Annotated in this window: 50 protein-coding genes and 2 pseudogenes (1 of these 52 cut by a window edge); 27 read left to right on the top strand and 25 right to left on the bottom strand. The window is 63.7% G+C overall.

The window, feature by feature from the left end:
* Positions 1 to 191, bottom strand: a pseudogene (locus HMPREF2792_RS01090) (HNH endonuclease); the annotation flags it as partial.
* A gap of 324 nt (positions 192 to 515) precedes the next feature.
* Here HMPREF2792_RS01090 and HMPREF2792_RS01095 point away from each other — a divergent pair.
* Positions 516 to 1,883, top strand: coding sequence for a M20 metallopeptidase family protein (locus HMPREF2792_RS01095; protein ID WP_070519537.1), 1,368 nt, complete (start codon positions 516 to 518; stop codon positions 1,881 to 1,883).
* Here the strand turns inward: HMPREF2792_RS01095 and HMPREF2792_RS01100 are convergent.
* The 3 genes from HMPREF2792_RS01100 to HMPREF2792_RS01110 are packed head-to-tail and all read right to left on the bottom strand — an operon-like array spanning position 1,819 to position 3,793.
* Complete coding sequence (locus HMPREF2792_RS01100; RefSeq protein WP_070530176.1) at positions 1,819 to 2,589, bottom strand: PrsW family glutamic-type intramembrane protease; 771 nt, start codon at positions 2,587 to 2,589, stop codon at positions 1,819 to 1,821. The genes HMPREF2792_RS01095 and HMPREF2792_RS01100 overlap by 65 nt on opposite strands.
* Positions 2,586 to 3,008: a hypothetical protein gene (locus HMPREF2792_RS01105; RefSeq protein WP_070519541.1), complete on the bottom strand. Its 423-nt coding sequence runs from the start codon at positions 3,006 to 3,008 to the stop codon at positions 2,586 to 2,588. The genes HMPREF2792_RS01100 and HMPREF2792_RS01105 overlap by 4 nt, the downstream gene beginning before the upstream one ends.
* Entirely contained in the window at positions 3,005 to 3,793 is a 789-nt protein-coding gene (locus HMPREF2792_RS01110; RefSeq protein ID WP_083299215.1) for a PrsW family glutamic-type intramembrane protease, read from the bottom strand. The genes HMPREF2792_RS01105 and HMPREF2792_RS01110 overlap by 4 nt, the downstream gene beginning before the upstream one ends.
* A gap of 88 nt (positions 3,794 to 3,881) precedes the next feature.
* On the opposite strand from HMPREF2792_RS01110, the gene HMPREF2792_RS01115 reads away from it, so the two are divergent.
* Both HMPREF2792_RS01115 and HMPREF2792_RS01120 read left to right on the top strand, forming a co-directional pair.
* Positions 3,882 to 5,051 carry a sensor histidine kinase gene (locus HMPREF2792_RS01115; protein ID WP_232748419.1) on the top strand — a complete coding sequence of 390 codons (1,170 nt, stop codon included), beginning with the start codon at positions 3,882 to 3,884 and terminating at the stop codon, positions 5,049 to 5,051.
* Positions 5,051 to 5,698 carry a response regulator gene (locus HMPREF2792_RS01120; RefSeq protein ID WP_070519545.1) on the top strand — a complete coding sequence of 216 codons (648 nt, stop codon included), beginning with the start codon at positions 5,051 to 5,053 and terminating at the stop codon, positions 5,696 to 5,698. Before HMPREF2792_RS01115 ends, HMPREF2792_RS01120 begins: the two co-directional genes overlap by 1 nt.
* On the opposite strand, the gene HMPREF2792_RS01125 is transcribed toward HMPREF2792_RS01120, so the two are convergent.
* From HMPREF2792_RS01125 to HMPREF2792_RS01180, 12 genes and pseudogenes are all read right to left on the bottom strand, one after another.
* Positions 5,695 to 6,075, bottom strand: a complete 381-nt coding sequence (locus tag HMPREF2792_RS01125; RefSeq protein ID WP_070519547.1) for a cell division FtsX domain-containing protein — start codon at positions 6,073 to 6,075, stop codon at positions 5,695 to 5,697. The genes HMPREF2792_RS01120 and HMPREF2792_RS01125 overlap by 4 nt on opposite strands.
* Positions 6,076 to 7,796, bottom strand: a pseudogene (locus HMPREF2792_RS01130) (BCCT family transporter). It abuts the gene before it with no gap.
* A 300-nt stretch (positions 7,797 to 8,096) separates the two neighbouring features.
* A complete protein-coding gene (locus HMPREF2792_RS01135; protein ID WP_070519549.1) occupies positions 8,097 to 9,734 on the bottom strand; it encodes an FUSC family protein in 1,638 nt (545 codons plus the stop codon).
* Positions 9,706 to 10,926: an ATP-binding cassette domain-containing protein gene (locus HMPREF2792_RS01140; RefSeq protein ID WP_070519551.1), complete on the bottom strand. Its 1,221-nt coding sequence runs from the start codon at positions 10,924 to 10,926 to the stop codon at positions 9,706 to 9,708. Before HMPREF2792_RS01140 ends, HMPREF2792_RS01135 begins: the two co-directional genes overlap by 29 nt.
* Positions 10,910 to 11,668 carry an ABC transporter permease gene (locus HMPREF2792_RS01145; RefSeq protein ID WP_070519554.1) on the bottom strand — a complete coding sequence of 253 codons (759 nt, stop codon included), beginning with the start codon at positions 11,666 to 11,668 and terminating at the stop codon, positions 10,910 to 10,912. The genes HMPREF2792_RS01140 and HMPREF2792_RS01145 overlap by 17 nt, the downstream gene beginning before the upstream one ends.
* Positions 11,665 to 12,570, bottom strand: a complete 906-nt coding sequence (locus tag HMPREF2792_RS01150; protein WP_070530180.1) for an ABC transporter permease — start codon at positions 12,568 to 12,570, stop codon at positions 11,665 to 11,667. The genes HMPREF2792_RS01145 and HMPREF2792_RS01150 overlap by 4 nt, the downstream gene beginning before the upstream one ends.
* Complete coding sequence (locus tag HMPREF2792_RS01155; protein ID WP_070530182.1) at positions 12,567 to 13,985, bottom strand: ABC transporter substrate-binding protein; 1,419 nt, start codon at positions 13,983 to 13,985, stop codon at positions 12,567 to 12,569. Before HMPREF2792_RS01155 ends, HMPREF2792_RS01150 begins: the two co-directional genes overlap by 4 nt.
* The gene (locus HMPREF2792_RS01160) at positions 13,982 to 14,737 is read right to left on the bottom strand and encodes a GntR family transcriptional regulator (RefSeq protein WP_070530185.1); all 756 of its coding nucleotides are present in this window, start codon (positions 14,735 to 14,737) and stop codon (positions 13,982 to 13,984) included. Before HMPREF2792_RS01160 ends, HMPREF2792_RS01155 begins: the two co-directional genes overlap by 4 nt.
* A gap of 77 nt (positions 14,738 to 14,814) precedes the next feature.
* Positions 14,815 to 15,795: an LLM class flavin-dependent oxidoreductase gene (locus tag HMPREF2792_RS01165; protein ID WP_070519563.1), complete on the bottom strand. Its 981-nt coding sequence runs from the start codon at positions 15,793 to 15,795 to the stop codon at positions 14,815 to 14,817.
* Positions 15,796 to 15,798: 3 nt separating this feature from the next.
* Positions 15,799 to 17,139: a branched-chain amino acid transport system II carrier protein gene (gene brnQ, locus HMPREF2792_RS01170; RefSeq protein ID WP_070530187.1), complete on the bottom strand. Its 1,341-nt coding sequence runs from the start codon at positions 17,137 to 17,139 to the stop codon at positions 15,799 to 15,801.
* 38 nt (positions 17,140 to 17,177) lie between these two features.
* Positions 17,178 to 18,275 (bottom strand): MalY/PatB family protein, encoded by a 1,098-nt coding sequence (locus HMPREF2792_RS01175; protein ID WP_070530188.1) that lies wholly within the window; start codon positions 18,273 to 18,275, stop codon positions 17,178 to 17,180.
* Positions 18,276 to 18,285: 10 nt separating this feature from the next.
* Positions 18,286 to 20,118, bottom strand: a complete 1,833-nt coding sequence (locus HMPREF2792_RS01180; RefSeq protein ID WP_070530189.1) for an ABC transporter ATP-binding protein — start codon at positions 20,116 to 20,118, stop codon at positions 18,286 to 18,288.
* Between the two features lie 90 nt (positions 20,119 to 20,208).
* Between HMPREF2792_RS01180 and HMPREF2792_RS01185 the strand changes: the two genes are divergently transcribed.
* Together HMPREF2792_RS01185 and idi are read left to right on the top strand one after the other, a co-directional pair.
* Positions 20,209 to 20,745, top strand: a complete 537-nt coding sequence (locus HMPREF2792_RS01185) for a hypothetical protein (RefSeq protein ID WP_070530192.1) — start codon at positions 20,209 to 20,211, stop codon at positions 20,743 to 20,745.
* The gene (gene idi, locus HMPREF2792_RS01190; protein ID WP_070519572.1) at positions 20,742 to 21,266 is read left to right on the top strand and encodes an isopentenyl-diphosphate Delta-isomerase; all 525 of its coding nucleotides are present in this window, start codon (positions 20,742 to 20,744) and stop codon (positions 21,264 to 21,266) included. Before HMPREF2792_RS01185 ends, idi begins: the two co-directional genes overlap by 4 nt.
* On the opposite strand, the gene HMPREF2792_RS01195 is transcribed toward idi, so the two are convergent.
* Entirely contained in the window at positions 21,263 to 22,534 is a 1,272-nt protein-coding gene (locus tag HMPREF2792_RS01195) for a carboxylesterase family protein (protein ID WP_070530194.1), read from the bottom strand. The genes idi and HMPREF2792_RS01195 overlap by 4 nt on opposite strands.
* 23 nt (positions 22,535 to 22,557) lie before the next feature.
* Here HMPREF2792_RS01195 and HMPREF2792_RS13105 point away from each other — a divergent pair, with 23 nt between their 5' ends.
* Both HMPREF2792_RS13105 and HMPREF2792_RS13110 read left to right on the top strand, forming a co-directional pair.
* Positions 22,558 to 22,716 carry a hypothetical protein gene (locus HMPREF2792_RS13105; protein ID WP_168164014.1) on the top strand — a complete coding sequence of 53 codons (159 nt, stop codon included), beginning with the start codon at positions 22,558 to 22,560 and terminating at the stop codon, positions 22,714 to 22,716.
* Positions 22,709 to 22,864: a hypothetical protein gene (locus HMPREF2792_RS13110; protein ID WP_185963341.1), complete on the top strand. Its 156-nt coding sequence runs from the start codon at positions 22,709 to 22,711 to the stop codon at positions 22,862 to 22,864. Before HMPREF2792_RS13105 ends, HMPREF2792_RS13110 begins: the two co-directional genes overlap by 8 nt.
* Here HMPREF2792_RS13110 and malQ read toward each other — a convergent pair.
* Entirely contained in the window at positions 22,861 to 24,960 is a 2,100-nt protein-coding gene (gene malQ / locus HMPREF2792_RS01200) for a 4-alpha-glucanotransferase (RefSeq protein ID WP_232748420.1), read from the bottom strand. The two genes, HMPREF2792_RS13110 and malQ, sit on opposite strands and share 4 nt — an antisense overlap.
* Before the next feature lie 93 nt (positions 24,961 to 25,053).
* On the opposite strand from malQ, the gene HMPREF2792_RS01205 reads away from it, so the two are divergent.
* A complete protein-coding gene (locus tag HMPREF2792_RS01205; RefSeq protein ID WP_070530199.1) occupies positions 25,054 to 26,895 on the top strand; it encodes an AMP-dependent synthetase/ligase in 1,842 nt (613 codons plus the stop codon).
* A 125-nt stretch (positions 26,896 to 27,020) separates the two neighbouring features.
* Positions 27,021 to 27,701: a hypothetical protein gene (locus HMPREF2792_RS01210; RefSeq protein ID WP_070519581.1), complete on the top strand. Its 681-nt coding sequence runs from the start codon at positions 27,021 to 27,023 to the stop codon at positions 27,699 to 27,701.
* A 198-nt stretch (positions 27,702 to 27,899) separates the two neighbouring features.
* On the opposite strand, the gene HMPREF2792_RS01215 is transcribed toward HMPREF2792_RS01210, so the two are convergent.
* Together HMPREF2792_RS01215 and HMPREF2792_RS01220 are read right to left on the bottom strand one after the other, a co-directional pair.
* Positions 27,900 to 28,967, bottom strand: coding sequence for a CNNM domain-containing protein (locus HMPREF2792_RS01215; RefSeq protein WP_070530201.1), 1,068 nt, complete (start codon positions 28,965 to 28,967; stop codon positions 27,900 to 27,902).
* The gene (locus tag HMPREF2792_RS01220; protein ID WP_070530203.1) at positions 28,967 to 30,340 is read right to left on the bottom strand and encodes a hemolysin family protein; all 1,374 of its coding nucleotides are present in this window, start codon (positions 30,338 to 30,340) and stop codon (positions 28,967 to 28,969) included. The genes HMPREF2792_RS01215 and HMPREF2792_RS01220 overlap by 1 nt, the downstream gene beginning before the upstream one ends.
* Before the next feature lie 143 nt (positions 30,341 to 30,483).
* Between HMPREF2792_RS01220 and hemW the strand changes: the two genes are divergently transcribed.
* From hemW to HMPREF2792_RS01275, 11 genes are all read left to right on the top strand, one after another.
* Positions 30,484 to 31,632: a radical SAM family heme chaperone HemW gene (gene hemW, locus HMPREF2792_RS01225; protein ID WP_070530206.1), complete on the top strand. Its 1,149-nt coding sequence runs from the start codon at positions 30,484 to 30,486 to the stop codon at positions 31,630 to 31,632.
* Between the two features lie 423 nt (positions 31,633 to 32,055).
* A complete protein-coding gene (locus HMPREF2792_RS01230) occupies positions 32,056 to 33,228 on the top strand; it encodes an ATP-binding protein (protein WP_070530289.1) in 1,173 nt (390 codons plus the stop codon).
* 10 nt (positions 33,229 to 33,238) lie between these two features.
* The gene (gene hrcA, locus HMPREF2792_RS01235) at positions 33,239 to 34,273 is read left to right on the top strand and encodes a heat-inducible transcriptional repressor HrcA (protein ID WP_070530209.1); all 1,035 of its coding nucleotides are present in this window, start codon (positions 33,239 to 33,241) and stop codon (positions 34,271 to 34,273) included.
* A gap of 54 nt (positions 34,274 to 34,327) precedes the next feature.
* Entirely contained in the window at positions 34,328 to 35,470 is a 1,143-nt protein-coding gene (dnaJ, locus tag HMPREF2792_RS01240; protein WP_070530211.1) for a molecular chaperone DnaJ, read from the top strand.
* On the top strand, positions 35,470 to 36,210 hold the full coding sequence (locus HMPREF2792_RS01245; protein WP_070530216.1) for a 16S rRNA (uracil(1498)-N(3))-methyltransferase: 741 nt from the start codon (positions 35,470 to 35,472) through the stop codon (positions 36,208 to 36,210). Before dnaJ ends, HMPREF2792_RS01245 begins: the two co-directional genes overlap by 1 nt.
* 10 nt (positions 36,211 to 36,220) lie before the next feature.
* Positions 36,221 to 37,186, top strand: a complete 966-nt coding sequence (locus HMPREF2792_RS01250) for a PhoH family protein (protein ID WP_070530219.1) — start codon at positions 36,221 to 36,223, stop codon at positions 37,184 to 37,186.
* The gene (ybeY, locus tag HMPREF2792_RS01255; protein ID WP_070530222.1) at positions 37,183 to 37,758 is read left to right on the top strand and encodes an rRNA maturation RNase YbeY; all 576 of its coding nucleotides are present in this window, start codon (positions 37,183 to 37,185) and stop codon (positions 37,756 to 37,758) included. Before HMPREF2792_RS01250 ends, ybeY begins: the two co-directional genes overlap by 4 nt.
* A gap of 50 nt (positions 37,759 to 37,808) precedes the next feature.
* Positions 37,809 to 38,657, top strand: coding sequence for a pyridoxal kinase PdxY (gene pdxY, locus HMPREF2792_RS01260; RefSeq protein ID WP_070530225.1), 849 nt, complete (start codon positions 37,809 to 37,811; stop codon positions 38,655 to 38,657).
* A gap of 731 nt (positions 38,658 to 39,388) precedes the next feature.
* Positions 39,389 to 40,384, top strand: coding sequence for a GTPase Era (era, locus tag HMPREF2792_RS01265; protein ID WP_070530228.1), 996 nt, complete (start codon positions 39,389 to 39,391; stop codon positions 40,382 to 40,384).
* A gap of 18 nt (positions 40,385 to 40,402) precedes the next feature.
* On the top strand, positions 40,403 to 41,119 hold the full coding sequence (recO, locus tag HMPREF2792_RS01270) for a DNA repair protein RecO (RefSeq protein ID WP_070530231.1): 717 nt from the start codon (positions 40,403 to 40,405) through the stop codon (positions 41,117 to 41,119).
* Positions 41,120 to 41,129: 10 nt separating this feature from the next.
* Positions 41,130 to 41,882, top strand: coding sequence for an isoprenyl transferase (locus tag HMPREF2792_RS01275; RefSeq protein ID WP_070530233.1), 753 nt, complete (start codon positions 41,130 to 41,132; stop codon positions 41,880 to 41,882).
* Positions 41,883 to 41,890: 8 nt separating this feature from the next.
* Here the strand turns inward: HMPREF2792_RS01275 and HMPREF2792_RS01280 are convergent, their stop codons facing one another.
* Positions 41,891 to 42,310 carry a Fur family transcriptional regulator gene (locus tag HMPREF2792_RS01280; RefSeq protein ID WP_070530236.1) on the bottom strand — a complete coding sequence of 140 codons (420 nt, stop codon included), beginning with the start codon at positions 42,308 to 42,310 and terminating at the stop codon, positions 41,891 to 41,893.
* 28 nt (positions 42,311 to 42,338) lie between these two features.
* Positions 42,339 to 42,638: an ArsR/SmtB family transcription factor gene (locus HMPREF2792_RS01285; RefSeq protein WP_070530239.1), complete on the bottom strand. Its 300-nt coding sequence runs from the start codon at positions 42,636 to 42,638 to the stop codon at positions 42,339 to 42,341.
* Positions 42,639 to 42,828: 190 nt separating this feature from the next.
* Here HMPREF2792_RS01285 and HMPREF2792_RS01290 point away from each other — a divergent pair, with 190 nt between their 5' ends.
* The 3 genes from HMPREF2792_RS01290 to HMPREF2792_RS01300 are packed head-to-tail and all read left to right on the top strand — an operon-like array spanning position 42,829 to position 45,148.
* The gene (locus tag HMPREF2792_RS01290; protein ID WP_070530241.1) at positions 42,829 to 44,208 is read left to right on the top strand and encodes a glycine--tRNA ligase; all 1,380 of its coding nucleotides are present in this window, start codon (positions 42,829 to 42,831) and stop codon (positions 44,206 to 44,208) included.
* Positions 44,208 to 44,726: a hypothetical protein gene (locus HMPREF2792_RS01295; protein ID WP_070530243.1), complete on the top strand. Its 519-nt coding sequence runs from the start codon at positions 44,208 to 44,210 to the stop codon at positions 44,724 to 44,726. The genes HMPREF2792_RS01290 and HMPREF2792_RS01295 overlap by 1 nt, the downstream gene beginning before the upstream one ends.
* Positions 44,726 to 45,148: a hypothetical protein gene (locus HMPREF2792_RS01300; protein ID WP_070530245.1), complete on the top strand. Its 423-nt coding sequence runs from the start codon at positions 44,726 to 44,728 to the stop codon at positions 45,146 to 45,148. The genes HMPREF2792_RS01295 and HMPREF2792_RS01300 overlap by 1 nt, the downstream gene beginning before the upstream one ends.
* A gap of 671 nt (positions 45,149 to 45,819) precedes the next feature.
* Here the strand turns inward: HMPREF2792_RS01300 and HMPREF2792_RS01305 are convergent.
* The gene (locus HMPREF2792_RS01305) at positions 45,820 to 47,859 is read right to left on the bottom strand and encodes a TPM domain-containing protein (protein ID WP_070530247.1); all 2,040 of its coding nucleotides are present in this window, start codon (positions 47,857 to 47,859) and stop codon (positions 45,820 to 45,822) included.
* Between the two features lie 44 nt (positions 47,860 to 47,903).
* Here HMPREF2792_RS01305 and HMPREF2792_RS01310 point away from each other — a divergent pair, with 44 nt between their 5' ends.
* From HMPREF2792_RS01310 to HMPREF2792_RS01320, 3 genes are all read left to right on the top strand, one after another.
* The gene (locus tag HMPREF2792_RS01310) at positions 47,904 to 48,488 is read left to right on the top strand and encodes a YdcF family protein (RefSeq protein ID WP_070530250.1); all 585 of its coding nucleotides are present in this window, start codon (positions 47,904 to 47,906) and stop codon (positions 48,486 to 48,488) included.
* Between the two features lie 11 nt (positions 48,489 to 48,499).
* Complete coding sequence (locus HMPREF2792_RS01315) at positions 48,500 to 49,774, top strand: deoxyguanosinetriphosphate triphosphohydrolase (protein WP_070530253.1); 1,275 nt, start codon at positions 48,500 to 48,502, stop codon at positions 49,772 to 49,774.
* 243 nt (positions 49,775 to 50,017) lie between these two features.
* Positions 50,018 to 53,311 carry a LamG-like jellyroll fold domain-containing protein gene (locus tag HMPREF2792_RS01320; RefSeq protein WP_232748421.1) on the top strand — a complete coding sequence of 1,098 codons (3,294 nt, stop codon included), beginning with the start codon at positions 50,018 to 50,020 and terminating at the stop codon, positions 53,309 to 53,311.
* Between the two features lie 63 nt (positions 53,312 to 53,374).
* Here the strand turns inward: HMPREF2792_RS01320 and HMPREF2792_RS01325 are convergent, their stop codons facing one another.
* Positions 53,375 to 53,608, bottom strand: coding sequence for a barstar family protein (locus HMPREF2792_RS01325; RefSeq protein WP_070530257.1), 234 nt, complete (start codon positions 53,606 to 53,608; stop codon positions 53,375 to 53,377).
* 3 nt (positions 53,609 to 53,611) lie between these two features.
* Complete coding sequence (locus tag HMPREF2792_RS01330) at positions 53,612 to 54,139, bottom strand: guanyl-specific ribonuclease (RefSeq protein WP_070530259.1); 528 nt, start codon at positions 54,137 to 54,139, stop codon at positions 53,612 to 53,614.
* Between the two features lie 157 nt (positions 54,140 to 54,296).
* On the opposite strand from HMPREF2792_RS01330, the gene dnaG reads away from it, so the two are divergent.
* A protein-coding gene (gene dnaG / locus HMPREF2792_RS01335) for a DNA primase (protein ID WP_070530261.1) crosses the window boundary here: on the top strand, positions 54,297 to 56,017 show its 5' portion. It continues 208 nt past the right edge of the window; the window shows 1,721 of its 1,929 coding nt (coding positions 1-1,721); its start codon is at positions 54,297 to 54,299; its stop codon lies off the right edge, out of view.

The following is a 56,017-nucleotide window of genomic DNA, read 5'->3' on the forward strand; positions in this document are numbered from 1 at the left end:
GCTTGGCGGGCTTTGCGTTGTTTGCCGCTAAATCGGGTGGGCCCGAAATAAACCTGGTTAAGGTTTGCAAGCTCAGCGGCATCGGAAGCAGAAGCTCCGAGCGTGCGGAGCTCATCGGGTGCGCCAGGAATGTTTTCCACCAGCGCAATCCCCGAATTGCGAAGGCGGATGTAGGTTTCAATATCCCCCATGAGCACAGAGACTAAAACAGCACCGTGGGCCCCGCAACCGGAGGGACAAAATTCCTGGTTAATGGGGCTGGTACGAGAAAAGCCCCTAGATTGAGTTGGCTGGTTCGCATACCGATTGAATTCGCCATATGCTGCTGCCCAACCTTTCTCCTCTCGGTAAAGCCGGTCGAAACGAGAGCCTCCTGAGACCATTTCACACAGCCTCGCAGGAGGTTCGCTATCGGGATAGCGGGCATGGGTAGCCCATCAGCTTGAGTCCAAACCGACCTGACAGCACAGCAGTTTCCGGTATGCTCGGCGCACATGCTCGGAAAGGATGACACCATGAAGATGGCCCCGCGCCACCGTCAGCAATTGCCACCGCTTCCGATGGTTTCGGCCAAGCTCGGGGAGCGGTTGGCCAGCCACGTGTTCGTGGAGGAAGGCCGGGAGCTGCTTCCGGAGTTGCAGGCCTTCCGCCGCGATATGCACCAGAACCCGGAGGTGGGGCTGCATCTGCCGCGCACCCAGGAGAAGGTGCTCGAAGCCCTTAAAGGCCTACCGCTGGAGATTCATCTCGGCCGTGACCTCAGCTCGGTCGTCGCGGTGCTGCGCGGCGGCAAGCGCGGCGAGCGCCCCGTGTCGGTGCTGCTGCGCGCGGATATGGACGCCCTTCCGGTGCGTGAGCAAACGGGCAGCCCGTTTGCCTCGACGAATAGCAACATGCATGCCTGCGGCCATGACCTGCATACGGCCGGACTGATTGGCGCGGTGAAGATGCTGTGCCGCCACCGCGAGGAGCTGTTGGGCGATGTCATCTTCATGTTCCAGCCGGGCGAGGAAGGTCCGGGCGGCGCGCAGCCGATGATCGATGAGGGCGTGCTCGACGCCGCCGGCCGCCGGCCCATCGCCGCCTACGGTCTGCACGTCGGCCCGCAGGATAAGGGCACCTTCCACCATATTGCTGGCCCAATGATGGCCTCGTCGTCCAATCTGGGGATCACCGTCTACGGCAAGGGTGGGCATGGCTCGCGCCCGCACGATGCTATCGATCCCGTTGCGGCCCTCGCGGAGATCCAGATGGCGCTGCAAGTGGCGCTGACCAGGCGTTTCGATGCGAACTCGCCGATTGTCATCACGGTGACCAACCTGCGCGCGGGCGATGGCGCGGTCAACGTCATCCCGGACAAGGCGGAGCTGGGCGCGACGGTGCGCGTGCTTCGCGACGAACACATCGACGCAGTCCGCCAAATGATCATCGAGGTCTCGAGCTCCGTGGCGGCTTCCCATCGTTGTACCGCGAAGGTGGACTTCGAGGTCCTGTACTCGGCCACCAAGACCTCACCGCGCGAGGACCAGTTCGCGGCGTCGTTGTGGGCGGGTATGTTCGGCGCGGAAAACGTGCTGACCATGGATACCCCGATGATGGCCTCAGAGGACTTCGGCGCGGTGCTCGCCCAGGTGCCGGGCACGTTCATGTGGTTCGGCACGGGGGATCCGCACACCCCGGAGCACATGCGCGAGTGGAACCATTCACCGCAGGTGCGTTTCGATGATTCCGTTCTGGGAGACCAAGCCGCAGCCCTGGCGGCGGTGGCCTTTGAGCGCCTCGCCGCCGAGGACGCCCACCCCTCGCCGGCCACGAAGGCTATGCGTGCGCCGGTGCAGGGGACAGGGGCGGATGCGCAGCCGCCTTCTTCCGCAGCGCAATAGTGCCCCAGATGGTGGCTACCCACTCGGCGAGCACGACGACCATACCGGCGAGGAGGGGCCAGATGGCGTCGTCGAGCGCAGTGCTTAACGACGGGAAGAGGTTCTTCGTGGCGTGCACCGCGATGGCGATAATGAGCCAGCGCACCGGCTGTTTCTGGGATAGGCCATAGGCACTAAGACCAGTGAACAGCGAGTGGGAGAGCGGGTTGGAGGCCAGGCGGATGACGCCTGCCCCGATTGCGCCAGCGGTATCCGAGTCGAGGTTATCCGCCGTCATGCGCGCGAAGGCGGTGGCGTCCTCACCTACAGTGAAGCCGATACCCACGGCCACGCCCACAAGGACGTAGTCGAGCCAACTGCGGGGCCGGATGACGAAGGTACAGATAAGCAGCACGCCGAGGAACTTCAGCACCTCCTCGATGAGCGGCGCATACCCCGCAGCGCCCAGCCAGTCCAGGCCCGCGCGGGTGAGGAGGTGGGACATGTTCGTGTTGAGTTCCACCGCGAGCCCGGAAACCGCGAACCCCCACACCACGCCGTGTGCAATTCCCGGCCGGCGGCGCAGGAAGAACAGCGCGAGGGGGACGAGTACGGCGGCGAAGACCACGGCGGCCAGAGCACTTGCGGGCAGGAAGGGCTCGCCCGCGTAGTGGAAGGCGGTGACGGCCAGCGCGCCGAGGGTCAGCAGGTAGTACAGGTACTTCATGCGTCCTCCGGCTGCACACGGTCGGCGAAGTCACGTGCCTTCGGTCCGTAGATGTGGAGGAAGGAGATGGTGTTGTTGTGCCGCTGAGACAGCGTGATGCCGTCGCCGTCCTCGATGCGGTAGAGCTCGGCAGCCTGGGTGGTGATGGGGGCGTCGGTGAGCGCGCTGGTCCCGTTGAAGGAGCGGTGCTGGCGCGGCAGGTACGTCTCGACCTCGCGGGAGGATCTGCCTTCCTCAGAAATGATGGTTGCGCTCCCGCAGTTCCAGGTCTGCGAGGAGGCGTACGGATCCTCCGGGCACTCCAGTCCCGGGATACCGCGCACGGGGGTGGTGTCGGGAGTGGGGTCGGGGAGGAGGGCGTCGGCAAGCGGTACTGCGGCGAGGACGCCGATGCAGGAATAAATCAGTGTGTTTCTCATGCTTTCGACCCTACGAGCTGCGGTTTTGCGCCGGTATCCTCCGCAGGGAGGATTTTGCGGAGTTTGACAATGCTGACAATCATGGCCACCCACAGGCCGATGAGGATGAGGAAGGTGGGGAAGATGGGCCATAGGGCGTCGTCAAACGCGGTAGAGATAGACGGGCCGAAATTAGCCGTGAAGTGCACCGCCATGGCGATGAGCAACCAGCGCACCGGTTGCCGGCGGGAGAGCCCGTAAGCCGCGATTGAGGTGAAGAAGGAATGCATGAGCGGGTTCGCGATGAATCGGGCAAGGAGCCCCAGAAGCGTTCCCTTGAGATCAGAATCGAGGTTCTCCAGTGTCATGTTGGTGTAGTAGATGGCGTTCTCGGTCACGCTAAAGCCCATGCCCACGGCCACGCCGACGAAGACGTAGTCCGCCCAGTGACGGGGCCGGATGACGCAGGTGCAGATGAAGACGACGCCGAGGAATTTGAGGACTTCCTCGTTAAGTGGGGCGATTCCAGCGATGACCAGCCAGTCCGGGACCGTACGGACGAGGAGGTGGTACATGTTCTCGTTGAGCTGGCCGGCGAGAGTGGAGACCGCAATGCCCCACACCACCCCGTGCGCAATGCCTGGGTGCTTGCGCAGAATCAGCAGCGTGAGGCCTAGTGCAACAGCGGCGTAGGCCACCGCGGCGAGCGCACTTGTGGGCACGAAAGCGCCGTGGGAGAAATCATAAGCGACGTACACCAGCCCAGCGGCGGTGAGCAGTTCGTACAAAGTCTGTGTTCTTCTCATGCGCTTTAGGCTATGAACTGGAGCTGGGGTGCCGGTATCCTCCGCAGGGAGGATTTTCCGGAACGCAGGGAGAACTATCGTGGCAACCATGACGAGAAAGACGCGACCACTGTGGATCACGGTGCTGCTCATTTTCCTCTGCGTGGTGGCGGATTTGGCGGCATGGATCCCCCATATCGAAAACTTCGAGGGGACGGATCAGGAAGCCCTTGTTTTGGGCTTGATGGGTCTATTTAGCTTCGCCACGTGGATTCTGCTGCCCTTCGCCCTGCACCACTCACGGCGGGAGCGCAACATCCACGAGGAGTACCCCGGCCACCCGGTGGTGCTGATTGCGGCTCTGCTCGTCCTGGTACTAGGCGGGTTTCGCCCACTGTCGCTGTCAGTGCTGGTGGTGTTGATTTCAATCATCTCGCGCGGCCGATTGCGGTGGTCCCTGGCGGGGACGGCGGTCTTCGTGGCCTCGTGTGTGACCATTATCTCTGTGCCTTACATTCGGATGAACATCTTCGATCCCTTTGGTTACGTGTTCTATGGAAGCCTCTTTCTCATCGTTGCTTGGATTACGGGCTCGGTGCGCGCGCAGCGCCGCCAGCGCGAGGTCACGCTGGTGAGCCTGGCGGAGCTCAACGAGGATCAGCTGCGCTCGCGCGAGGAGCGCGCCCGCCTGGAGGAACGCAACCGCATTGCCCGCGATATCCACGATTCCCTTTCGCACCGGCTCAGCCTTATTTCCGTGTACGCGGGAGGCTTGAGCTACCGCAAGGACGCCGACCCGGAGCGGGTCGCCGAGGCGGCAGACACCATCCAATCGGAGGCCAAGGCCGCCGCGGAGGACCTGCGCGGGGTGATCAAGGCGCTGCGCGTGGATGACCGCGTGGATCCGCGCGCGAGCATCGAGGAGCACATCGGGCGCGCCCGCGCGGCGGGGACGAAGGTGCGCTATAAGAAGGGGGACGTCGATAAGCTGAGCACCCTTGCCGCCCACACGCTGGGCCGCGCCGTGCAGGAGGGGCTGACCAACGCGCGCAAGTACGCGCCGGGGAAGAAGGTGACGCTCACCGTGGAGAACGAGGAGGATAAGGTGCGGGTGACCATGCAGAACAAGAAAGTGGCTGCGCAGCCAGAGTCCGGTGGCGGCAACGGCCTGCTGGGGCTGGAGGAACGCGCCCGGCTGGCCGGAGGTACTTTCACAGTGCTTGACGACGCCTCCACCTTCACCTGGGTCCTCGAACTCCCTGAGGAGGCACGCGCGTAATGATTTCAGTGGTATTAGTCGATGATGAGCAGGCGCTGCGCCGCGGCATTCGGTTCATCCTGGAGGGCGCGCCGGACATTGAGGTGGTGGCCGAGGCCAGCAATGGGCGCGATGGCGTGGCCCGCGTGCTGGACCTGCAACCGGACGTCGTCTTCATGGACATCCGCATGCCCGTCATGGATGGCATCGAGGCGGCCGGGAAACTGCGCGCGAGCGCGCCGGATATCCCGGTGGTCATGCTCACCGCCTTCGATACGGATGAGTTCATCGTGGATGCGCTGCACGCCGGCGCGATGGGCTTTCTGCTCAAGACCATCGAGCCGGAGGGCCTGGTCTCGGCGGTGCGGGCCGCCGCCACGGGGCAGCAGCTGCTGAGCCCGAAGGCCCTGAAGAATCTGCTGGCGCTCAAGCACCCCGAGCCCGCGCCGGCAGAGACAAAGGCGCCTGGGCCCCGCCCGCTGGAGGGCTTAAGCCAGCGCGAGAACGAGGTGGCGCAGCTGGTGGCCCAGGGCCTGGACAACCAGGAAATCGCCGAGCAGCTCTACGTCTCCGTGACCACGGTGAAGACCCACATCAAGCACATCCTGGACAAGCTGGGCGGCACCAACCGGGTGCACATCGCGATTGCGGTGTTGGAAGCGCGCTAGCGCCGGCGGATAAACGCGGAGGCGAGGCCGAGCAGCGCGATGACGATCACGATGATGGACGCCGCCGGCCAGTACTGGGGGTAGTACTTCAGCGCGTAGCCGAAGACCTGGCTGTCGTTGAACTGGCGGGCAAGTGCAATGGGCATCCACCACAACTTTGTGAGAGTGAGGACCGCGCCGAGCAGGCCAGCGATGATGCGGCGACTGCCGCGCAGAAAGAAGCTGGCTGCCACGAGGAGCATGCCGGCGATGGTGAGAGCGAATAGCAGGGGAGTTACCGCAGCGAATGGGGAGCCGTTGATGAGGAACTCGTGGTCAATTTCGTGCTGCTCGATGAGGGTATAGCCCTCAAGGACGACGTCGTCCGGTATTCCCATTTACTTCTCCTTCTGCTCAGTGTTCGGGTCGTAGCCGTCGGCCCAGGTATCGGTGTCGAAGTCGTAGTCTACGTTCTCGCCCTTTTCATCGGTGCGCTGGTACCAGTCCGTGTAGCGGTGGGCGGAGGAGTCGAAGTCGGAGCCTGCACCGCGGCCTTCGTCGGCATGCTCGACGGTGAGCTCGAAGTCATCGCCGTGCTCCTCGATGCCGCGCACGACGGCGTTTTCCACCGCGGCGCGCGCGTAGGCGCGGCGGATGAACATCGGGTCGGAGCGCAGGTCCTTGATGAAGGCCACCATCATGAACAGCAGCACCAGACAGAATGGGAGCGCCGAGAGGATGGTGAGGTTCTGCAGGCCGGTGAGCACGTCCTCGCCGCCGGTGAGCAGCATGACGATGGCGATGCCCATCATGCACAGTCCCCAGAAGATGACGATGAACTTGTTCGGCGCGGGATTGCCCTTGGAAGACATGGTTCCCATGATGACCGATGCGGAATCGGCAGACGTGATGAAGAAGACCGCCAGCACCACGATCAGAACAAATGGTGTGATGCTGCTCAGCGGCAGGTGGTCAAACATGGCGAAGAGAACCTGCTCGCCGGAGGCAGAGCCATCAAAGTTCGGTAGTTCCTCGCGCTGGAAGGTGATGGCCGTGCCGCCGAAGATGGTGAAGGCCAAAATGAGGATGAGGGAGGGCGCGAAGACGGTGACGGCGGTGAATTCGCGCAGCGTGCGGCCACGGGAAATGCGGGCGACGAACATGCCGACGAAGGGCGTCCACGCGATCCACCACGCCCAGTAGAAGGCGGTCCAGTAGGACTGGAATTCGATGGTTTCATCGCCCCAGGACAGGCCCTTGGCCATCATGGGCAAAAGCTGGTCGATGTAGGTGACGATGCCGGAGGGCACGAGGTTGAGCAAAAGCAAGGTCGGGCCGGTGAAGAAAACAAAGATGACCAGGCCGAGCGTGAGTGTGATGTTGAAGTTGGACAGGTAGCGCACGCCGCGGGAAACACCAGAGACCGCAGAGATGATGAACCCGCACCCCAGTACGGCGATGATCGCGATGAGCACAGCATTGGTCAACGGACCTGCGCCGCGGATGATGGACACTCCTTGGCCAATCTGGATGGCGGAAAGCCCCAGCGTGGCGGCGGTGCCGAAGAGTGTGGCGACGAGTGCGAGGATGTCGATAAGCTTGCCCAGCGGCCCATCGGTATCGCGGGAGCCAAACAGGGGCTTGAAAATCGAGGACACCAGCGGAACGCGGCCGCGGCGGTAGGAAGAGTAGGCGATCGCGCCGCCGACGAGGGCATAGGCCGCCCAGGGCGAGACACCCCAGTGGTAGTGCGCCTGGGCCATTGCTTGGTGGAGGGCTTCGACGCTGTTGCCGTCGACAGTGTGGGGAGGCGGGGTGATGTAGTGCGACAGCGGCTCCGAAGGACCGTAGAAGAAGATGCCAACGCCGATGCCGGCACCGAACATCATGGCCACCCAGCTGAACCAGCCGAACTCGGGTTCCTCGTCATCCGTGCCGAGCTTGATGCGGCCCAGGAAAAGGCCGCGGAGGAGGCGGCGGAGACGGACTCCGGTGAGGTGATGCCCCAGATGATGAAGGCTACGACGAACGTAGCCGTGCTGAAGAAGGTGACCTTGTCCAGCGTGAAAGCATTGCGTTGGTCTTCCACACCGATTCCGGGAACCAAGCCCGGGTGCATGTTGTGGGGATAGATGCCAACGGGTGGACCGGTAGATTTTCGAGTGTTCACGTCAACAATTATCGCAGGTGCGCGAAATGACAGCGATGTGAGCTAGGATGAAGGCACTTATTTCTGCGTCGATTGGAATGCCATGCCGCTGCCTAATTTTGATGAGAATGTCCGTGAGCTGGAGGAAGCCTTTGCCCTCTTTGAGCTCGTGGAGGAACACGTCCTCGATCCGAACCTGCTGTTCACGGTGAAATAATCCGCCTCTTCTGTGCGCCCGCGAGTACTCCGCGGCGGGTGCGCACTATGAGGTCATTGACGCATTTCCGCTGCGGTGATCTTCTCAATGAGTGTGTCCAGCTCCGCGCGGCTGGGCTGTGAGAGCGGGTTGACCACGCAGAAGTCGAGGAGGAAGTAACCGGCGGTTTGCAGAGCCGTGTGGCGCTGCCAGAACTGGCTGATATCGGAGTGGTTGGTGGCCAGCGACTGGATGCTGCGCCGCTCCGAGAGTAGCTCGTAGTGCAAGTCGCGGCGCTGCGCCAGCGCTTCCTCCGGGGTCTTGATAAGCAGGGAACCGAGCAAGGCTGCCATCGCCTCGAAGCAACGCGTTTGCAGGCGGTAGTGGTTGGTCATCTGGGCCCGCGGCTTCCACAGCCACAGGAAGAGCATCGCCACGACCACGGAGAGCCCAATCTCCGCCATGCGCGAGCCGATGGTGTGGGCCAAATGCTCCGAGGAATTGCCCATCAGCAGTGCCAGCGGGGTGGAGAAGATAACGCATAGCGCGTAGTTCTTCACCACCAGAATCTCCGCGCAGAACTGGCAGAAGGCCAACGCGAGCACCAGCCCCCAACCGTGCGGGCTGAACGACGCAATGAGCGCGAAGACACACACGCCCAGAACCGAACCCAGCATGCGCTGTACTCCACGAATCGTTCCCGGTACCCGGTCCGGCCCCCACTGCAAGAGCAGGAGCACCGACACCGCGCCCCAGTCTGGGCGGTTAAGCCCCAGCGCCATGCCAATGAACGCGGTCGCCAGGCCACCAAGCGCGATCTTCTCAGCCGTCACCACCGCGTGGGAATTGCCCACCGCGGCGCGGTAGAAGCGGTAGCGCATCGTCGGCTTGGTGTGCGGGATGGCGGTGCGGTCAGGATCGACGTAGGTGGGGGAATCAGAGAGCTGATCCGAGTTGCCGCCCACCTGCTTGTGGTGCGCCACGATGCGTTGTTGTGCCGCTAGTGCGCGGTGCACCAAGTCCGCCTGGGCGGGGCGGCGGATGCGGCGGCCGCGGATCACGCCGGCGTCGGCAAGCGCTTGCCACGCCGTGGAAATCGCGGACTGCGCCTGGTGGTGGCGAGCCAGGAAATCGCTATCGGAGTTCACGAAGGCATCGGCGGCCTTTTCCAACGCGGCCACCGCGCGGGTCTCCGGGCCATGCGGATCCCGGAAACGCGGCAGCATGCCCAGCACGTAGCTGGCCAACACGCCGGCCAGGCTCCACGCGGCCACCTCCCACGGTGAAACCCCGCGCAGCATTGTGGAGCCACCGGCCACCATCACGATGAAGAAGGAACCCGGCGGCGGCAGCCGCAGCGCATTCTGCACGAACGCGCCGATGGTTGCTAGAGCCACCGTAAACACCGCGGACAGTGCCAGGCCGTGCACGCCGACGAGGGAACCGGCCGTAGCCGCCAGCGTGAGCAGCCCGCCAGCGGTGAGGATCACGCGGCGCCGCGTGCGGTAGGGGTGCCCCTCGCCGTAGATGACGGAGAAGGCGCCGGCGGAAATGAGCAGCACCGCATCCGGGTGGCCCGTCGCTACAGCGATCCCGCCGGGGATGATGATCGCCAACGCCGCGCGCAGGGCACCGGGCCAGCGGCGCGCGGAGGTGTTAAAGGCGGTAAAAAGCTGAAGTGCATTAGGACGTTGCGGCAGTGGGTGTTCCATATCGGGAGAACACCTTACTCGTTTCGCCGCGATCCACGAGCCGGCCATCCTGTAGCACCGCCACCGTGGGGCATAAGTGACGCACGACATCGATGTCGTGGGAGACGAACACCAGCGTCATGTCCTTCGTCACGCGCTGTAGAAGCTCGAGGACCTGGGCCCGCGAAGTGGCGTCCAGCGCCGAGACGGCCTCGTCCGCCAGCAGAATCTCCGGCTTGCCCACCACGGCGCGCGCCAGCGAGATGCGTTGGCGCTGCCCGCCGGAGAAGTCCCGGGGATAGCGCTCGAAGCCCTCGATGCCGACCTCCCGCAGCACCGCCTCGGCTTCTTCGCGCGTCCCGCCGCCCTCGGCCACGATCTTCCAGATAGGCATGCGCGGGTTGAGCGAGCCCTTAGGGTCTTGGAAGACCATGTGCACGCGCTTCTTCACCGTCACCGTTCCGGAGGTGGGTTCCGTCAGCCCCGTGAGCAGCTTGAGCAGCGTGGATTTGCCGGAGCCGGAACCGCCGACGATGCCGAGGCGCTCGCCCTCGCGGACGGTGAGGGAGACGTCGTCCAGCGCGGTCACCCCGCGGTAGGTCTTGGTCACGTTCTTGAGCTCGATGACGGGCTTGCCCAGAGTGGGCATGGGCGGCGGGGTGAGGTCGGGAGCGGTGAGCTCACCGATGCGCACGACGCGGTCGCACACGCGCTTGACGACGTCCCGGTCATGACTAATAAACAGCAGCGCTGTGTCTTCGCTGTCCGCGGCATCCACGATGGTGGAGAGGATCTCTTCCTGAGTGAAGGGATCCAGGGCGGTGGTGGGCTCATCGCAGATGAGCAGCTTGGGGCGACGGGCCATGGCCATCTCGATGAGCGCGCGCTGGCGCTGTCCGCCGGAGAGCTGGTGCGGGAAGCGGTTGAAGCCGGGCACCTTCATCAGCGGGTCGAGCGCGGTCATGGGCTCTTGGAAGACCATGGCCAGCGGCAGCTTGCGCAGGTCGCGGTCGCGCATGCCTAGCAGCTCCTGGCCGTTGAAGTGGATGGAGCCGGTGGCCTGCAGGTGGTCGGGCAACAGCCCCATGATGGCTAGGGCGGTGAGGGACTTGCCGCTGCCGGAATCGCCGATGAGACCGACGCGCTCGCCGGGTGCGATGGAAAAGGAGATGGGGCCGACAGGGCCCACGCGCAGATCAGTGACGGTCAGCATGGCTTCCTAGCAGGTTGAATCCGAGGACGGTGCCGGCGATGGCCAGCCCGGGCCACAGCGCCTGGAGGGGGTGGGTGGCCAGGAGGGGCTGGGCGTCGTGAAGCATGCGGCCCCACGAGGCGGTCGGCGGGGCAGTGCCCAGGCCGAGGTAGGAGAGACCGGCTTCGGCGAGGACGGCCAGCGCAAAGTAGACGGAAGCCTGGATGGCCACGATGCCGCCGAGGTTGGGCAGTACGTGGCGCCACGCGATGAGCGCCGGCGGCACGCGCGAGATGCGCGCGGCCGCGATATAGTCCTGCGTCATGATTTGCAGCGTGCCGGAGCGCGTGACCCGGATGAAGGAGGGGATGCCGGCGATGCCGATGGCGATGGTGGCCGTGAGCGTCGAGGAGCCCCACACCGCGCCGGCGACGATGGCCAGCAACAGCGCCGGGAAGGCGAGCAGCAGGTCGGTGGCCGCCATGATGAAACCGCCGCCGCGCATCCCGGCGACGATGCCGAGCGGTACGCCGATGAGTGCGGCGATGGCCACCGCCACGACGCCCACCAGCACGGTGATCTGGGCGCCGGCGAGGATGCGGGAGAAGGTATCGCGCCCGAAGCGGTCGGTGCCCATGAGGTGCTCCAGGCTGGGGCCGGCCAGGCGGTCGGGGGAGATGAGGTTGGGGTCATAGGGCGTCCACACCAGGGAGACCAGCGCAAGCAGGATGGTCAGGCCCACCAGGATATAGCCGGGTTTCATCGCGCCTCCTTCAGCCGCGGGTCGATGACCCGGTAGGCCAGGTCCGTGAGCAGGTTGACGGTCAGGGTGAAGGTCACGAAGACCATGATGAGGGTCTGGACGGTGGTGAGGTCGCGGGTGGAGACGGCGTCGAGAAGCAGCGAGCCCAAGCCGGGGATGACGAAGACGTTCTCGATGACCACCGCGCCCACCACCAGGGTGCTCAGCTGCACGCCGGTGACGGTGAGCACCGGCAGGGCGGCGTTGCGCAGGCCGTGGCGGATGAGCGCCCCGGTGCGGGATTCACCCAGGGAGCGGGCGGTGCGGATGTAGTCCTTGTCCATCTCCTCGCGGAGGGTGGCGCGCACGTAGCGGGTGAGCATCGCGCCCTGCACCAGTGCCAGCGAGATAACCGGCAGGACAAGGTGGCTGAGGCCCTCGCGCGGTAGCTGCCAGCCGTTGGCCGGCAGCCAACCCAGGTGCACGGAGAACACGGCGACGAGCAGAATACCGACCAGGAAGCTGGGCACCGCGATGCCCAGCTGCGTGGCGGCGTTGAGCACGGGGAGCCTAAAGCGGGCCAGCAGGATGCCCATGGGGATAGCCCCGGCTAGTGCGAGGGCGATGGCCAGCCCGATGAGCAACAGCGTGACCTGCGCGCGGTCAACCACGAGCGGGGTGATGTCCTGCTGCGAGGACAGCGAGACGCCGAAGTTTCCGGTCAACAGCCCTTTCATCCACTCCAGGTATTGCACGAGAAGCGGGCGGTCCAGGCCCATGGCGTGGGTCAGCTCCGCCACGGATTCATCAGTGGCGTTGACGCCCAAGGCCACGCGCGCCGGGTTGCCGGGCACTGCCCGCATGAGCAGGAAGATGATGATGGAGGCGGCCCACATGGTGCCGAGGAAGCGCAGGAATCTCATCGCACTCCTCGCAACTCGATGGCATCGGTGATCTGGTTGGGTTGCAGGCCGGTCAGGCCCTCGCGGTAGAGCACGATATTGGGCATATTCATCAAGGTCAGGGCGGGCATATCTTCCATGATCTGGTCGACCGCCCCTTTCATGTCATCCTGCTTCAACAACGTGCGGGTCTGCGGCGAATCATAGCCGATGTAATAGTCCGGGTTGCCAAAGATGGTAGGGATATCGCGCGGCTCGACGTGCGCGACGAGCGACATCTGATAGTCCTTGGCCCCCATGACTTGGCTCAGCCACACGGCGGGAAACTCCGCGGTTTCCAGCGTGACCTCGAATCCCATCTCCGTCAGTTGCGAGTAGAGGAACTCAGAGAGCGTTTGCGTATAGGGCAGGCTGGGCACGGTGAGCGTGAGCGGCGTGCCCACGGCCCCGGCCTCCTCCATCAGCGCGCGGGCGCGCGTGGGGTCGTAAGGGTAGTAGTCCTTGGCGCTAAACCACGGGTCGGTCGGCGGCACCGGAGCGCCGCCGGTGTCTTTCGCGCGGCCCTCCCAGAGGATGTCGTTGGCGGCCTGGCGGTCGATTCCATAAGCCACGGCGCGGCGCACGCGGGGGTCGTCGAAAGGCGCTGCCTGGTTATTCATGGACAGCAGCACCTCGCCGTTCGTGGTGCCGACTGCTGTTTCGATGGAGTCATCGAGGGTGTCGAGCAGCTCGGGGTTCTGCACGCCCCACACGGCGTCGACCCCGCTGGAGCGCAGGGCGTTGACCGCGGTGAGGGAATCCGGGAAGTAGCGGATGGTGATGTCTTCCTTCGCCGGGGTTCCCCAGTAGTCCGGGCGGGCGCGCAGTGCGATGTACTCGTTGGGGGAGAAGCCGGCGACGGCGAAGGGGCCGGTGCCCACAGCTTCGGTGGGCGTGCGCATGGCGCCGATGACGGTGCCCATGGACCACAACCAGCCGGCGGAGGGACGGGATAGCTCGACGACGAGCGTGTGATCATCCACCGCCGTGGCGGATTCCACCACGTCCATCTGCTTCTTGAGCCCGTTGGTCCATTCCGTTTTCACAGCGTTGATGGACCACGCGGCGGTGTGCGCGGTGAAGGCCTCGCCGTTGGAGAAGGAGGCCTCGCGCAGGTGGAAGGTGTAGCGCGTGGAGTCCACCTCCCAGGATTCGGCGAGGCCGGGCACAATCTCTCCCTCAGGCGAGATGCGCACCAGGGTTTCGTAGACGTTGCTCATGAGCGCGGCCGGGATGGCGGCGCCGCCGACGGTGGTGAAATCCAGGGACGTCGCGGGCGTCGTCGTGGCCAGCGTCAGCGCGGAGGAATCAGAATCAACAAGCGCCGTGGAACCGGCGGAGCAGGCGCTGAGCGACGCCCCCAGCACCACCCCCAGCGCACCTAACCAGGCCTTCATCCTTCGGACAGCTTGACCTCGAGCGGGGAGGTGGTGCCCCGCACGCTCGTCATGCCAAGTGTGAGCCGGTCCCCGAGGTACAGGATTTCGGTGCACTCGACGGGATGCCCGGAGTGATCCGAGATGTCGAGGTGCAGGCGCCACAGCGGGGTGGCGGGCTCGACGTTGAGGGAGCGCGCATCCTCCTCACTGGCGGAAGCCAGCGAGAGCTCGCGGTTGACGTTGTCGAATTCCACGCCTTGCTTGCGCAGGTGATCGTGGATGGACTCATTATCGGCATCGAAGTTGAGGATGTGGCTGCCCACGTCGACAGGGAAGAACATGCGCTCGATGGCGATCGGCATGCCATTGGCGCTGCGCACGCGGTGCACAAAGATAACCGGGGAGCCGGGCTCTACCCGCAGGAACTCGGCCTCCCTTTCGGTAGCGGGACAGCGGCCCAGCCACAGGGTGGAGGCGCCGGGCTCGAATCCGCGCTCGCGCAGCCAGTGCGTTACGGAGTAGATGGAGTCGAAGGACTCCGAGGTGAAACGGCCGAGGACGACGGAGCGGCGGCCGCGGCCGGAGGAGATGAGGCCCTCCGAGCGCAGCGCCGCGACGGCCTGGCGCACGGGACCGCGGGACGAGGAGAAATGCTCGCACAGCTCGGCCTCGCTGGGCAGGAAATCACCGGGAGAAAGCTTCTTGCTGCGGATGAGATTGCGCAGATAGTCAGCGATAATACTGTGTTGCTGTGTACCGCGAAGGGCCACGGTGATGCTCCTCTATGTAGAAAACGCTGTGATGGGTAGTGATGTGTTGAAGCGCGGATGCGCGAGGGCGCGTCCGCCTACAGCTGCCACGCTTGAGCCAGGTTAACCATGTTACCCAAGGCGGCCTCGTGGCTTGTGGATTGCAGGGAGATCATGAGTTCATCCGCCTGGGCCAGATTTTGGAATTCCGTGAGGTAGTCGCGCACGTGCTCGATACTGCCCACGGCGGAGTACTTCAGCATGCCGATGATCTGCTGGCCCTGCGGGGAATCGATGATGCGGGCAACGTCGGCGTCGCTGAGCTGCTTGCCACGACCTGCAAAGGCCTTGACGCGGCGGAAGCAGACCTTTTCAAATTCCTCGTCGGCGTCATCACCCGCGGTGACGTTGACACCCGCGATGACATAGGGCTCCGGGTGGGCTTCGGAAGGCTGGTAATTCTCGCGATAGTAGGCCGTGGCGGCCTCGAGGTGTTGCGGGGCAAAGTGCGAGGCGAAGGCATAGGGAAGCCCGTACTTGGCGGCGAGCGAGGCGCCGAACAGCGAGGATCCCAGGATGTAGATGGGGACGTTGGTGCCATGGCCGGGGATGGCCTTCACTCCGGGGATGAGGGACTTTCCGGAGAGGTAGCCCTGCAATTCTTTGACGTCCTCGGGGAAGCGTTCGGCGGCGTGGCCATCGCGGCGCAGGGCGCGGCCCAAGGTCTGCATGTCAGTGCCGGGGGCGCGGCCCAGGCCGAGGTCGATGCGGCCGGGGTAGAGCTCGGCGAGGGTGCCGAATTGTTCGGCGATGACATAGGGCGCGTGGTTCGGCAGCATGACGCCGCCGGAGCCCAAGCGGATGCGCTCGGTCTTCGCGCCGATGTGTGCGATGAGCACCGCCGGGGAGGAGGAAGAAATGGAGGGCATGTTGTGGTGCTCGGTGTACCACATGCGCTTAAACCCCAAAGCCTCCGCGCGTTGCGCCAGCTCGACCGACCTGGCCATGGACTGGGAGGGAGATTCCCCCGGGTAGATGGTGCAGAAATCGAGGACGGACAAAGCGGCGCGGAACGTCATGAGCTACTCACTTTTCTTCGACGAGCCTGTAGATACAACGTCGATGATAACGCCGATGGCAAATGCGAGGAGCGTGGGAACCACCCAGCCCAGGCCAACGTCTTGGCCAGGGGCGAAATCAAGCGGGGCGCCGAAGGAGGTGGCGGCGGACCACAGCACGGAAACCCACAGTGCCAAGCGGAATGCCCAGTAGAAGGTGACCCACTTCTTGACTACCGGTTGCAGGAGGGTCAGCGCAATCAGCGAGATAGCCGGCGGGTACAAGAACACGATGAAGGGCACCGCGATGGCAAGCACCGTGTCAAGGCCCTGGAAAGCGAAGGCTATGGACAGTGCAGTAAACAGGCAGGCCCACAGGTGGTAGGTGGTCTTCGGCACGAGCAGGGCGAAGAACTCCGAGGTGGCGGAAATCAGGCCCACGGCGGTGGTCATGCACGCCAGGATGACGATGGCGGAGAAGACGGCCTGGCCGATATTGCCCATGGTGAGATTGGAGGCGTCGGCAAGCAGGGCGGCGCCGGACTCATAGGAGGCACCGTTCGGCATGGTTTGGCCGATCCACGCCAGCCCCAGGTAGATGGCGGCGAGCAGGGCGCCGGCGATGACCGCGGAGAGAATGGTTCCGCGCAGCAGCTCACTGTTCTTGGAAAAACCCTTGGAGCGCAGGGAGGTCACGATGACGATGGAGAAAGCCAGGCCCGCGATGGCGTCCATGGTGTTATAGCCCTCAAAGAGGCCGGTAACGAAGGGTGCGGAGGCATACTCTTCGGTCGGAGTGCCGGGCATGCGGGGATTCGCCACGGTAGCGAGGGTGATGAGGACCGCGAGCAGGATGACCAGCGCCGGGGTGAGGAACTTGCCCAAGGTGTCGATGATGTCATTCGGGCGCCAGGCCAAAGCCAACGCGATAAGGAAGAAGACGACGTTGAAGGCGCCGTTGGCGAAGGTCCCCTCCCACCCCAGCAGCGGGGTGATGGCGGTTTCCATGGACACCGCGCCGGTACGCGGCAGGGCGTAGAAGGCGCCGATGGCCAGGTAAGCAATGACGGAAAAGGCCACGCCGAAGATCTTGCCGCCGTGGTTTCCGATGTCCCGCACGGACTGGCCGGAAATGGCCACCGCGACCACAGCCAAGACCGGCAGCGCCACGCCGGCGGCGAGGAAGCCCAAGGTGGCGGGCCAGAAGTTGGTGCCGGAGGAGACACCGACTTCCGGCGGGAAGATGAGGTTGCCCGCTCCAAAGAACATGGAGAAGAGCATGAGTGAGGCAACGATGACGATGCCGATGGGAGAACCCGTCTTCGAGGCGGACTGAGAGGGAGCCTGAGCGTCATTAATGGACATTTTTCTAAGAATAATGCCCATGACATGAGATGTAAACTCTAGCTGAAGGCCTTCTCTAGCCGATCCAGCGCTTCTTCGAGCAGCTCGCGGGAGGTGGCGAAGTTCAAACGCGCGTGGTGCTCGCCGCCCGTACCGAAGGTCACGCCCTCGTTGAGAGCCACCTTGGCGTGCTCGCGAACCCACGCTGCGGGCTTCGGGTCATCACCAATAGCGGTCTCGGAAAAGTCCAACCACAGCAGGTAGGTGGCCTGCGGGTGGGAAGTCTTTAGGCCCGGCACGCGCTTGGGCAGCTCCTCCACCAGCCAGTCGCGGGTCTTCTTTAAGTACGCAATCTCCTCGTCGAGGAACTCCCCGCCGTCGCGGTAGGCGGCCTCCGCCGCCAGAACGCCCAGCGTGCCGGTGCCGTCCTTGGCCACACCGGTCAGCGAATTCCAGCGCTCCACGTCCGCGGAGTTGGAGAAGATCACCTGTGCGCACTTGAGACCCGCGGTATTCCACGCCTTGGACGTGGCGGTGACGGTGATGACGCGGTCGGACAAAGCACCCAACGGGATGTGGCGGCCCTCGTAGACCAGCGGGGCATGGATCTCATCGGAGAGGATACGGGCATCATACTTATCCGCCAGTTCCACGAGCCCCCGCAGCCAGTCCTCGTCGAAGACGATGCCCAGCGGGTTATAAGGGTGGGAGAGCAGGATAGAGCCGGCGCCAGCCTTAAAGGCACGCTCGATATCGTCTAGCTCCAGCGAGGTCTCTATCTTCTCGCGCCCCGCGGTCTCCTGCAGCTCCAACAGCGGCGGGTAAGACGGAACCGGTACGGCCACCGCGCCCTCAGTAAAGTACTGCACCCCGAGCAGCAGCCCGCGCACGACGTCCCCAATCCAGAAGACGTGCTGTGGGCGCCAGCCGTAGCGCGATTCATAGAAATCCGCCAGGGCCGCGTTGAGCTCGGAGGCCTTGGGGGCTGGGGTGTAGCCGAAGGATTCGGCGTCGACAGCCTCCTGTATTGCTTCCTTCACCGCGGGGGCGGTGAGGAAGTCCGATTCAGCGATCCACAGCGGAATGATGTCCTCGTCAAAGACGGTCCACTTGCGGGTACCACGGGCACTAAGTTCTTTCAGGCTAGGGAAATGCATGCGCCCCACCTTACTCGTCGTTGGGCTGCACAAATCCGTATTTTTTCAGCCGCTGGCGGTCGGCGGCGGAGGCGGATTGGGTCAAACGCAGCAGCTCGGCGTAGATGCCGCCGGACTGCGCCAGCTCGGCCGGCGAACCAATTTCGGAGATGCGGCCGTGGTCGAGGGTGATGATGGTGTCCACGTCCGCGATGGTGGACAGGCGGTGCGCGATGATGAGCGTGGTGCGGTCCTTCATGAGCTCATCCAGGCCCGCTTGCACGGCACGCTCGGCCTTGGTGTCCAGCGCCGAGGTGGCCTCGTCGAGCACGAGGATGGGGGCGTCCTTGAGCATGGCGCGCGCCACGGCCACGCGCTGCTTCTGCCCGCCGGAGAGCTTGAGGCCGCGCTCACCGATGACGGTGTCATAGCCATCGGGGAATTCCTCGATGAAGTCGTGTGCATTGGCGCGCTTGGCGACGTTCACGATCTCCTCCATCGTCGCCTCCGGCTTGTCATAAGCGATGTTTTCCTTGATGGTGCCTGAGAAGAGATAGGACTCCTGGAAGACCACGCCGACTGAGGCGCGCAGGCGCTCGGCGGTAAGCTCCGCGGCGTCGTGCCCCAGCACCGTCAGCTTTCCCTCCGTGGGCTGGTACAGGCCCAGCAGCAGGTTGACCAAGGTGGACTTGCCGCCGCCGGACTCGCCGACGAGCGCGACTTTGTGGCCCTCCTCGGCGGCGAAGGAAATACCGGCGACGACCGGCTTATCCGACTCATAGGAGAAGGACACGTCCTCGAAGGCGAAGACCGGGCCTTGTGTTGGGCGCAGCGGCTCGGCCGGGGTGAGATCGAGATCGGGGACGTCGGAGGTTTCAGCGGCGGCGACCAGCTGCGGGTTTACCGTGGGCTCCGGGGTCTCCTCCATGACCTTGAAATAGTCCTTGGAGCCGGCAATGGCGCGCTGGCTGACATCCACGATCCAGCTCATCATGAACACCGGCTGCTTGGCCATGTTCACCAGCTGCAGGAGCATGACCATGTCACCGATGGAGAAGTGGCCCTCCAAGGTACGCCAGAAGATCAGGCCATAGATGCCTAAGAAGATCAGCGCCATGGCCGCGCCACGCGCGGTATCCATGGAATGCCACCAGCGCGATTGCGGCTTCGTCGTATCCACCACCGTGCGGTAGCGCGAACCGAAGGAGGCCAACTCGCGGGCCTCGGCCACGAAGGACTTGGTCACCTTCACTTGGCCGATGACCTCCGCGAAGCGCCCATTGGCCACGTCGATGTTTTCGTTCTTGATGGCCTCGAATTTCTGCCAGCGCTCCGAGGTCAGCGCGGTGAGCCACATATAGATGGGGAAGAGCGCTGCCAGCAAGATGGCCAGCGGCCAGTAGTACACCGCGGTGATGACCAACACCGCCGCGGCCTGGATCAGCATGACGAAGAAGTTATTGGAGAAGGACTGCAGGAACTGCGTGATATTCGCAATCGAGCGGTCCAAGCGCGCAATGATGGTGCCGGTGACCTGGTTGTCGTAATAACCCTGCGGCACGGAGAGCAGCTTGGCAAAGTAGCGCGTGGACAGAATCTGGCGCAGGCGCGCCACCATGACATCGCCGATATAGCCGCCGATGTTTTTCACCACGTTGCCCAGCGCATCTGCCACAAAGAGCGCCACGACCCACCAGAGGATGGTACGCAGCGGGCCTCCTGCGACGACGGTGTCGGTGGCCTCGCGGAGGATGAAGGGCGTCAGCAGCGAGAGAATCGCGGTGACTGACGCGGTGATTAGGACGCCGAGATAGAACGGCCACAGCGCAGAAGCGCTGCGGACGATGCGGAGAATAGAGTTCATCGTCGGCCGATGTTACGCCCTTAATAGGAATATCCAACCCGTCGACTAAGGTAAGGGAGAAACCGAAGTCGTGATGGAAAAGGATTCGCGGTGAAGAAGTACCTCCCCCTAGCGTGTGCCCCGCTGTGCCTGGCTGCCCTCTCAGGCTGCAGCATCCTCCAGCCGCCGGACGCGGGCCCGCAGGACAACATCGTGGTGTCCAGCTCGGAGCCGCCGACGTTTGAGGCTAAAGACGTGGACGCCGAAGAGGTGACCTCTAACCTGGCGGCACCCGTCAAGGACAAGGGCCTCAACGTGGAGTATGAGCTGCAGGGCCTGTACTCCGGCGGCGGTGGAACGGTGCTCACGGTGAAGATCCACAACCTCAACGAGGTCCCCATGCCTGCCGACGCCCTCCCGGAACCCACCCTCGAGCGCGCCGACGGCAACGGCGGCTGGGCCACCGTGGATTCGATTGATGTTGACCCCGCTGTCCACCCAGATGTAGCCGCGCCGGGCTTGGACCACCCGCTGGGGGCAGGCGCGTCCACCAACCTCCAGTATGTCTATGACGTTGCCCCCGGCAACCTCTGGAACGCGCGCTTCAACATCGGCAACGTGCGTTTTGTAGGAGACCTCAATCTATGACGGAACTCGTCGTTCTAGCCTCGCCCGAGGGTAAACCCGCAGGCGTAGCTGAGAAGGCCGCCGTCCACACCGCGGATACTCCGCTGCACTTTGCTTTCTCCGCCTGGGTGGTGCGCGGAGGCGAGCTGTTGCTGACCCGCCGCGCACTGTCCAAGCTGACCTGGCCTGGTGTGTGGACCAATTCCTTCTGCGGACACCCCGGGCCGGATGAGCCGACTGCCGACGCCGTCGTGCGCCGCGCCCAGTTCGAACTTGGCCTCAGCGGCACCCCTCACTTAGTGCTGCCGAACTTTTCCTACCGCGCCGTGGATTCCTCCGGCGTGGTGGAAAACGAAATCTGCCCGGTCTATCTCTTTGAGACCACCGACGAACCCACGCCTAACCCGGATGAGGTGGACTCCTTCGCGTGGGTCCCGGTGCGCGATGTCCTCGCTGCCGCCGATGCCACGCCATTCGCCTTTAGCCCGTGGATGGTTGAGGAGCTGGCCCACGAGCCGTTGCGCGAGGCCCTGTTGGCCTAAAGCAGGCTGCCATCCTGGGCGAAGGCCGCCGAGATATAATCCAGGCTGGAATAGGCCACGCGGTTTTCGCCGTTATCCAGGTTGTATTCCCAGATGGCGTGCTCGGGGCGGTAGGCCTCGAAACCGGGCTCGCCGGTGCGCACGAAGTCCCGCAGCCACTGTGCTAGCTCCGTGTCCCCAAAGAGCGGGCGCAGCTCCTCGCAGTGCAAGGCCGGGCCCGAGGAGCGGGTGAACTCCACCATCCAGGTCTTACCTGGTGCCTTCTCCGCCACCTCTGCCGCCCAGCGGCGGATGATGGCATCACCCACCAACCGGCCCATAGGGCGGTCCTTATCCATGTGCTGTGCCACCTGATACCACGGCTTGAAACCATTGCGGGGAAATCCAAAGCGCGGGGCCACATAGCGCAGGATGAGGCTGCGGAAAGGGGAGCGATCGATCTTCTGCGTGGCCGGGATGTTGTAGAACTCGTCGCGGGTGCTGGCGAGGATGAGGGGGACGTCGGCAAGCTGCCCACACTCCAGTGGGGTAGGGCCCAGCGCCATATCGAGGCTGTACTTCTTGCGGAACTTGGCGTAGCCGGCCGCGAGCTCCTCTTGGCTCATCGCCGCGAGGGAGGAGCGCGTGATGGGCTTCTTCATCACCTGGCGCAGCGTGGCCTTGCGCTCCTCGAAGCTCTCCCGAGGGAAGCCCGGGGAGAGCGCCACGGCGCGGCGAAAAGCCCCGCGGTAGTGGTCGCGCCGACACAGCCAGAGAACGGCATTGGCGCCGGCGGACTGGCCCACGACGGTGACGTTGGTGGGATCGCCGCCGAAGGACTCGATGTTGCGCTGAATCCATTCCAAGCCCAGCTGTAGGTCCTCGATGGCGCGGTAGTGGTTGGGCTCATCATCGCGGAAACGGGCCAGGCCCGGCAGCCCCACGCGGTAGTCCAGCTGCACGTGGACGATGCCCGCCTCCGCGGTCGGCGTACCCTCCGCCCGGGGGTCCTCGTGGGAGCCGTGCTCGTAGCGGCCGCCGTGGATGTAGACCAGCGTGGGGGCTAGGGCGGCGGTGCGTTTGCCGGGCGCGGGGGCGGTGATGGTCAGCGCGACCTTCTCCGGATGCGGTTCGCGCGCGTCCTGGTCACGCGGCGGGGCGGGCTCGGGGTTATCGAAATCTCCCGGGATGTGGGAGTACTCGATGGAGCGGAAATGGGCCACGTCCCCATCGAGGTAGCCGGTGATGGTGCCCGCGGGGCAGGTGACGTCGAAAGGTGCACTGCTCATGGACAACAGGCTACCCTGAGGGCATGGAATGGCTCGTGCAGGCGCCAGTGTGGGCGCAGATGGCGGTGCTCGCCGTGACCGCAGTGCCGGCCGCGACCGTCATGGGGTGGGTGCTGATGTGGGTTATCGACCGTGTGAATTCGTGGCTAGCACCCGCGACTAGGATGAAGAAACATGACTGACGATGATCACCGCGAAGGCCTGTGGGACCCCGAGCGCCCGCAGCCTCCCCACCGCAAACGCGCACTGCCCAAGTCCCGAGTGAGCGTGACCCTCTGGCTGATGATCGCGCTCATCGTCGTGGTGGCCATCGTCGGAGTCGTCGTTTAGCGCTCGGCGCCCGGCCTCGTGGCGACCTGGGCGAGGCGCTGGTAGAGCTCCTGCTTTGGCAGATCCTCCAACAACACCGGCTTGCCGGCGGTATCGCACAGCGGGATGCACCAGTTGGGGTACTGGTCCTTCGTCGTGCCCGGCTGGTTTTGGGCGCGCACGTCACCGACCATGTCCACCAGGTTGGTCACCGTCAGCGCCGACGGGGTTCCCGCGATGTAGCGGTGCAGGGCAACGAGCATGTCCTCTTCGCTCTCGCGGTTGTCCAACATGCCATAGGCCTGCAGGTTGTCCTTGACCTTTTCCTGCCACGCGCGGTCCTCGGCTTCTTCTTCCGCCACTGGGCGGGTCAGCAGACCCAAGCGGGCGCGCAGCGCGATGTGGTCCCCGCGCAGGAAGGCGAGCGTTGGCGGCAGATCGTGCGTGCCCACCGAGGACATCGCCATCTGGCGGTACTGATCCTGCGGGCGCGGGGTGGGGCCGTCCTCGGCGTGCTCGAACCAGATGATCGTGGTGCCCAGCACGCCCATATCGCGCAGAGCGTTTTGGACCCACGGCTCCAGGGTGCCCAGGTCCTCGCCCACGAGGACCGCGCCGGCGCGCTCAGCCTCGAGCGCCAAGATGCCGAGCATGGCCTCCCAGTCATAGGACACGTAGGTGCCGTTGAGCGGGGTGGAGTGGCGCGGGATCCAGTACAGACGGAACAGGCCGAGCACGTGGTCAACGCGCAGGCCGCCAGCATTGCCCAGCATCGTTCGCAACAAGTCACGCCACGGCTGGTAGCCGGATTCCGCCAGGCGCACCGGGTGCCACGGCGGCTGGGACCAGTCCTGGCCTTGCTGGTTGTAATCATCCGGCGGGGCGCCCACCGAACACTGCGGGGCGAGGTATTCCGCCAGGTTGACGGCGTCGGCACCGGCGGGGTGGATGCCCACGGCCATGTCGGTGATAAGCCCGATGCTCATGCCGGCGTCGAGCGCGCGGCGCTGGGCAGCATCTAGCTGCTCATCGCAGAGGAACTGCAGCCAGGAATAGAACTCAGCCAACTCGCTGACGTCAAGGCTCAGCGCGTGGCGACGGCCGCTGTGGCGTTCGAGCTCGGTCTCGGCGCACCACAGCGCGAAGTTACGCAGGCCACGGCCCTCGCGGCGCTGGTACTCGCTAAAGGCGGTGCGGCGCTCTGGGGTCATCCCCTTGTTGAAGAGCTCCTGGAGGACCTGCAGCTTGGCCTCGAAGATGGAATCACGATCAATCTCTTCTGCAGACAGGTTGCGCTCGCGGAACTCGGCGGCCAGCTCGGCCACGTCATCCTGGAGTTCCGGGCTGAGTAGTTTCAGCTCCGGGACGTCCTCGATGCGGATATAGATCGGATTGATGAATCGCCGCGTGGTGGGCAGGTAGGGCGAGTCTTCCACCGGCGGAATCGGCTCGCCAGCATGCAGCGGATTAATAAGGAGGAAGTCGTAGTCCGGCGCCAGCAGTTCCGCCAGCTCTGCCAAGTCACCGAAATCACCCATGCCCCAGGACTTCTCGGAACGCACTGAGTACAGCTGCGCCATCGCACCCGCCGCGGGGCGCTCAAGGTAGCGATCCGCCGTGCTCAGGTGGTTCGGCACGACGATGAGCGGGCACTCGTGCTCTCCGATGCCGGGAGAGGACAGGAGCAGCTTATGGAATCCGAGAGGCAGGTCGCCGGGGACGTGGAAGCTTGCCTCGCCCCACATGGTTCCGGAGACGTCGGCAGCCGGGGCATCGTTGGGGTCCTGGTAAGTCGGGCGGGTCTCGCCGCTTTCCAATTCGATGGTGACGGCGACCGGATCCCCGTCGTGGACGTGGACGGCGAAGGACTTTTCGGCGCCTTCGCGGGCCACCACGCAGGGCGGCAGCGGGCGGGAAGCCCGAGCGAGGTAGTCCTCGAAGAGGGCTTGGGTTAGCTCCTCATCGTCCGGACGGTCGGAGATAGAGACGCCGAGTGCGCGCAGCGTGTAGGTGATTGTCTCCTCGCTGACGTACACAGGCTGTCCGTTCTGGGCGGTGTACTCGCAGGCCACACCGTGGCGTTGGGCAAGTTCTTGAAGCAGATCACGGGTAGTCACATCCCCCAATTGTGCCACGCCCTCCCCACGCGCGTAATAAATCAGGTTGGTAGAGTGGGCTGGAATTTAGTTTTTGTGGGAAAGGACACAACTGTGACTTTGAATGAAGCGCACACCAAAGCGGAATTCGAGATCAAGGACGGCGAAACGTGCCTTACCGCCATGATGGCTACGGCGCACGCCCGCCCACATGGCGTGCTGTTTACCCGCCCGGCGAATTACGAGTGGGTCAACGTCACCGCCAAGGAATTCGTCGAGGAAGTCTACGCGGTGGCCAAGGGGCTCATCGCCTTCGGCGTGGAGCAGGGTGACCGCGTGGCGCTCATTTCCACCACCCGCTATGAGTGGTCCCTGCTGGACTACGCCATCTGGGCCGCCGGTGCGGTTTCCGTTCCGGTGTACCCCTCGTCGTCGATGTCCCAGGTTCAGTGGATCATCGAAGACTCCGGCGCAATCCTCGCCATCACGGAAACCCGCGAGCACTCCGAGCTGGTCAAGCACCTGAAGCTGCAGGAGGACGGCACCCCGCAGCTGCACGGTTCCCCCTCTCAGCTGCGCCGTGTTCTGGAAATCAACTCTTCGGCCATCGACACGCTGAAGTTTGAGGGACGCGACATCAGCGACGACACCGTCAACCAGCGCATCGAAGCTACGCACACTGACGACGTCGCCTCCCTGGTGTACACCTCCGGCACCACCGGGCGCCCCAAGGGTTGCATGCTGACCCACCGCAACTGGCTGGCGGAAGCCCGCGGGTTGCTGACCAACCCCATTGGTGCCATCGCCGTGCCGGGCGCACACGTCCTGACCTTCCTGCCGCTGGCACACGTCTTCAGCCGTGCGGTGTCGCTGGCGGTCACCATCGGTGGTGCGTCCCAGAACCACTGGGCGGACTTCAGCACCATCACCGTTGAGTTCGCTCGTTCCCGCCCGAACCTGATTCTTGGCGTGCCGCGCGTGTTTGAAAAGGTACGCAACGGTGCGTCCGCCAAGGCGCATGGTTCCTCCGCGTTCAAGGGCGCGATCTTCGACAGCGCGGAGAAAGTCGCCATCGAATACTCCAAGGCGCTGGATACCCCGGAGGGCCCCAACCGAGTTCTCAAGGCCAAGCACAAGGCCTTTGACAAGCTGGTCTATTCCGCCATCCGCCAGGCAATGGGCGGCGAGGTCAAGTACTGCATCTCCGGTGGCTCGGCCATCTCGCAGGATCTGCTGCACTGGTACCGCGGCATCGGCGTGACCATCTACGAGGGCTATGGACTTACGGAGACCGCAGCGGCTGCCGCCGTGGACTTCGTGGATCAGTCCATCGGCACCGTCGGCCCGCCGCTGGGCGGAACGACGATGCGCATTAACGAGGACGGCGAGATCCTGATTAAGGGAGATATCGTCTTCAAGGGCTACTGGCAGAACCCGGAAGCCACCGAGAATGCGCTGCAGGACGGCTGGTACAACACCGGCGACCTCGGTGAGATCAACGAAGAAGGCAAGCTCGTTATCACCGGCCGCAAGAAGGACCTCATCGTCACCGCGGGCGGCAAGAATGTCTCGCCTGGCCCGATGGAAGATATCCTGCGTTCCCACCCGCTGATCTCCCAGGCCATGGTGGTTGGCGACGGCAAGCCCTTCGTCGGCGTGCTGCTCACCCTGGATGAGGACGCGCTCAAGCGCTGGAAGGCGGACCACAACATCGCCGCGACCAAGGGCATGCGCGAGGTAGCTGCGGATCCGGCGCTGCGCGCGGATATTCAGGACGCCATCAACCAGGTCAACGCCACCGTCTCCCACGCGGAGGGTATTAAGAAGTTCGTCATCCTGGATCAGGACCTCACCGAGGAAAGCAACGAGCTCACCCCAACCCTGAAGGTCAAGCGTTACGTGGTGGCCCAGCGCTATGCGGCTGACATTGAGCGCCTCTACGCCGGCAAGAAATAAGGCTGGACGGAGTCTGTGAATTCCTTCGGAGTGTCGCGCAGCCGAATGCGAGGATCTCTAATAGAGTCAGCGGGGTCAGAAAAACTCTAAACCTCAACTAGAGGTTCTCACGGGAAGGGCGGCCTATGCACAAGATCGCAGCCGAGCTGCGCCACCGTGAGCTGACCCAAGAAATCTATAACATCGGCGATGAAGTCGTCGACTACATCGAGCACCTCATCGAGGCCATCGAGGACTGGGACGATGAACTCTCCCTCGACTGCTTGGCCGAGCTGGGGGATATCGTCGAAGACGCCCGCGTGGATTCCGGGCGCTGCGTCGGCGAGCTCATCGGCCTGCGCCAGGCGCTGGTCTCCGGCCTGAAGTCCGGCACCATCTCGGCTGCCTCCTCCGGCGACAATGACGTCGAGGAACCGAAGCAGCTCACCGCCCGCGCACTCGCTGAGGGCCTGCCTATCTCCGGCCCGCCCGTCGTGGTCTCCGAGCTGGCAGAAACCCTGCGCGGCCGTACCGCCGCGGTGGCTGCCTACCTGCGCGAGCTGGTCGAGTACGTGCTGGCGCAAACCGACGCCGTGGCCCGCAACCTCGACGTGGTTTCCCTGCCGAACTTGTACAAGCGCGCGGGAGAATCCTCCCTTATTGCCGTGCAAGCCTGGCGTCACACCGTCGTCGAGGCACACCCCGCCTTCGTGCGCACCATGCGCGGGCACAATCCGCCGCCCTTCCTAGAGGAGCGCGCGCGTATCGACGCCGTCGTCGCCCGCGTCCGGGCTAAGCGCCAGAAGCAGGCCGCCACGACCGCTTAAGGAGCCGCATCACAGACTTCCTTGTTGCCAACACACAAGGACAAAAGGAAAGCGCCACCGAGATTCCCTCTCTCGGTGGCGCTTTTCGTAGTTAGCGTGGCGCGCCTAGTATTGCGTGCCACCGCCTAGCTTCGTGTTCCCCTGTCTATCTTCGTGAGCCACGCTTAGCTTCGTGTGCCCCCGTCTAGCGCGCAAGCGCTAGACCCCCGGGTTCTTGGCGGCCGGCGCGGCCTGGTCCAGCTGCTCCGTAATCTGCGGCCACAGCTGGCCCATGATGTCATCCCAGGTCAGGATCCACACGGTCTTGTCCTTGGTGGGCTTGCCCACCATGACGAGCTGCTCGTTGCGGGCGCGCATCTGATCCAGAGTCTTCTGCACGGTCGAGGAGGAGCTCACCGCCAACGCGGGGCGGGAGAACTCCAGCACCGGGGTTTCCGGATCCGCCAGCAGGGTATCGCGGACGTGGACGATGCGCGGAATGCGCGAGGCGCGAGGGTAGACCAGCACGCGCATGATGGACTTGTTTACGACGAGGTCGTGCAGCTCAGCCACCGTGGCATCGGAAGACAGAGGCAAGATTTCCGAGCCGTGCTCGCGGGCCAATTGTGCGGCGGTGGACGCTTCTAGCTCGATGACGCCGGTGATCTGGTTCGCGGAGTCGTCGTCAAGCGTGCCCGTCTGCCGCGAGTGCTCGACGAGGTGGCGCAGGGTCTCCGCGTCATAGCCAGCCGCACCGGCGCGGTCGACGGGTTCCTCGCCGGTCATGAGCACCAGCTTGTTCGCCATCTTGTTGATCCAGATCAGCAGCGGGCGGAAGAGCCAGATGAAGCCGCGGGCAGGAACCGCAATGAGCTGCAGGGCCGTCTCCGGGTGGGCGATGGCCCAGGACTTCGGCGCCATCTCGCCGATGACCAGGTGCAGGAAGGTCACGACGAAAAGTGCGAGGAGGAAGGAGACGACGTCAGCAACGCCCAGCGGCAAGCCGAGGGCCTCCAACGGACTCATGAGCAGGTGATGGACCCACGGCTTGGTCACGGCACCGAGGACGAAGGTTGCGGCGGTAATGCCCAGCTGGGCGCCGGCCAACATGATGGTCAGCTCGTTGAGCGAGCGAAGGCCCGCGCGCGAGGCAGCGGAGGATTCCGCGGTTTCCTCCAGACGGTTGCGGCGCGCACCCATGAGGGAGAACTCGATGACCACGAAGAAGCCGGAAGCAGCAATGATGAGAATGGTGATGAGGAGGTTGAACCACCAAGTATCAGTCATTAGTCATCGTCTCCTTCCGGGAATTCCTCCACCAGCTCTAGGGCTAGGACGGAGGGCACGTGGCGGTCGATTTCCTCGACGCGCACGTTGAGCGTGCGGGTGGGGGCTTCATCGCCGTCGACCCAGTCTTCAGGCTCTGCCTCCAGCTCGATGGCGAGCTCTTCGCCTTCCTCCGGCAACGTGCCGGAGTGCGCGATGAGCAGGCCGGCGACGGTTTCGAAATCACCCTCCGGCAGGTCGTGGCCGATGGCGCGCTCGACCTCGTCGATGGGTGTGTCACCGTCGACGATCCAGTGCGTCTCGTCCTGCTCGGTGATCTCCTCGGTCTCTTCGAGGTCGTGCTCATCGGTGACATCGCCGAGGATCTCCTCGGCCAAGTCCTCCATGGTCACAATGCCCACGAAGCCGCCGTATTCGTCGATGACGCAGGCGAGTTTTTCGTCGGCGTCGCGAAGCTCCGTGACGACGTCAGGAAGCGGCATGAGCTCCGGAACCACCACGGGTTCCTTCATGATTTCGCGGGCCGGGGTGGCCGCGGGCAGCTCCGTGCCCAGCACGTCGTAGAGGTGTACCACGCCGATGGGATTGTGCTCATCGTCGATGATGGGGTAGCGGGTGTGGTTCTCCGACATCATCTCGCGGACCTCACCGATGGTGGTCTCTGGCTCGATGACATCCACGCGCGAGCGCGGAATCATGGCGTGTCCCACGTCGTGTTCGGGGAAGTCGAGGAGGCGGTCGAGCACCAGGTAGGTGTCCTCATCCAAGTCGCCGGCCTCGTGGGAGGCATCCACGATGGATTCCAGGTCATCGGTGGTGGCAGAAGAATCGACATCCTCCACCGGTTCGATGCCGAAGACCTTGAGGATGGCGTTGGAGGAATACTCGAAGAAGTGGATCAACCAGCCGAAGATCTTGAGGTACCACATCGTGGACGCGGACAGCCACAGCGCTGTCTTCATGGGAGCGGCGATGGTGTAGTTCTTGGGGAAGAGCTCGGCGAAGAGCATCGTGAGAACCGTCGACACGGCCAGCGCGGTCACCGTACCCACGGCGACGGACACGCCCGTGGGCACGCCCACGCCACCGAGCAGCTGGCCCAGGCCTTGGCCCACGAGTGGCTCGGCCACATAACCGATAAGCAGGCCCGTAATCGTGATGCCCAGCTGTGCGCCGGAAAGCATGAAGGAGGTTTTCTGCGTGATCTTGAGCGCGCGCTCCGCTGGTTTATCCCCCGCAGCGGCGCGCTGGCGCAGCTGCGTGCGGTCCACGGACATGAAGGCGAATTCTTGCGCGACGAAGTACGCGTTGGCCACGATAATGAGAGCGATGACGGCGAAACCCGCCACAATCATCAGGATGGCAGATAACACGGCTTACCCCACCGCCTTGAGTTGGCGGCGGGGACATCGACTCGGAGGTTCCACGAAAAAGGGGGCCTTTCTTAACTTTCGGGGATTGCAAATATGCACTATAGACTACCGCTTCAACGGTGTAGTCGGTTATTTTGTTCCCCATGGATCCCTTCGGTCTTTATATTCACGTTCCCTTCTGTGCCTCGCGCTGCGGCTACTGCGATTTCAACACCTATACCCCGGGTGAGCTGGGAGGGGATCTGACCAGCGATTATCTGGATGCTCTGGAGAAGGAGCTGGAGATGGCGGCGGCGCAGGTGGGCCGTGAGGCCGAAACGGTTTTTATCGGCGGCGGTACGCCGAGCTTGCTGGGGGCCGAGGGGCTGGGCCGTGTGTTGAATCGGGTGCGCGACACCTTTGGCCTGGCCCCGGGCGCGGAGGTCACCACGGAATCCAACCCGGAATCTACCTCGCCGGAGTACTTTGCCGGGCTTCTCGACGCCGGCTTCACCCGCCTCTCCCTTGGCATGCAGTCCGCCTCACCGGGCGTGCTCGCAGTGCTCGAGCGTGCCCACACCCCGGGCCGCGCCTTCGATGCGGCACGCGAAGCCATCGCCGCGGGCTTCGAGCACGTCAACCTGGACATGATTTATGGCACGCCGACTGAAGAAGACACCGACGTTGCCCTGACCTTGGAGCGCGCCCTGGAGACCGGGGTGGACCACATCAGTGCGTATTCGCTCATTGTGGAGGACGGCACGCGCATGGCCCGCAAGGTATCGAAGGGCCTGCTTCCGGCCCCAGACGAGGACGTGCTGGCCCGGCGCTATGAGATGATCTCCTCCACGCTCGAGGCCGAAGGCTTTGAGTGGTACGAGGTCTCCAACTGGGCCAAGCCGGGCGGGGAGTGCCAGCACAATCGCATCTACTGGGTGGACGGCAACTGGTGGGGCGCGGGCCCGGGCGCGCATTCGCATTTGGGCAACGAGCGCTTCTTCAACGTGAAGAACCCGCGGACCTACATCAAGGCCGTGGGCGAGGGGGAGCTGCCCATCAAGGATCGCGAGGAGCTCAGCGCCGCCGATCGCCACACCGAGCGCATCATGCTGGGACTGCGTCTGCGCGAGGGCATCCCTGCGTCCTGGCTCGCGCCGGCCGCCGAGCCCGTCGCCGCGCGCTTCATCGAGCGCGGCCTGTTGGAGCGCGCCGGCGACCACCTCCGCGTGACCAAGGCGGGACGCCTGCTCGCGGATGGGATCATCACCGACCTCCTTGTCGCCGAAGATACCGCCGAAGGCACCGCTCGCTAGGGGCTTGCCCCGCCTGCGGGCCGACCTCCGAGTCCGCATCAGCTGGATCATTTGCGGCCGTACCCTCCTCGTGGCCTGTCCTCAGCCTTCCGCACATGGTTCCAGTGGAAAGGCTCCAGTCATAAGGTTTGTTTGGGGGCAAACAAACCTTCCTTAGGCTGCTAGAAGGTTCGTTTGGGGGCAAGTAAACCGTATGACCTGAACCATCTGAGTAGAACCAGCTGTGTGGTGGGACCGCGAAGCCGCAAAGAAGTGGCTAGGTCTTGGCCTTTCGATGCCGAGGAGACATGGGGACTTAAAGTTAGCCCCGCCGGGAATCTGTTAGTTTTGCTCCTGTCGTCGGGAAGTTTGATAGCGGTGTTAGTTTCTCTCTCCACGTCGAGAAACCTGTTAGTCGCTCTCGATATTGCTAGTATTAGTGGCATGGATGACGCCTTAAACCCCTATACTCCTGGCTCGGGCATCGCGCCGACAGTTCTTACTGGGCGCGAGAGAGACCTTCATGCGTTTGACAATCTTGTCAAACGCGTCCAGAACGGATTGCTTGGCCGTCCAATGCTGCTCGTTGGCTTGCGTGGAGTGGGTAAGACCGTGCTGCTCAACCAATTAAAAAGGAAGGCTGACCAAGCCGACTGGCTAACGATTAAGTTTGAGGCTTCGCAGGGGGCACGTGGACGAGAAGGAGCCCGCCGTGCTCTAGCGCAAGGTTTAGCCAAAGCCTCTTTGCGCTATCGGACGAAAGCCAAGGTATCTGAGGGTTTTCACTTTATTGCTGCGGCCGTAAAATCTTTTTCGCTCTCGGTAGGACAAAGCATTATTGACCTTGGGGTTGAAGTGGGAGACATTCCTCCAGCAACAGGAAACCTTGAGCTTGATCTGCACGATGTGATCGAGGCCATCACTACGACGCTTCTCAAGGAGGATAAAGCTTTAGGAATCTTCATCGACGAAATGCAAGACCTTGATGAAGAGCTGCTCGAAGCACTCATTTCTGCACAACATGAAGCAGGGCAGCTGGGCTTGCCTTTTTACATTATTGGCGCTGGGCTCCCGAGTCTGCCAGGGATTCTGGCGGAGTCCCGCTCTTATGCAGAGCGAATGTTCGAGGTGCACCAAATTGGCAGGCTCGAAATGTATGCCGCAGTTGCCGCCTTCCGTGAACCTGCGCGGACACAGAACGTGGAATTTGACGATGAAGCAGTTGAATATCTAGCTAATGTATCGGGGCAGTATCCGTATTTCATCCAGGAATTTGGTGCACAAATGTGGCGCACTGCGCGAACTTCACCTATGGATTCCGATTCAGCTCGACGCGCCGCGCGGCTTGGAATTGAGCAGTTGGACCGCGGGTTTTTCCAAGCCAGGTGGGATCGCGCTACTCCAGCCGAGCGGGACTACTTGACCGCGATGGCAAAGGTTGGTGGAGAGGAAATCTCGAGCAAGGACATCGCGGACATCTTAGGTAAAGACACGAAGAAACTGGGTCCTGTGCGAGCCAAGCTCATTAGTAAAGGATTGATCTATGCTCCAGAACACGGCAGGGTGAGCTACACTGTGCCAAATTTTGACGACTTCATCGCCCGCCAGAACGGATAGCCTTAAAGACATGTCCAGCTCCACCGATGCCCGCCGCCAAGAGGTCCTGCGCGCCATCGTCGCGGACTATATCGCCTCGCAATCGCCCGTCGGCTCCAAGGCCCTGCTCGAGCGCTACCAGCTGGGTGTGTCCTCGGCGACGATTCGCAATGACATGGCCGTGCTCGAAGCCGAAGGGCTCATCGCCCAGGAACATGCCAGCTCTGGACGCGTGCCCACGCAGAAGGGCTACCGCCAATTCGTCGATACGCTGCACGACGTCAAGCCGCTCTCCAAGGCCGAGCGCCGCGCCATGCTCACCTTCCTCGAAGGCGGGGTGGATTTGGAAGACGTGCTGCGGCGTTCCGTTCAGCTGCTGGCCCAGGTAACCAAGCAAGCAGCCGTCGTGCAGATGCCCAACCTCAAGGTCTCCCGCGTCAAGCACTGCGAGGTCGTGGCACTCTCACCGGTGCGCCTGCTCTTGGTGCTCATCACGGATAATGGGCGCGTCGATCAGCGCAATGTGGAGCTCGATGACGTGATCGACCCCGAGCAGACCCACCGCCTGCGCGATATCCTCAACACCGCCCTGGAGGGCAAGACGCTCACCGATGCTTCGGTGGAGCTGGCCGCGCTTGTCGACGACTCCCCAGCCGACATCCGCCCCCACCTCCTCAAGGCCGCGACGACGCTGATCGAGACCCTTGTGGAACAGCCCTCCGATCGCCTGATTATGGCGGGTACGTCCAACCTCACCCGCGTGGCCCTGACCGAGGGCCTGCCCTCTATCATCGAGGCCCTCGAGGAGCAGGTCGTCGTGCTCAAGCTGCTGGCGCGCGTGCCGGATTTGGGCAATGTTTCTGTATCCATCGGCGAGGAGAACGAAGCCGACGAGCTGCGCCAAACCTCTGTCGTGGCCACGCGCTATGGTTTTGGCACCGGCGAGCATGCGGCGGCACTCGGCGGGCTGGGTGTCGTGGGGCCGACGTATATGGACTATTCGGGAACAATTTCCAAGGTCTCTGCCGTTGCACGCTATGTGAGTGAAATCCTGGCGGGCGAGTAAGCTAGCCCGTCGGATTAGATTTAGTATCAACGAGAAATAGAAGGATGACAGTACGTGGCTCGTGACTACTACGGCATTCTTGGTGTAGAAAAGTCGGCGTCCGACGCCGAGATTAAGAAGGCCTACCGCAAGCTGGCGCGCAAGTACCACCCGGACGTCAACCCGGGCGATGACGAGGCCGCGGAGAAGTTCCGCGAGGCTTCCCTTGCACAGGAGGTTCTGCTTGATCCGCAGAAGCGCCGGATTGTGGACATGGGTGGTGACCCCATGGAGGAGCGCGCGGCCCAGGGCGGCGGCTTTGGCGGTTTCGGCGGCGGCGGACTCGGGGATATCTTCGCCGAGTTCTTCGGTGGGGGAGCGGCCTCCCGCGGCCCGCGTTCCCGCGTGCAGCCGGGCGATGATGCGCTCCTGCGCACCACCATTACCCTCGAGGAGGCCTATAGCGGCGTCAAGCAGCAGGTCAAGGTGGACACCGCCGTGATCTGTGACCGCTGTGAGGGAACCGGTTCCGAGTCCAAGGCCAAGCCGGTGACCTGTGACCATTGCGGCGGCATGGGCCAGGTTCAGGAAGTCCAGCGCAGCATGCTGGGCAACATGATGACTACCCGCGATTGCCCGAAGTGCTATGGCTTCGGCGAAGTGGTCACCGATCCCTGTGGCCACTGTGGCGGCGATGGCCGCGTGCGCAAGCGTCGTGATATTACGGTGAGCATCCCCGCCGGCATTGGTGATGGCATGCGCATCCGCATGGCCTCCCAGGGCGAGGTCGGCCACGGCGGCGGCCCCGCCGGTGACCTGTACGTGGAGGTGCACACCGAGCCGCACCCCGTCTTCGAGCGTAATGCCGATGACCTGCACCTGACCGTTCGCGTGCCCATGGTGGATGCTGCCCTCGGCTCTTCCTGCACCGTCGAGCAGCTCGACGGCGAAGAGCTCACCATCGATATCGCGCCGGGCACCCAGCCAGGCGAGTCCATCATGCTCCAGGGCAAGGGCATGCCGCGCCTGCGCACCGACGGCTATGGCAACCTTCACGCCCACGTGGATGTGGTGATCCCGACGGACCTGGATAAGAAGACCCGTGAGGCCCTCGAAAAGGTCCGCGCCGCCGGTCACAGCGGCACCGAGGTGCACCGCGCCGGTGACAATCAGGGCGAATCCCTCTTTACCCGCCTCCGAGGCAAGTTCCGCCGCTAATGTCTCTGCCCGTCTTCCTCCACCCGGATCTGTCCCTCGCGAAGGTCGGCCAACCCGTGGGCCTCGACGGCGCGGAGGGCCGCCACGCGGTCACCGTCAAGCGCATGGGCCCAGGGGAGCACCTGGTGCTTATCGACGGCTCCGGGCGCCGCGCCACCGCCACCATCACCGATACACAGGGCAAGGACACGCTGGCCGCGCTTGTCGACGACCTCGTGACCATCCCCGAGCCCTCCCCACGCGTCATCGTGGTCCAGGCTATCCCGAAGTCGGAGCGCGCCGAGTTGGCCGTCGACCTGGCCACCCAGGCCGGGGTGGATGAGATCATCGCCTGGCAGGCGGATCGCTGCGTGTCCAAGTGGGATTCGAAGAAGGCCCCGAAGGCTCTGGGCAAGTGGGAATCCGCGGCCGTGGCGGCCGCCAAGCAAGCGCGCCGCGCGCGTGTGCCTGTCGTGCGCGGCCCGCTGACCACCCGCCAGCTGTGTCAGGAGATTGCGGGCGCACGAGCCTTGGTCCTTCACGAGGAAGCCGAGGTTCGGCTTAAGGACCTTGCTGACCTCGACGCCGCCGAGACCATCTACCTTCTGGTGGGCCCGGAGGGCGGCATCGGCGCGGAGGAACTGGCTCGCTTGCAGGACGCCGGTGCGACGGCGATCAAGTTGGGGCCGGAGGTGTTGAGGACGGCGTCGGCAAGCATGGTGGCGTTGGCCAGCATCGGCACCCTGACCTCGCGCTGGTAGCCTTTTGGGCGTGCCTATTATCACCACCAAGTTTGATCTCGATTCCGCCTACCTGGCCACGGTGCTCGGCCCGGCGGACGATAACCTGCGCGTTTTGGGAAACCTTGTGGGCGTGGACCTCTTCGCCCGCGGCACCACCGTCACGGCTGCCGGCCCCGATTATGAGGTGGCCCGCGCGCACAAGGTCCTCGAAGAGCTCGAGGCGATTGCCCGCCGTGGGCATCCGGTGAGCACCGATACCGTGAAGCACACCCTGGACCTGGTCACGGTGGATGCCCCGGCGTCTGTGTCTGAGACGCTCGCGGCGGATATCGTCTCGCGCCGCGGTAAGGCCGTGCGCCCGAAGACGGTGGGCCAATCGCGCTATGTGCAGGCCATCGATGAAAACACGATTGTCTTCGGCATCGGCCCCGCCGGTACCGGCAAGACCTACCTGGCGGTGGCCAAGGCGGTGCAGGCCCTGCGCGCCAAGCAGGTCAGCCGCATTATCTTGACCCGCCCGGCGGTTGAGGCGGGGGAGAAGCTGGGCTTTTTGCCCGGTACCCTCAATGACAAGATCGACCCTTACCTGCGCCCGCTCTACGACGCGTTGCGGGACATGATCGATCCGGAGATGATTCCGAAGCTCATGGAGGCCGGCATCATTGAGGTCGCGCCGCTGGCTTATATGCGTGGCCGCACGCTCAACGATGCCTTCGTCATCCTCGACGAGGCCCAGAACACCACGCCGGCGCAGATGAAGATGTTCCTGACTCGCTTGGGTTTCGGCTCCACCATCGTGGTGACCGGCGATATTTCCCAGGTGGACTTGCCGGGCGGGCAAGTTTCCGGCCTGCGTCTGGTGCGCCGCATTCTCAAGGGCGTGCCCGATATTCACTTCGCGGAGCTGGGCGCGGCCGACGTGGTGCGCCACCAGCTGGTCGGGCGCATCGTGGAGGCTTACGATAACTTTGCTGAGCAGGAGGAGAAGAAATGAGCATCGAATTTATTAACGAGTCCGGTTATGACGGCGTGAACGAGGAGATGCTGATCGACGTCTGCTCCTACGCCCTCGGCCGCCTCGACGTTAACCCGGATGCCGAGTGCACGATTACCGCCGTGGATCTGGATACCATCGCGGACTTGCACGTGCGCTGGATGGACCTGGAAGGCCCGACCGATGTGATGAGCTTCCCCATGGATGAGCTCACCCCGGGTGCTACCGGCGGGCGCCCCGACGCCGCCGAGGCCGGACCGGCCATGCTGGGCGATATCGTGCTCTGCCCGGAATTCGCGCAGCGCCAAGCCACCGCGGCCGGCCACTCTTTGGGCCACGAGCTGGCCCTGCTGACAGTGCATGGTTGCCTGCACCTGCTGGGCTATGATCACACCACTGCGGCGGAGGAGAAAGAAATGTTCGGCCTGCAGAACGAGCTGCTGGCGGACTGGTACGAGGACCTGGCGGCGCGTGGCGTGAGCTACCAGCCCAAGCCCTCGGGCCCGAAGGCCTTCCCGGATGCCGCTGAGCGCGCGAAGCTCGATGAGGAAGTTCCCGGCGGCGGAATCTAAAGCGGCCCAAACGTTGAGGTGAGCAAAAGGGCGTAGCACAATGGAGGACTATGAACATCCTCTCCATTCAGTCCCACGTCACCTTCGGTCACGTGGGCAACTCCGCAGCAGTCTTTCCACTTCAGCGCGCTGGCCATGAGGTATGGCCGATTCACACGGTGAATTTCTCCAACCACACCGGTTATGGCGACTGGGGCGGGCCGATGATCCCGGCGGAGGAGGTCACGGCGATTGTGGATGGCATCGAGAAGCGCGGCGCCTTCCCACGCATCGATGCAATCTTGTCTGGCTACCAGGGCGGTCCGGATATTGCCGGCGCCATCGTGGATGCCGTGAACCGCATCAAGGCGGTCAACCCGAATGCGCTGTATGCCTGCGACCCGGTGATGGGCAACGCCAAATCCGGCTGCTTCGTCTCCGATGAAATCCCGCCGCTGCTGCGCGATAAGGTGGTGCCCATTGCGGATATCATCACCCCGAATCAGTTTGAGCTGGGCTACCTGACTGATTGTGAGGTGGGCACCCTGGAGCAGACCCTCGCTGCGGTGAAGCGCGCGCAGGAGATCGGCCCGAAGACCGTGTTGGTGACCTCGGTGCAGCGCCCGGAGACCAGCGAGGACGAGATTGAGATGCTCGCCGTTGATGGCGAGCGCGCCTTCTTGGTAGCCACCCCCAAGCTGCCTTTCAAGCGCAACGGCTCGGGCGATGTCACGGCTTCGCTCTTTACGGGACACTACGTGGAGACCAACGACGCCAAGCTGGCTCTCAAGCGAACCGCGTCCTCCGTCTTCGACCTGCTCCAGAACACCTACGAGGCGGATGCCCAGGAGTTGCTGCTTATCGAGTCGCAGGATGTCTTTGCCAACCCGCAGCTGCAGTTCCGGGTGGAGGAGCTCTAGCCGTCAATCCGTGACCGCCCTGCGCGCGCGTTCGCGGCCTGGCGTGGATGCCTTGACCCGGCGTCATGTCCTGGACCGGCATTTGGTGTCCGGCAAACGGCATCCCGCAGAAGGCATCTGTCAAAAGGCGTTTTCATTCCTAAAAACGCCTTTTGCGGCGGCCAGATGGCGTTTTTGCGGTCAAAGACGCCTTTCGGAAGACGCCGTTTGCAAGATGCCATTTGGCGCAAACTTTTTCGCAGTCGCCATGCGGCGGATAACCTCGCGTCATCAGCTTTCACCCTCACCTCACCTCATCGCTGTTTTCGCGGCCCTCCTTCAACGATGTCGTTTCCAGCCATAAGGTTCTACTCAGATGGTTCGGGTCAGAAGGTTCTCTTGGGGGCAAACAAACCTTCTGGAGGTCGCTAGATGGTTCGTTTGGGGGCAAAGAAACCTTATGACCAGAACCGCCTGACTCAAACCATCTGCAGGGCGGATAACCCTCGCGCGAGCACAAAAGGTCCCTCTAGTCTGGTCCCTTCGCACACTAAAGGGACCTTTCAGTACGCGAAAACCACCACCAGATGGTCCCTTTGCACAGAGAAGGGACCAGAGTAGAAGGACCAAACTGAAAGGACCATTCTTAAGCCCCTCGGCAGGAAGCTCTCGGGGCCGCACGTCGAGAGCCAGAGCAGGGCCATACAACAAGAACGGGACTCGGCAGCTCGTGCGTTATGATATGAGGCGATATGAGCACTGATTTCGATGCCGCCTTCGCGGACCTGCCGGCTGAGGGCGAAGCCAACGCCGCTGACTATTCGCAATACACCGACACGCCCGAGGGCTTCCGCTCCGGCTTCGTGTCCTTCGTCGGCCGCCCCAACACCGGCAAGTCCACCCTGACCAACGCCCTGGTGGGGCAGAAGATCGCCATCACCGCCGACCAGCCGGAAACCACCCGCCACCCCATCCGCGGCCTCGTACACCGCGAGGATGCGCAAATCGTCCTCGTCGACACACCCGGCCTGCACCGCCCGCGCACCTTGCTCGGCGAGCGCCTCAACGAGGTAGTCAAGGACACCTACGCAGACGTCGACGTCATCGGCCTGACCATCCCTGCCGATGAGAAGATCGGCCCCGGCGATCGCTGGATTCTGGAAAACGTCCGCAAGGTCGCCCCGAAGACCCCCATCATCGGGATCGTCACCAAGCTGGACAAGGCCTCCAAGGACCAAGTCGGCGCCCAGCTTGTAGCCCTTCACGAGCTGCTCTCCGAGGAGAACCCAGACGCCGTGGTCATCCCCGTCTCCGCCACCGAGCGCGTGCAGCTGGATGAGCTGACCCAGGTCATCGTGGACCACCTCCCCGAAGGACCGAAGTTCTATCCCGATGACCACATCACCGACGAGGATCAGGCCAAGCGCATCGCTGAGCTTATCCGCGAGTCTGCGCTGTCCGGCCTGAAGTACGAGCTCCCGCACTCCGTCGCCGTCGAGGTCGATGAGATCCTGCCCAGCCAGGAACGCCCAGACGTCCTCAACGTCCACGCCATCCTCTACCTGGAGCGGCCCGGCCAGAAGCGCATCATCGAGGGCAAGGATGGCCGCCGCTTCCGCCGCATCGTGGGCACCGCCCGCAAAGAAATCATCCAGCTGCTCGGCCAAAACGTCTACCTCGATCTGCGCATTAAGGTCCTGAAGAACTGGCAATCGGACCCGAAGGCACTGGGCCGCCTGGGCTTCTAGAAGCGGGGGTGCTTCTAAATGCGGGAGAATTTCCGCGACCGCGCCCTCGTCATCCGCTCCTATGATTTCGGCGAGGCGGATCGCATCATCGTGCTCTTGACCCGCCACCACGGCCTCGTGCGAGGGGTGGCCAAGGGCGTTCGCCGCGCCAAATCGCGCTTCGGCTCGCGCCTGCAGCTCTTCGTCAACCTCGACGTGCAGCTTTATCCCGGCCGCAACCTTTACACCATTTCCCAGGCCGATACCGTGGACTATTTCGGCGCGCGCATCATCGAGGACTACGAGCGCTACACCGCCGCCTGCGCCGCCCTCGAATCCGCCGAGCGCCTCGCCGCCGCCGATGCCCCCGGGGATCCCTATCTCTACGATGCCTGCGTCGACGTCCTCGACAAGCTTCAACACGGCGATCCGCTCATGCTTCTCGACGCCTTCCTCCTCCAAGCCATGTCCCACGCCGGCTGGGCACCCAGCCTTTTCGATTGCGCCCAGTGTCAAAGGCCCGGCCCCCACCACGCCTTTCACCCAGCCGTCGGCGGCGCCGCCTGCCACCAATGCCGCCCGCCCGGGGCCGCGGAGGTAGACCCGGAAACCCTGCACCACATGTGGCTTATCGCCCACGGTCACCCCAGCCAGCCGACGAACACCCAAGCCCAAGAGGCCCACCGGCTGACTCGCGCGCACCTGCAATGGCACCTCGAGCGCTCCGTTGGCGCGCTGGGGATCATGGAACAGTAGACTGTAACCCGTGATTACGCCTGACCCGAACCGAGTCCTTCATCCGCCCGCTATCCCGCAGGAGTTCCTGCCGCGCCATATCGCGCTGGTCATGGACGGCAACGGCCGCTGGGCAGAGGAGCGCGGCATGAAGCGCACCGAAGGCCACCGCCGCGGGGAAGCAGTGCTTCTCGACGTCGTCGATGCCTGCCTCGCCCTCGGCGTTCCTTACCTTTCCGCCTACGCCTTCTCCACCGAGAACTGGCGCCGCAGCGCGGAGGAGGTGCGCTTCCTCATGGGCTTTAACCGAGACGTCCTGCGCCGCCAGCGCCACTGGCTCAACGATAGGGGAGTGCGCGTGGTGTGGGCCGGTCGCCGCCCGCGCCTGTGGCGCTCCGTTATCAAGGAGCTCGAGGCAGCCGAGGAGCTCACCAAGGACAACACCAAGATGACCCTGGTGATGTGCGTGAATTACGGTGGGCGCGCCGAGCTTGTCGACGGCATCCGCGATCTAGCCGAACAAGTCTCCCGCGGCGAGCTCGATCCGCGCTCCATCAACGAGAAGACGGTGAGCTCGGTGATGTATGACCCCGATATGCCGGACGTGGATCTGTTCTTGCGCCCCTCCGGTGAGAAGCGCACCTCTAACTTCCTGCTGTGGCAATCGGCCTATGCAGAGATGATCTATCAGGACAAGCTCTTCCCGGATTTCACGCCGGACGACCTCTTCGCTGCGGTGGAGGAGTATGCGCGGCGCGACCGCCGCTTCGGCGGCGTCAAGTAGCCCGCAATCTAAGACGCCGCGGAGCAGTTGGCACAGATGCCGAAGATTTCGGCATCGTGCCCGGTGAGCTCGAAATCGTGCTCTTTGGCTACCGAGGAGGCCCACTCTTCGATGGGGCCGCCGTCGATTTCCTCGGTGCGGCCGCACTTGGTGCATACCAAGTGGTGATGGTGCGCATTGCTTTCGCAGTGCCGGTAGAGGGTCTCGCCGGAAGGCATGTGGAGTGCATCGACGGCTTCAATCTCCGAAAGCGATTGAAGCGTGCGATAGACGGTGGTGAGGCCGACTTTCTGGTTGCCGTCGATAAGCGCCTGGTGTATGTCCTTGGCAGAGGCGAACTTGTCGAGACTACGCAGGACTTCGACGACGGCGGTGCGCTGGCGGGTATTGCGAGCGCCGAGCTTGGGAATACTGTCGTGGATGGCCATGGGGCTAAAGCTTATCAATACACTTCCATTAAGCGGTGGCCAGTGAGGCGTCGCGAAGCAGCGGCAGCACCTTTGGAGCCGCCAAAAAGTAGCGGACTTCGCGGCCGAGGCGTTCGCTATCGACGATGTGTGCGCGCTTCAAAACCCGCAGGTGTTGGCTGATAAGCGGTTGGGATTTGCCGGTGGCGGCCACGAGTTCGTGGACGTAGTGATCGCGCTCAGCTAGGCGCCGGATGATGTCGATGCGCAACGGTGAATCCAAAGCGCTAATGACGGTGGCGGCTGCCGCAGGATCGAATGAGAGAGCTTCTTTCTGGGTGTTGGTCACACCATTCACCTTCAACCATATCTATTGGGGGAGAGTTAAAAAGAGAGATATAGGTACTATAGCTGAAGAATGCGAAAAAGTGTATAAAATACACCACAGTTTCGGGGTGAGGGCACGCGGTGTCAGGGGGCGCGCTAGACTAGGCCGCACTGTATAAAGACTGTCCCCTACCAGAGGAGTCCCATTAGCTATGGCATCCGTCATTGATACCGTCGTCAGCCTGTGTAAGCGCCGCGGCTTGGTCTACCAGGCAGGTGAAATTTATGGCGGTTCCCGCTCTGCGTGGGACTACGGCCCGCTCGGTGTCGAGCTCAAGGAGAACATTAAGCGCCAGTGGTGGCGTCACATGGTGCAGTCCCGCGACGATGTCGTGGGCGTCGATACGTCCGTGATCCAGCCGCGCCAGGTGTGGGTGTCCTCCGGCCACGTCGAGGTCTTCACCGACCCGCTGGTGGAATCCAAGCACACCGGTAAGCGCTACCGCGCGGATCACCTCATCGAGGCCTACGAGGAAAAGCACGGCCACGAGCCGGCCAACGGCCTCGCTGACATTAACGATCCGGAGACCGGCCAGCCGGGTGACTGGACTGAGCCGAAGGCCTTCTCCGGCCTGCTCAAGACCTTCCTCGGCCCGGTCGACGATGAGCAGGGCTTGCACTACCTGCGCCCGGAAACCGCGCAGGGCATCTTCGTGAACTTCAAGAACGTGATGACCTCGGCCCGCATGAAGCCGCCGTTCGGCATTGCGAACATTGGTAAGTCCTTCCGTAACGAAATCACCCCGGGTAACTTCATCTTCCGCACCCGCGAGTTCGAGCAGATGGAGATGGAGTTCTTCGTCAAGCCGGGCGAGGACGAAGAGTGGCACCAGTACTGGATCGATGACCGCTACAACTGGTACGTCGACCTGGGCATCAAGGAAGAGAACCTGCGCCTCTACGAGCACCCGAAGGAGAAGCTCTCCCACTACTCCAAGCGCACCGTGGACGTCGAGTATGCCTTCGGCTTCAAGGGCTCCAAGTGGGGCGAGCTGGAGGGCGTGGCTAACCGCACGGACTACGACCTTTCCGTCCACACCAAGGGCTCGGGCGAGGACCTGTCCTACTTCGACCAGGAGTCCGGCGAGCGCTGGACCCCGTACGTCATCGAGCCGGCTGCCGGCTTGGGCCGCTCCATGATGGCCTTCCTCGTTGACGCTTATGACGAGGAGGAGGCCCCCAACGCAAAGGGTGGCACCGACAAGCGCGTGGTGCTGCGCCTGGACCGCCGCCTGGCGCCGGTGAAGGTAGCCGTGCTGCCGCTGTCGAAGAAGGAAGCGCTGTCCACCCCGGCTCGCGAGCTGGCGAATAAGCTGCGCGCGAACTGGAACGTGGAGTTCGATACCTCCGGTGCCATCGGCCGCCGCTACCGTCGCCAGGATGAAATCGGCACGCCGTTCTGCGTGACCTATGACTTCGACACCTTGGAGGACAACGCGGTCACCGTGCGTGAGCGTGACTCCATGGAGCAGGAGCGCGTCAAGCTCGACGAGCTTGAGGCTTACCTGGCCGCTCGACTGATCGGCTGCTAATGCATTACACCAGCTGGGACCGCAGCGACCGCAAGAACCCGGTGCTCCTCGTGGGGGAGGGGCCGGCGTCGCTGGGCATGTTCCAGGAGCGCTCGGCGGACGTGGAAGGCGAGCATTGGCGCCTGGGGCTCGATGATTTGGGCGCGTCGGTGACGCTGGAGGATGACCGCGTCTACCGCCTGGCGGGCAACCCCAAGCGCGATAAGCGCTTGGAGGCGTCCCTGGATGGGCGCACGTTTGCCTTCATCAACGAGGCCGGCGGCGACTGGATTGTTGAGGACCACGACGGGCTGAAAATCGCGCAGTTCTCCTCGAAGAACTCGGGTGTGCGTAAGGCCATCCTGGAGTTTGAGGGCGAGAAGAGCGATGATTCCGATGACCTCAACCATTCGGAGATTGCGGCGCTGAGCTGGTTTACGCGTGTGATTCTGGAGGCGCGGACGCAGAGCACCGCTATCCCGATCATCGCGACGTTGGTGCTGCTGACCATCGTCGCGGTCGTTGTGGTGCTGCTCTGATGCAGCGCTGGGTGTGGCGCGACGGGGCGTTGGTGGATGGCGCGGGTGAGGTCATCGCCCGCGTGAGGCCGACGGGCCTGCTGCTGCCCGGAACGGGCGCCACCATCGCCTTCGAACACATCCCGGGCGCCCGCAGCTTTACTGTGCGCGGGCCCGACTTTTCGGCGGAGCAGACCAGCTTCACGGTGAAAAAGCTGCGCGCGGTCTGTCAGGGCCGCGAGTACTTGCTCGAGCGCACGAACCCCTTCCGCCGCGAGCGCCGCATCCTCGCTTTGTCTGGCCCCGCCGCCGAGGTCGCCCGCACCGCCCCGCGGGGCCGCGACCTCGAGGTTGCGGTGGGCGAGCTCCCCCTCGCGGACGCCGCCTTCACCAGCTACTGTTGCCTGCTTCTCGACGGCTCCACCCGCCCCCTTCGCACCTAACCTACCTTCCGCGATATAGCCAGAACTGGCGTGGAAACTTGGGTGATTTCATCAAAAGGGGAGCTCTTCTGGCATCCTTGCTCGGCTTGGTATGCCAGTAGAGGGTTCTAGTTAGATGGTTGCAGTCATAAGGTTTGTTTGCCCCCAAACGAACCATCTAGCTCGGTGCAGAAGGTTTACTTGCCCCCAAGTAAACCGTTTGACTGCAGCCTTTTGAGAGAAGCCTTTTGCCGAGAACCATGTGCATGACTGGTTTACGCCTACCGTGTGTTTGCACCACCCCGTATCCGAGGAGCTGATTGGCTGGCTACCGAGCCGGGGTCCAGTCGCCCGATGTGTGCACAGGAAATGTGGCAGACGGTATCCCACAAATGGCATCCGACAGAAGGCATCTGGCAAATGGTGTCTGACAAAAGGCGCCTTTGGGGCTGAAAACGCCATGTGGAGGGCTCAAAAGGCGTTTTTAGCTGTGAAAACGCCTTCTAGAAGATGCCTTGTGCAAGGCGCCTTTTGTGAGATGCCATGCGGGACCGCCCCGGTTATGAGATGCCGGGTGTGGGCCGCGGGCTTCGAGGCCTAGGCGCCGGGCAGGGGAGAAGTATGAAGGCGGCTGGGGGAGCCGCCGGCGGAAAAGGGGAGAAGGCGAGGAATCGGAGCAGAGGAGAGGGCGGCTAGAAGGAGCCGCCGCGGAAACCGCCTCCGCCTCCGCCGCCCGAGAAGCCGCCTCCGCCAAATCCACCGCCACCGGAGAAGCCGCCGCCGAAACCGCCACCACGGGAGCTGCCGCCGCCGAGAATCTGGCCAATGACCATGCCGGTGAGGATGTTGCCCGCGGCATCGGTGGCCTGGCGGCGCTGCTCCCGGCGGCGATAAGCCTCCAGGTCTTCCTTCGCGCGGTTGAGCGAAGTCTGCGCAGCAGAAGCGGCATCGCGGGAGAAGTTCAGCGCCGCGCGCAGATCCTTGGAGGCGGAGTTCTGGGCTTGGGCGAAGAGGCGGGAGGCGTCGGCAAGCGCGACGCGCGCATCGGGGCCCACCACGCGGCCGCGCGAGGACAGCAAGTCTTCCGCCGCCTGGATGGCGGACTCGGCCGCGGCAATCTGCTGGCGGTAGAGCGCAATCTGGCGCTCGCGGGTGGCGTTGGTTTCGCGGACAGTATCGAGCTGCTCGTCCAGCTTGCTATCGAGCGCCGTCAGCGCGGTGTACTGCCCCAGCGGATCGGCCTTGCCCTGCTGGCGAGCCGCACTGAGCGCCTCCCGCGCCTGGGCGAGTAGTGACTCCAACGCGGACCAATCCGCCGGGGAGCCCTGGGCCTTGCCGCGCTGTTCGAGGTGCTGGGCTTCGGCGATTTCTTCCTCGACCTCATTGATGAGCGCCGGCAGGTTATCCTGCGCCGCGGTGATCGAGTTCTCGGCGTTTTCCACGGCGCTGAGCAGACGGTCAGAGACCTCGAGCGCATGCTCTGCATCGCGGATATAGCCCACCAACGGCCCCTGCTGCCCGGCGGGCTGGGACTGCAGCTCGCGGCCGCGCGAAAGCAGCTTCTCGGCCTCGTTGAGCGAGACCTCCGCCATCTCCGGGTTATCCGCAATCGAGGACAACGCCTCCTCGGAATGAGAAGCACTGAGGGAGGACAATGTCGTGCGCGCCTGCGGCAAGCGCCCGCGCAGATCGACGGTGCGCTGGGTCAGCTCATCCAGCTTGGAGCCGGCGTTGATGAGCAAGTCCCGCATCTTGGCAAAGTCCGCCGCCTGCTCATCCAGGGCATCGTCGGCCTGCCCGCAGGAGGAGATAATCTCCACCAGCATCTGGCGGCGCTCCGAAGCCGATTCCGGCAGGTTGTCCTGCAGCCTCTGCTGCAGCTGGAACGCCTTCTGCAGTGTTAGCGTGGAGTGGTTCATCGCGCGCGTGAACGGGCGGGTGCGCTCAGGACCGAACTCGGCCACCGCGATGTCGAGCTCCTCCTTGCCGCGGCGAATCGATTCATCGGTGGAGACCAGCTCCTCCTGGGCTAGCTTCTCCAAAGTGTCCATGTCCAGGCGGTCCAGCTGCGCGGTATTCCCCGGCTCAATCTGGCGCGCGGACTCCAGAGTGGCCGCCGAGTCCTTCTTTGTCTTGCGCCTGTTGGCCACCGCGATTCCGCCACCCGCCAAAGCCAGCGCGCCCGCGCCGCCAGCGAGCCACAGGCCTCCGGAGCCATCGGAATCAGAAGCAGCAGAAGTGCCAGAAGACGACCCCGCAGAACCGGAAGCGGCAGCGTCGACAAGCGCAAGTGCGGAAGCGCCGTACTGGTGACCTTCGGCAAGCTTGGCGTAGGCCGCGTCATACATCGCATCCAGGCGCCCACGCGGCCAGTCTTTACCCGTCTGCACGCCCACGGTGGAATCATCCACGCCCACCACATAGGCCGCGGAGTTTGGGCCCTTGGACTGCACAATCTCACCCGCATAGCTTTCCGCGCCCTCCGGCAGCGAGGAGGCAAAGACCACGAAAATCACCACGTGGTTCTCCTGCTGCAGCGCGGCAATCTTGTCCTCCAACTCGGACTTCTCCGAGCTCGAGAGCACCCCCGCCTCATCCGTCACCTTGTCCTTAATGGAGGCCGCCTCGGGTGCGGCGAGAACGAAGTCCGCCGCCACGGCGGGGCTAGCAGTGGCCAACCCCAACACCACAGCGGCAAGGGCGGCGCGACCAAAACGAGCAGCAGTAGTCATGCGCACCACGATACCTTCCCACCCAGCGCTAGAGTGGTCAGACAGTGAAGTACGTTATTGTCCTCGGCGCCGCACAGTACGACGGGCGCCCCTCCCGCATCCTGTCCGGCCGCGTGCGCTGTGCCGCCGAGTACGCCGCCGCGCACGACCTGCCCATCATCACCGTCGGCGGCAAGCTGCCCGGCGATAGGTTCACCGAGGCCGGGGTGGCTAAGCGCATGCTTGACGACGATCCCCTCACCGTCACCGCCCTCGAAGAAGGCCTGGACACCCGCAGCGAGCTGATTGCCGCGCGCGAGAAGCTGGGCGTGACCGAGGCCGTCATCATCACCGATCCGCTCCACCGCCTGCGCACCTTCCTCATCGCCCGCCAAGAGGGGATTGATGCAACGGTGCTGGGCACGCCCTATTATCCTTCCCCGCGCTTCTCCATCCCCTGGTGGCGATACCTGGCCCACGAGACCGGCGGCCTAGCCTACCTGGGCCTGCGCACCCTGCTGGGGGAGGAACGCACCGAAGGCGTGCGCGCGGCCTTCTACCGCATCGAGCGCATTATTCGCCCCAACCAGGCCCTGCGCCACCGCGTCATTGGCGCGAGGCAGACCCAGGAAGGCCAGGACTCCGCCTAAACTTAAAACCCGTGAGCTATTCCTACCGCGCAGAAGACGTCGCCCGCCTCGCTTCCGAGTCACCCAAAGGCTCGGCCTTGCTCAAATCCGAGGAGCACCGCGGCGCCTTCTCCCGGGACCGCGCCCGCGTCCTGCACTCCGCGGCGCTGCGCCGCCTGGCGGATAAAACCCAGGTGGTGGGCCCTCGAGATGGCGATACCCCGCGCACCCGGCTGACGCACTCCCTGGAGGTCAGCCAGATCGCCCGCAGCATTGGTGCTGGCTTAGGCCTGGACCCGGACCTGTGCGATATGGCGGGGTTAACCCATGACATCGGCCACCCGCCCTACGGCCACAACGGCGAGAATGCACTCAACGAGGTAGCCCTCGGCGGCTTCGAGGGCAACGCCCAGACCCTGCGCATCCTGGCCAAGCTGGAGCCCAAGGTGGTCCTGGATACCCCGGCGGGCCCGCGCAGCTACGGCTTGAACCTCACCCGCGCCTCGCTCGATGCGGCCTGCAAATACCCCTGGACCAAGACCAACCCGGATGGCACCACCAACCGCAAATACGGCGCCTATGACGAGGACGTAGACATCCTGGAGTGGCTGCGCCAGGGGCATAGCGATAAGCGCAAGTCCATGGAGGCCCAGGTCATGGACTGGTCGGATGACATCGCCTATTCCGTCCACGACGTCGAAGACGGCATCATCTCCCGCCGCATCTCTTTGAACGTGCTGTGGGACCTGGTGGAGCTGGCCAACCTCGCGGACAAGGGCGCCAAGGCCTTCGGCGGCACTGCCGACGAGCTCCTCGAGGCCGCCGACCGCCTGCGCCAGCTGGACGTCATCAACGCCATCGGCAACTTCGACTACTCTCTGCGCTCTTATGCCAACTTGAAGAAGATGACCTCGGAGCTCGTCGGCCGCTATGTCGGCGCCACCGTCTCCGCCACGCGCGCTGCCAACGATGGCCCGCTTGGCCGCATGCACGGCGACCTCGCCGTCCCACCCGGCGCGGTGGCGGAGGTAACGCTGCTCAAGACCATCGCCGTGCTCTACGTCATGGATGAACCCGCCCACCTAGCCCGCCAGGACCGCCAGCGCGAGCGCATCTACCGCGTCTACGACTACCTGGTGGCCGGCGCGCCGGGCTCTCTCGACGCCACCTTCGCCCTGTGGTGGAAGCAAGCCGACACCGATCTGGAGCGTGACCGCGCCATCATCGACCAGATCGCCTCCATGACGGAATCGCGCCTGGAGCGCTTGGCGCAGCGCAGCGCGGACCTTTTCGGCTTCCTTAGCTAGCTGGCAACTAGTCAGCAGCAGACCAGCACCAAGCCCAGCAGCGCCGTGCCCCACACAACGACACGGCATCCCAAGAGACACCTGTCACCCTATAGTCGAACACCGTTCACTTGGGTGTCACGCAGCCGACAACTCTTCTTAAAACCGGCGACCTAACCTCAGGCAGGTCCGCCTGCCACCAGAGCCTTGATGCCTGCCCGCAGCGGAAGTCTCTTCATTTGTGCTAACTGTCAAGGAATTTTTGTGTCTCAGAAAAAGCTGCATAAAGCCGCGCTCATTGCCTCTATCAGCCTCGTTGGCTCCAGCCTCGTCTCTCCCCCACTTGCCTCCGCCCAGGACCTGCCCCAGGCAGACATCTTGGATCTCTCCTTTGAGAACGGTGTCATCAGCAACTCCGCATCCGATGCCGAGCCGCTGAAGATCGGCGAGCCCACCGTGGAGCAAGACAGCGTGCTTGAGCGTCCCGTGGCCCACTTCGACGGCCGCAAGGATGCTGTCGGTTTCGACATCGGAGACAAGTTTGACCAGATCAAGGACGGTTTCACCGTTGAGTGCGTCTTCCGCTACGACGGGGAGCTTGATGGCAACGAAAAGAGCCTGTGCGCTAACAAGGAAGCCGGCGGCTGGGCCATGGTCATCTACGGCGACCAGCTCACCTTCACCGTCAACGGCAGCGATGGGTACAAGAAGGCCCAACAGCAGGTGGAACCTGGCCAGTGGTACCACGCGGTCGGCGTCTATGACGGAAACAAGAGCGAGCTCTATGTCAACGGCGCCAAGGTGGCTGAGAACACCGAGATCAACGGTGAGGTGACCAAGCCCAAGTCCAATTCCACCGCCGTGATGATCGGTGCGGATTCCGGCCGGGATAACGCCGCCCAGTTCTACTCCGATGCCGTGGTCAGCGAGGCCCGCATCTTCTCCGATCCGCTGGGCGAAGATGAGGTTTCCGCCCTCTACGAGGACTCCAACCTGAGTACCGATAAGAAGGCCGAGATCACCGGCTCCACCCCGAGCGCGGGTCAGCACCTGACGGGCCCGGTGACTTTCGATGTCCAGTTCAACAACGATGCCCTCATCTCCCGCGAGCTCACCTACACCCTGGACGGCGAGGACATCGAGCTGGGGCAAGAAATCGGAGCTGGCCTCAAGGAAGGAAACCACTCCATCCAGGCCGAGGGCCGCGATGTCTTTGGCAACCCCATCTCCCAGACCATCGATTTCACCTCCGGCAACCTCCCGGGAGCCGCCGGCACCGACTCCACGCCGAGCGGCGAGGGAGTGACTATCTCCGCCCGCGCGGATAACCCCAGCGGCGGGGAAGTGGAGACCACCTTCACCGAAGCCGATGTGGCGGTAGCGGAGAAGGGCTTCCAAGGCACCTTCACGGATATCCCGGAGAGCCTGGACTTTGAGTATGAGGACGGTGAGGACTTAGACAAGGCCCTCAACCCGGATAACGAGGATGCCCAGGAGACTACCTCCACGGAGAACATGCCCTTCCAGCGCTTTGACCTGAAGGTCAAGGACGCAGAGAAGAAGGCCCACGACCTCGCCTGGTCCGGCACCGTGGATCCCAAGCGCTCGGTGCGGCTTATGGCCTGGAATACCAAGAGCAACAGCTGGGAGAAGCTGGCAGAAACCCGCGGCGCGGCCGACGCCGAAGTCAGCCTCAGCGCGGAGGTCGACCAGGATTTCGTCGACAACGGAAGCATCCACACCATGCTGGTGGGCTATGACGTCTTTGCCGATGACCTCAACGAGCCCGTCAACGAAGCGTTCGCCGACACCAGTGACTATGATTTTTCCATCGCCCACCACACCGATACCCAATACCTCTCCGAAGGCGCGGTAGAAAAGGCCACGGCCGAGGAACGCAAGAAGTGGGAAGACGGCTACACCGCCGCCACCCAGTGGATCGCGGACAACGCCGAGAAGCGCAAGATCGCCTACTCCGCCCACACCGGCGACATCATCGAGAACTGGATTGGCAAGGACAATGACCGCCCCAATGCCAAGAAGGAATTCGAGGTAGCCTCCAACGCTCAGAAGATTCTGGAGGACGCCGGCGTGGTCAACGGCGTGCTGCCCGGCAACCACGACAACCAAAGCGGCGCGGATGTCGGCGCCGGCAACCTCTACAACGAGTACTTCGGCCCGGAGCGCTACGAGGCCCAGCAGGGCACGGGCAAGTGGGCTGAGCAGGACGCCTCCTACCACCCCTATGCTGAGGGCGATAACGACAACCACTATGACTTGTTCTCCACCAACGGCATGGACTTCATCGCCCTGCACCTGGGCTTTGACGTCACGGAAGAGGAAGCCGCGTGGGCGGATAAGGTGCTCAAGCAGTACTCCGACCGCAACGCCATCCTGCTCACCCACGCCTACCTCAAGCCTTCCGCCAACCCGGATGGCCGCGGCTCGGACTTCTCCCACGACGGCGTGATGGTCTATGAGAACGTCATCGAAAAGAACCCCAACGTGGCTCTGGTGCTGGCCGGCCACGAGCACGGCGTGTCCATTGTCACCCGCAAGGACGTTGGCCACACCAACAACCACGTGGTGGAGCTTCTCGCGGATTACCAGTTCTACGAGGTCGGCTCCGATGAGCTGGGCCTGACGGAGATCGGCGAATACGACGGTGACACCGGCCTGCGCTTTGGCTCCAGCTACCTGCGCCTCCTGCAATTCGATCTGAAGAATTCAGAGATGATCGTGGATACGTATTCGCCGCTTCTCGACGACCACAACGCCACCGAGTACGACGACCGCCAGCGCTACAACGGCCACGAGGACGAGTTCCGCGTTCCGATCCAGTTCCAGACCCGCAAGACCAGCTTTGCAACGAACTCCATGCTCGCCCTGACCGATACCGGCAAGGAAATTGGCAAAGACACCGCCACGTCCGGCTGGCCCGCCAGCGTCACCTACAAGGACGTCAAGGCCGGCCAGGCCTATGGCTGGTACGCCACCTCCGCCGACGCCTCCTCCAAGGAGGACACTAAGCCTGGCATCGTGCGCCAGTTCGGCGTCTTCACCGCGCAGGAGCAGCAGGAGAAGGATAACGAAGCCCCTGAGCTCACCGTTCCGAGCGACAAGCTCACCCTCACCAAGGGTGAAAAGGCCAACCTCCTCGAAGGTGTGAGCGCCAAGGACGATAAGGACGGCGACCTCACCGACAAGGTGAAGGTGGTGGGCAACATCGACACCGCCAAGCCGGGCGTGTACTCCGTCACCTACGCCGTGACCGACTCCGCCGGCAATCAGGCCCTTGCCTCCCGCGTCGTGGAAGTCACCGCCGGCAGTGTGGACGACAACAGCGACTCCAGCAGCGAGAGCAGCAGCGGATCGAGCAACAATGGCTCCAGCGGCTCGAGCGACCACTCGAGCAACAGCTCGAGCCGCGGAAGCGTCCTCCCCGCCATCCTCGGCGCCCTCTTCGGCGCCGCAGGCGCCACCGCCGTCATCGCCGGCCTGCTGAACTACCTTGCACCGGAAGTGCGCGATACCGTCAAGCGCGCCCTCGGCCTCTAAGGTCTAAGGCCTCGGCGGGCTAACCACCCGCCGGCCTAAAACCGCAGCCGGCCCACAACCTCACTAGCGCACCAGCGCGACACCCTGGTCCTCCAGCACGGCTGACACCCGCGCTAAATCTTCCTCCACCATGTCAAAATCCGCGGCGATAATCGCCACGATGTGTTGCTCGCGGAGGAAGTCCGCCAGTGCGTCGAGGTTGCGCGGGGCACCGGACGTGCAGCCGTGCAGGCGGCCGAGCGCGCTATAGAAGTCCTCGCGCGTGCGGATGGGTTCGGTGATGAGAATGCGTTGCATGCCTTAGTCCTCCGCGTCCGGGATACTGCAGAAGCTGTCGTAGTGGTCGTCGGTGTAGTACCAGACATCCGGGTCGGTCTCACTGCCGCCGCCGGTGACGATGCGCTTTGCCCCGCGGTGCCCAATCCCCGGGGTTTCCACGGTGTATTCGCGGTAGTAATTCTTTGACTGCTGCGGCAGCGCGCCCTCATAGTTGCCGAAACGCACGTTGTCGTTATCGGGGTAGTCATAGGGCCCGCCAGCCAGGATATCCTCGGCGGTCTCGTGTGCCTCCTGCGGCAGGGAATCCATGGCGCAGGTGGGCAGGTCTGACTCGCCTTGCTTTGCGACGTCCCCCTTATCCCCATCGCCGCCACCGGATGCGCCGGATGCAGCGGACGAAGCAGACGCAGCCGATGAGGGCGCTGCCTTCTGGTCCGCGCCATCGCCGGAGCCACCGAGGTCAATGCCGAAGTAGCCCGCGACGAGGACTAGAACCGCGCCACCGATGATGGCCGGCAGCGATTTTTTGGAGGGGGAGGATTGGGACATGGCCCCCATCATTGCAGGTATAGGGCCTGAACCAGAAATCCGGACCAGGGCTTTTCCCAATCCCCACTGCAGGTTGTTGGAGGATGTGGGAACAAGCATCAAGGATCCACCCAGCCGTGGGTACCTGTAGCTCCGGCGGGCGGGGTAGTCTGTACGCATGGCACGAGGCAGAATTCCGGACAGCGACATCCAAGCTATCCGTGAACGCGCGCCTATTGATGAAATCGTGGGCGAGTACGTTCAGCTCAAACCCGCTGGCTATGACTCGCTGAAGGGCTTGAGCCCCTTCAAGGGTGAGAAGACTCCGTCTTTCCACGTGCGCCCGCAGCGCGGCTATTATCACTGCTTCTCCACCGGCAAGGGCGGAGATGTCTTCAGCTTCCTCATGGAGATGGAGCAGGTCTCCTTCCCGGAGGCTGTTGAGGCAGTAGCCCAGAAGATTGGCTACCACATCAACTACCAGGGTGGATCCACCGGTGCGCGCGATGAAAAGCCCGGCACACGCCGCCGCCTCATCGCCGCCAACAAGGCCGCGCACGAGTTCTACCGCCAGCAGCTGGAAACCCCGCAGGCCGCCACTGCTCGAGAGTTCCTCCTTGACCGCGGCTTCTCCAAGGAAATCATCTATGCCTTCGAATGCGGCTATGCCCCGGAGGGCTGGGATACCGCCACCAAGCACCTGCTGCGCATGGGCTTTTCTTTTGAGGAGCTCGAAGCCGCCGGCATTTCCAAGATGGGCAAGCGCGGTCCCATCGACCGCTTCCACCGCCGTTTGCTGTGGCCCATCAAGGACCTCTCCGGCAACGTCATCGGCTTTGGCGCGCGCAAGCTTTTCGACGATGACAAGCTGGGCAAGTACATGAACACCTCCGAAACCATGCTCTATCACAAGTCCAAGGTGCTCTTCGGCCTGGATTTGGCCAAGCGCAACATTGCGGAGCAGCACCAGGCCGTGGTGGTGGAGGGCTATACGGACGTCATGGCCATGTATGCCGCGGGCGTGAAGACCGCCGTGGCTTCCTGTGGTACCGCCTTCGGCGCGGATCACCTGCAGGTGCTGCGCCGCCTCATGTTGGATGATTCCTACTTCCACGGCGAGCTCATCTACACCTTCGACGGCGACGAGGCCGGACAGAAGGCCGCTATGCGCGCCTTCGAGGGTGAGCAGAAGTTCACCGGCCAGTCCTTCGTGTCCGTGGCCCCTGATGGCATGGACCCGTGCGATCTGCGCCTCGCGCGCGGTGATGCCGCGGTGCGTGACTTGGTGGCGGACCGCATCCCCATGTTCGAGTTCGTCATCCGCTCCGTCATCTCAGACTTCAGCATCGATACCGCGGAGGGCCGTCTCCAGGCCCTGCGGCGTGCGGTGCCCGTGGTGGCCCAAATCCGCGACCAACCTCTGCAGCGCGAGTACGCCCGCCGCCTGGCCGGCTGGGTGGGCTGGCCCGATCCGGAGGAAGTACTTCACCAGGTACGCCAAGAGGCCCGCAAGCCAAAGAAGGAACAGCGCCCGCGCTTTGCCTCACTGGAGCAGACCTCGTCTGTGCCCGCGCAGACCAACGCCCCCGTTATGCACATCCCCGGCCCCCGCGAGCCGCACCTATGGCCACAGCGCGAGGCCCTCAAGCTCGCCCTGCAATTCCCGCAGATCGCCGGCAGCTACTTCGACGGGATTACGGAGGATGCCTACTCCAACGAGGCCTACCGCACCATCCGCCGCGCCATCTCGACCCTCGGCGGCGTGACCGCCGGTGCCGAACAACCCGGCGTGGAATGGCTGGCCGCCGTAGCCGGCGAAATGCCGGACCTTATGGCTCGCAACTTCGTCTCTGAGCTCGCCGTGGAGCCCATCAAGCTGGGGGAGACCGGCAACCCGGA

Origin of the sequence: Corynebacterium sp. HMSC068H04, from assembly GCF_001811255.1 — a bacterium.
GTDB classification, from domain to species: domain Bacteria; phylum Actinomycetota; class Actinomycetes; order Mycobacteriales; family Mycobacteriaceae; genus Corynebacterium; species Corynebacterium hesseae.

Excerpts from the sequence above, each read along its gene's own strand:
- HMPREF2792_RS01290 (WP_070530241.1), top strand. The coding sequence starts at position 42,829 with ATGGCATCCGTCATTGATACCGTCGTCAGCCTGTGTAAGCGCCGCGGC.
- ybeY (WP_070530222.1), top strand. The coding sequence starts at position 37,183 with ATGAGCATCGAATTTATTAACGAGTCCGGTTATGACGGCGTGAACGAG.
- HMPREF2792_RS01245 (WP_070530216.1), top strand. The coding sequence starts at position 35,470 with ATGTCTCTGCCCGTCTTCCTCCACCCGGATCTGTCCCTCGCGAAGGTC.
- HMPREF2792_RS13110 (WP_185963341.1), top strand. The coding sequence starts at position 22,709 with ATGACTGACGATGATCACCGCGAAGGCCTGTGGGACCCCGAGCGCCCG.
- HMPREF2792_RS01330 (WP_070530259.1), bottom strand. The coding sequence starts at position 54,139 with ATGTCCCAATCCTCCCCCTCCAAAAAATCGCTGCCGGCCATCATCGGT.
- HMPREF2792_RS01150 (WP_070530180.1), bottom strand. The coding sequence starts at position 12,570 with ATGAGATTCCTGCGCTTCCTCGGCACCATGTGGGCCGCCTCCATCATC.
- HMPREF2792_RS01110 (WP_083299215.1), bottom strand. The coding sequence starts at position 3,793 with ATGAGAAGAACACAGACTTTGTACGAACTGCTCACCGCCGCTGGGCTG.
- HMPREF2792_RS01305 (WP_070530247.1), bottom strand. The coding sequence starts at position 47,859 with ATGACTACTGCTGCTCGTTTTGGTCGCGCCGCCCTTGCCGCTGTGGTG.
- HMPREF2792_RS01120 (WP_070519545.1), top strand. The coding sequence starts at position 5,051 with ATGATTTCAGTGGTATTAGTCGATGATGAGCAGGCGCTGCGCCGCGGC.
- HMPREF2792_RS01195 (WP_070530194.1), bottom strand. The coding sequence starts at position 22,534 with ATGAGCAGTGCACCTTTCGACGTCACCTGCCCCGCGGGCACCATCACC.
- hrcA (WP_070530209.1), top strand. The coding sequence starts at position 33,239 with ATGTCCAGCTCCACCGATGCCCGCCGCCAAGAGGTCCTGCGCGCCATC.
- HMPREF2792_RS01165 (WP_070519563.1), bottom strand. The coding sequence starts at position 15,795 with ATGACGTTCCGCGCCGCTTTGTCCGTCCTCGATTTCTGCACCATCTAC.
- hemW (WP_070530206.1), top strand. The coding sequence starts at position 30,484 with ATGGATCCCTTCGGTCTTTATATTCACGTTCCCTTCTGTGCCTCGCGC.
- era (WP_070530228.1), top strand. The coding sequence starts at position 39,389 with ATGAGCACTGATTTCGATGCCGCCTTCGCGGACCTGCCGGCTGAGGGC.
- HMPREF2792_RS01135 (WP_070519549.1), bottom strand. The coding sequence starts at position 9,734 with ATGGAACACCCACTGCCGCAACGTCCTAATGCACTTCAGCTTTTTACC.
- HMPREF2792_RS01280 (WP_070530236.1), bottom strand. The coding sequence starts at position 42,310 with ATGGCCATCCACGACAGTATTCCCAAGCTCGGCGCTCGCAATACCCGC.
- HMPREF2792_RS01115 (WP_232748419.1), top strand. The coding sequence starts at position 3,882 with ATGACGAGAAAGACGCGACCACTGTGGATCACGGTGCTGCTCATTTTC.
- HMPREF2792_RS01325 (WP_070530257.1), bottom strand. The coding sequence starts at position 53,608 with ATGCAACGCATTCTCATCACCGAACCCATCCGCACGCGCGAGGACTTC.
- HMPREF2792_RS01215 (WP_070530201.1), bottom strand. The coding sequence starts at position 28,967 with ATGACTGATACTTGGTGGTTCAACCTCCTCATCACCATTCTCATCATT.
- HMPREF2792_RS01230 (WP_070530289.1), top strand. The coding sequence starts at position 32,056 with ATGGATGACGCCTTAAACCCCTATACTCCTGGCTCGGGCATCGCGCCG.
- HMPREF2792_RS01125 (WP_070519547.1), bottom strand. The coding sequence starts at position 6,075 with ATGGGAATACCGGACGACGTCGTCCTTGAGGGCTATACCCTCATCGAG.
- HMPREF2792_RS01180 (WP_070530189.1), bottom strand. The coding sequence starts at position 20,118 with ATGAACTCTATTCTCCGCATCGTCCGCAGCGCTTCTGCGCTGTGGCCG.
- idi (WP_070519572.1), top strand. The coding sequence starts at position 20,742 with ATGACGGAACTCGTCGTTCTAGCCTCGCCCGAGGGTAAACCCGCAGGC.
- HMPREF2792_RS01100 (WP_070530176.1), bottom strand. The coding sequence starts at position 2,589 with ATGAAGTACCTGTACTACCTGCTGACCCTCGGCGCGCTGGCCGTCACC.
- HMPREF2792_RS01210 (WP_070519581.1), top strand. The coding sequence starts at position 27,021 with ATGCACAAGATCGCAGCCGAGCTGCGCCACCGTGAGCTGACCCAAGAA.
- HMPREF2792_RS01295 (WP_070530243.1), top strand. The coding sequence starts at position 44,208 with ATGCATTACACCAGCTGGGACCGCAGCGACCGCAAGAACCCGGTGCTC.
- HMPREF2792_RS01145 (WP_070519554.1), bottom strand. The coding sequence starts at position 11,668 with ATGAAACCCGGCTATATCCTGGTGGGCCTGACCATCCTGCTTGCGCTG.
- brnQ (WP_070530187.1), bottom strand. The coding sequence starts at position 17,139 with ATGTCCATTAATGACGCTCAGGCTCCCTCTCAGTCCGCCTCGAAGACG.
- HMPREF2792_RS01300 (WP_070530245.1), top strand. The coding sequence starts at position 44,726 with ATGCAGCGCTGGGTGTGGCGCGACGGGGCGTTGGTGGATGGCGCGGGT.
- pdxY (WP_070530225.1), top strand. The coding sequence starts at position 37,809 with ATGAACATCCTCTCCATTCAGTCCCACGTCACCTTCGGTCACGTGGGC.
- HMPREF2792_RS01095 (WP_070519537.1), top strand. The coding sequence starts at position 516 with ATGAAGATGGCCCCGCGCCACCGTCAGCAATTGCCACCGCTTCCGATG.
- HMPREF2792_RS01105 (WP_070519541.1), bottom strand. The coding sequence starts at position 3,008 with ATGAGAAACACACTGATTTATTCCTGCATCGGCGTCCTCGCCGCAGTA.
- HMPREF2792_RS01155 (WP_070530182.1), bottom strand. The coding sequence starts at position 13,985 with ATGAAGGCCTGGTTAGGTGCGCTGGGGGTGGTGCTGGGGGCGTCGCTC.
- HMPREF2792_RS13105 (WP_168164014.1), top strand. The coding sequence starts at position 22,558 with ATGGAATGGCTCGTGCAGGCGCCAGTGTGGGCGCAGATGGCGGTGCTC.
- recO (WP_070530231.1), top strand. The coding sequence starts at position 40,403 with ATGCGGGAGAATTTCCGCGACCGCGCCCTCGTCATCCGCTCCTATGAT.
- HMPREF2792_RS01175 (WP_070530188.1), bottom strand. The coding sequence starts at position 18,275 with ATGCATTTCCCTAGCCTGAAAGAACTTAGTGCCCGTGGTACCCGCAAG.
- HMPREF2792_RS01140 (WP_070519551.1), bottom strand. The coding sequence starts at position 10,926 with ATGCTGACCGTCACTGATCTGCGCGTGGGCCCTGTCGGCCCCATCTCC.